Annotated in this window: 57 protein-coding genes and 1 tRNA gene (2 of these 58 cut by a window edge); 28 read left to right on the top strand and 30 right to left on the bottom strand. The window is 60.7% G+C overall.

Annotation, left to right across the window (positions count from 1 at the left end; translation table 11 throughout):
* The 3 genes in view from Q4S41_RS12205 to Q4S41_RS12195 are tightly spaced (at most 44 nt apart) and all read right to left on the bottom strand, a layout consistent with a single transcriptional unit that may run on beyond the window.
* On the bottom strand, positions 1-93 hold the beginning of the coding sequence (locus tag Q4S41_RS12205) for a hypothetical protein (RefSeq protein ID WP_305031401.1). Its footprint begins 720 nt before the window's first position; only the first 93 of its 813 coding nucleotides appear in the window; its start codon is at positions 91-93; the stop codon falls past the left edge of the window.
* Positions 94-137: 44 nt separating this feature from the next.
* Positions 138-989 (bottom strand): hypothetical protein, encoded by an 852-nt coding sequence (locus Q4S41_RS12200; RefSeq protein WP_305031400.1) that lies wholly within the window; start codon positions 987-989, stop codon positions 138-140.
* Between the two features lie 28 nt (positions 990-1017).
* Complete coding sequence (locus tag Q4S41_RS12195; protein ID WP_305031399.1) at positions 1018-2292, bottom strand: ABC transporter permease; 1275 nt, start codon at positions 2290-2292, stop codon at positions 1018-1020.
* A 161-nt stretch (positions 2293-2453) separates the two neighbouring features.
* On the opposite strand from Q4S41_RS12195, the gene Q4S41_RS12190 reads away from it, so the two are divergent.
* The 3 genes from Q4S41_RS12190 to Q4S41_RS12180 all read left to right on the top strand — a co-directional run bounded on the left by Q4S41_RS12190 (position 2454) and on the right by Q4S41_RS12180 (position 6794).
* Complete coding sequence (locus Q4S41_RS12190; RefSeq protein ID WP_369811291.1) at positions 2454-3731, top strand: asparagine synthetase B; 1278 nt, start codon at positions 2454-2456, stop codon at positions 3729-3731.
* A 183-nt stretch (positions 3732-3914) separates the two neighbouring features.
* A complete protein-coding gene (locus tag Q4S41_RS12185) occupies positions 3915-4712 on the top strand; it encodes a phosphatase PAP2 family protein (protein ID WP_305031398.1) in 798 nt (265 codons plus the stop codon).
* A gap of 231 nt (positions 4713-4943) precedes the next feature.
* Positions 4944-6794 carry a glycoside hydrolase family 2 TIM barrel-domain containing protein gene (locus Q4S41_RS12180; RefSeq protein WP_305031397.1) on the top strand — a complete coding sequence of 617 codons (1851 nt, stop codon included), beginning with the start codon at positions 4944-4946 and terminating at the stop codon, positions 6792-6794.
* 69 nt (positions 6795-6863) lie between these two features.
* Here the strand turns inward: Q4S41_RS12180 and Q4S41_RS12175 are convergent, their stop codons facing one another.
* Complete coding sequence (locus Q4S41_RS12175) at positions 6864-7157, bottom strand: hypothetical protein (protein WP_305031396.1); 294 nt, start codon at positions 7155-7157, stop codon at positions 6864-6866.
* Positions 7158-7367: 210 nt separating this feature from the next.
* Here Q4S41_RS12175 and Q4S41_RS12170 point away from each other — a divergent pair, with 210 nt between their 5' ends.
* The 3 genes from Q4S41_RS12170 to fahA all read left to right on the top strand — a co-directional run bounded on the left by Q4S41_RS12170 (position 7368) and on the right by fahA (position 10216).
* Entirely contained in the window at positions 7368-8471 is a 1104-nt protein-coding gene (locus tag Q4S41_RS12170; RefSeq protein ID WP_305031395.1) for an Mrp/NBP35 family ATP-binding protein, read from the top strand.
* A 48-nt stretch (positions 8472-8519) separates the two neighbouring features.
* A complete protein-coding gene (locus Q4S41_RS12165; protein WP_305014419.1) occupies positions 8520-8735 on the top strand; it encodes a NifU family protein in 216 nt (71 codons plus the stop codon).
* A gap of 194 nt (positions 8736-8929) precedes the next feature.
* Positions 8930-10216, top strand: coding sequence for a fumarylacetoacetase (fahA, locus tag Q4S41_RS12160; RefSeq protein WP_305031394.1), 1287 nt, complete (start codon positions 8930-8932; stop codon positions 10214-10216).
* A 10-nt stretch (positions 10217-10226) separates the two neighbouring features.
* Here fahA and Q4S41_RS12155 read toward each other — a convergent pair whose 3' ends face one another.
* From Q4S41_RS12155 to lpxK, 4 genes are all read right to left on the bottom strand, one after another.
* Complete coding sequence (locus Q4S41_RS12155) at positions 10227-10610, bottom strand: hypothetical protein (RefSeq protein WP_305031393.1); 384 nt, start codon at positions 10608-10610, stop codon at positions 10227-10229.
* Positions 10611-10671: 61 nt separating this feature from the next.
* Positions 10672-11268 carry a tRNA-(ms[2]io[6]A)-hydroxylase gene (gene miaE, locus Q4S41_RS12150; RefSeq protein ID WP_243512896.1) on the bottom strand — a complete coding sequence of 199 codons (597 nt, stop codon included), beginning with the start codon at positions 11266-11268 and terminating at the stop codon, positions 10672-10674.
* 11 nt (positions 11269-11279) lie between these two features.
* Positions 11280-13352, bottom strand: coding sequence for a putative porin (locus tag Q4S41_RS12145; protein ID WP_305031392.1), 2073 nt, complete (start codon positions 13350-13352; stop codon positions 11280-11282).
* The gene (lpxK, locus tag Q4S41_RS12140) at positions 13349-14452 is read right to left on the bottom strand and encodes a tetraacyldisaccharide 4'-kinase (protein WP_305031391.1); all 1104 of its coding nucleotides are present in this window, start codon (positions 14450-14452) and stop codon (positions 13349-13351) included. Before lpxK ends, Q4S41_RS12145 begins: the two co-directional genes overlap by 4 nt.
* 54 nt (positions 14453-14506) lie before the next feature.
* Here lpxK and Q4S41_RS12135 point away from each other — a divergent pair, with 54 nt between their 5' ends.
* From Q4S41_RS12135 to groL, 12 genes are all read left to right on the top strand, one after another.
* Entirely contained in the window at positions 14507-15193 is a 687-nt protein-coding gene (locus tag Q4S41_RS12135) for a uracil-DNA glycosylase family protein (protein WP_305031390.1), read from the top strand.
* Positions 15194-15323: 130 nt separating this feature from the next.
* A complete protein-coding gene (locus Q4S41_RS12130; protein ID WP_305031389.1) occupies positions 15324-16445 on the top strand; it encodes a Nif3-like dinuclear metal center hexameric protein in 1122 nt (373 codons plus the stop codon).
* Positions 16435-17196 (top strand): zinc ribbon domain-containing protein, encoded by a 762-nt coding sequence (locus Q4S41_RS12125; RefSeq protein ID WP_305031388.1) that lies wholly within the window; start codon positions 16435-16437, stop codon positions 17194-17196. Before Q4S41_RS12130 ends, Q4S41_RS12125 begins: the two co-directional genes overlap by 11 nt.
* 183 nt (positions 17197-17379) lie before the next feature.
* The gene (locus tag Q4S41_RS12120; protein ID WP_305031387.1) at positions 17380-18867 is read left to right on the top strand and encodes a DUF3808 domain-containing protein; all 1488 of its coding nucleotides are present in this window, start codon (positions 17380-17382) and stop codon (positions 18865-18867) included.
* 47 nt (positions 18868-18914) lie between these two features.
* Positions 18915-20195 (top strand): anthranilate synthase component I family protein, encoded by a 1281-nt coding sequence (locus Q4S41_RS12115; protein ID WP_305031386.1) that lies wholly within the window; start codon positions 18915-18917, stop codon positions 20193-20195.
* 176 nt (positions 20196-20371) lie between these two features.
* The gene (gene miaB, locus Q4S41_RS12110) at positions 20372-21808 is read left to right on the top strand and encodes a tRNA (N6-isopentenyl adenosine(37)-C2)-methylthiotransferase MiaB (RefSeq protein WP_305031385.1); all 1437 of its coding nucleotides are present in this window, start codon (positions 20372-20374) and stop codon (positions 21806-21808) included.
* A 114-nt stretch (positions 21809-21922) separates the two neighbouring features.
* A complete protein-coding gene (locus Q4S41_RS12105) occupies positions 21923-23215 on the top strand; it encodes a sigma-54 interaction domain-containing protein (RefSeq protein WP_305031384.1) in 1293 nt (430 codons plus the stop codon).
* Entirely contained in the window at positions 23196-23792 is a 597-nt protein-coding gene (locus Q4S41_RS12100; RefSeq protein WP_305031383.1) for an LptE family protein, read from the top strand. Before Q4S41_RS12105 ends, Q4S41_RS12100 begins: the two co-directional genes overlap by 20 nt.
* Before the next feature lie 201 nt (positions 23793-23993).
* Positions 23994-25625: a hypothetical protein gene (locus Q4S41_RS12095; protein ID WP_305031382.1), complete on the top strand. Its 1632-nt coding sequence runs from the start codon at positions 23994-23996 to the stop codon at positions 25623-25625.
* Positions 25626-25649: 24 nt separating this feature from the next.
* Positions 25650-26042, top strand: coding sequence for a preprotein translocase subunit SecG (secG, locus tag Q4S41_RS12090; RefSeq protein ID WP_305031381.1), 393 nt, complete (start codon positions 25650-25652; stop codon positions 26040-26042).
* A 261-nt stretch (positions 26043-26303) separates the two neighbouring features.
* Complete coding sequence (groES, locus tag Q4S41_RS12085) at positions 26304-26594, top strand: co-chaperone GroES (protein WP_198068620.1); 291 nt, start codon at positions 26304-26306, stop codon at positions 26592-26594.
* 53 nt (positions 26595-26647) lie between these two features.
* The gene (gene groL / locus Q4S41_RS12080; RefSeq protein ID WP_305031380.1) at positions 26648-28294 is read left to right on the top strand and encodes a chaperonin GroEL; all 1647 of its coding nucleotides are present in this window, start codon (positions 26648-26650) and stop codon (positions 28292-28294) included.
* A gap of 266 nt (positions 28295-28560) precedes the next feature.
* Here the strand turns inward: groL and Q4S41_RS12075 are convergent, their stop codons facing one another.
* Positions 28561-30147, bottom strand: a complete 1587-nt coding sequence (locus tag Q4S41_RS12075) for a peptide MFS transporter (RefSeq protein WP_305031379.1) — start codon at positions 30145-30147, stop codon at positions 28561-28563.
* Between the two features lie 177 nt (positions 30148-30324).
* Complete coding sequence (locus Q4S41_RS12070) at positions 30325-31221, bottom strand: AraC family transcriptional regulator (RefSeq protein ID WP_305031378.1); 897 nt, start codon at positions 31219-31221, stop codon at positions 30325-30327.
* Positions 31222-31452: 231 nt separating this feature from the next.
* Here Q4S41_RS12070 and pckA point away from each other — a divergent pair, with 231 nt between their 5' ends.
* Positions 31453-33078: a phosphoenolpyruvate carboxykinase (ATP) gene (gene pckA, locus Q4S41_RS12065; protein WP_305031377.1), complete on the top strand. Its 1626-nt coding sequence runs from the start codon at positions 31453-31455 to the stop codon at positions 33076-33078.
* Positions 33079-33149: 71 nt separating this feature from the next.
* Here the strand turns inward: pckA and Q4S41_RS12060 are convergent, their stop codons facing one another.
* Positions 33150-33503 carry a hypothetical protein gene (locus tag Q4S41_RS12060; protein ID WP_305031376.1) on the bottom strand — a complete coding sequence of 118 codons (354 nt, stop codon included), beginning with the start codon at positions 33501-33503 and terminating at the stop codon, positions 33150-33152.
* A 66-nt stretch (positions 33504-33569) separates the two neighbouring features.
* Here Q4S41_RS12060 and Q4S41_RS12055 point away from each other — a divergent pair, with 66 nt between their 5' ends.
* Positions 33570-34274: a 16S rRNA (uracil(1498)-N(3))-methyltransferase gene (locus tag Q4S41_RS12055; RefSeq protein ID WP_305031375.1), complete on the top strand. Its 705-nt coding sequence runs from the start codon at positions 33570-33572 to the stop codon at positions 34272-34274.
* A gap of 27 nt (positions 34275-34301) precedes the next feature.
* On the opposite strand, the gene Q4S41_RS12050 is transcribed toward Q4S41_RS12055, so the two are convergent.
* From Q4S41_RS12050 to Q4S41_RS12030, 5 genes are all read right to left on the bottom strand, one after another.
* The gene (locus tag Q4S41_RS12050) at positions 34302-35021 is read right to left on the bottom strand and encodes a hypothetical protein (protein ID WP_305031374.1); all 720 of its coding nucleotides are present in this window, start codon (positions 35019-35021) and stop codon (positions 34302-34304) included.
* A 48-nt stretch (positions 35022-35069) separates the two neighbouring features.
* Positions 35070-35939 (bottom strand): cation diffusion facilitator family transporter, encoded by an 870-nt coding sequence (locus Q4S41_RS12045; RefSeq protein ID WP_305031373.1) that lies wholly within the window; start codon positions 35937-35939, stop codon positions 35070-35072.
* A 77-nt stretch (positions 35940-36016) separates the two neighbouring features.
* Positions 36017-36457, bottom strand: a complete 441-nt coding sequence (locus Q4S41_RS12040; RefSeq protein WP_305031372.1) for a hypothetical protein — start codon at positions 36455-36457, stop codon at positions 36017-36019.
* A gap of 69 nt (positions 36458-36526) precedes the next feature.
* On the bottom strand, positions 36527-37201 hold the full coding sequence (locus Q4S41_RS12035; RefSeq protein WP_305031371.1) for a hypothetical protein: 675 nt from the start codon (positions 37199-37201) through the stop codon (positions 36527-36529).
* A 74-nt stretch (positions 37202-37275) separates the two neighbouring features.
* Positions 37276-37866 (bottom strand): Crp/Fnr family transcriptional regulator, encoded by a 591-nt coding sequence (locus tag Q4S41_RS12030; protein WP_305031370.1) that lies wholly within the window; start codon positions 37864-37866, stop codon positions 37276-37278.
* Between the two features lie 201 nt (positions 37867-38067).
* Here Q4S41_RS12030 and Q4S41_RS12025 point away from each other — a divergent pair, with 201 nt between their 5' ends.
* Entirely contained in the window at positions 38068-38730 is a 663-nt protein-coding gene (locus tag Q4S41_RS12025) for a DUF4159 domain-containing protein (RefSeq protein ID WP_305031369.1), read from the top strand.
* Here Q4S41_RS12025 and Q4S41_RS12020 read toward each other — a convergent pair.
* From Q4S41_RS12020 to Q4S41_RS12000, 5 genes are all read right to left on the bottom strand, one after another.
* Positions 38727-39047, bottom strand: coding sequence for a hypothetical protein (locus Q4S41_RS12020; protein WP_305031368.1), 321 nt, complete (start codon positions 39045-39047; stop codon positions 38727-38729). The two genes, Q4S41_RS12025 and Q4S41_RS12020, sit on opposite strands and share 4 nt — an antisense overlap.
* Before the next feature lie 41 nt (positions 39048-39088).
* Positions 39089-39661, bottom strand: a complete 573-nt coding sequence (locus tag Q4S41_RS12015) for a 1-acyl-sn-glycerol-3-phosphate acyltransferase (RefSeq protein WP_305031367.1) — start codon at positions 39659-39661, stop codon at positions 39089-39091.
* 123 nt (positions 39662-39784) lie between these two features.
* Positions 39785-40582, bottom strand: a complete 798-nt coding sequence (locus tag Q4S41_RS12010; protein ID WP_305031366.1) for a patatin-like phospholipase family protein — start codon at positions 40580-40582, stop codon at positions 39785-39787.
* A gap of 67 nt (positions 40583-40649) precedes the next feature.
* Positions 40650-41498 carry an MBL fold metallo-hydrolase gene (locus Q4S41_RS12005; RefSeq protein ID WP_305031365.1) on the bottom strand — a complete coding sequence of 283 codons (849 nt, stop codon included), beginning with the start codon at positions 41496-41498 and terminating at the stop codon, positions 40650-40652.
* A 94-nt stretch (positions 41499-41592) separates the two neighbouring features.
* Positions 41593-42540: an acetyl-CoA carboxylase carboxyltransferase subunit alpha gene (locus tag Q4S41_RS12000; protein ID WP_305031364.1), complete on the bottom strand. Its 948-nt coding sequence runs from the start codon at positions 42538-42540 to the stop codon at positions 41593-41595.
* A gap of 301 nt (positions 42541-42841) precedes the next feature.
* Here Q4S41_RS12000 and Q4S41_RS11995 point away from each other — a divergent pair.
* Positions 42842-42915, top strand: a tRNA-Asp gene (locus Q4S41_RS11995).
* A gap of 82 nt (positions 42916-42997) precedes the next feature.
* On the opposite strand, the gene Q4S41_RS11990 is transcribed toward Q4S41_RS11995, so the two are convergent.
* Entirely contained in the window at positions 42998-43576 is a 579-nt protein-coding gene (locus Q4S41_RS11990) for a recombinase family protein (protein WP_305031363.1), read from the bottom strand.
* A 143-nt stretch (positions 43577-43719) separates the two neighbouring features.
* Between Q4S41_RS11990 and Q4S41_RS11985 the strand changes: the two genes are divergently transcribed.
* Positions 43720-44226, top strand: coding sequence for a TlpA family protein disulfide reductase (locus tag Q4S41_RS11985; RefSeq protein ID WP_305031362.1), 507 nt, complete (start codon positions 43720-43722; stop codon positions 44224-44226).
* A 656-nt stretch (positions 44227-44882) separates the two neighbouring features.
* On the opposite strand, the gene Q4S41_RS11980 is transcribed toward Q4S41_RS11985, so the two are convergent.
* From Q4S41_RS11980 to Q4S41_RS11945, 8 genes are all read right to left on the bottom strand, one after another.
* The gene (locus Q4S41_RS11980) at positions 44883-45494 is read right to left on the bottom strand and encodes a hypothetical protein (RefSeq protein ID WP_305031361.1); all 612 of its coding nucleotides are present in this window, start codon (positions 45492-45494) and stop codon (positions 44883-44885) included.
* Between the two features lie 498 nt (positions 45495-45992).
* Complete coding sequence (locus Q4S41_RS11975) at positions 45993-47306, bottom strand: hypothetical protein (RefSeq protein WP_305031360.1); 1314 nt, start codon at positions 47304-47306, stop codon at positions 45993-45995.
* Between the two features lie 72 nt (positions 47307-47378).
* Positions 47379-48692, bottom strand: a complete 1314-nt coding sequence (locus tag Q4S41_RS11970) for a hypothetical protein (RefSeq protein WP_305031359.1) — start codon at positions 48690-48692, stop codon at positions 47379-47381.
* 45 nt (positions 48693-48737) lie between these two features.
* Positions 48738-48902, bottom strand: coding sequence for a hypothetical protein (locus Q4S41_RS11965; RefSeq protein ID WP_305031358.1), 165 nt, complete (start codon positions 48900-48902; stop codon positions 48738-48740).
* A gap of 81 nt (positions 48903-48983) precedes the next feature.
* Entirely contained in the window at positions 48984-49457 is a 474-nt protein-coding gene (locus tag Q4S41_RS11960; protein ID WP_305031357.1) for a hypothetical protein, read from the bottom strand.
* Positions 49454-50050 carry a hypothetical protein gene (locus Q4S41_RS11955; RefSeq protein WP_305031356.1) on the bottom strand — a complete coding sequence of 199 codons (597 nt, stop codon included), beginning with the start codon at positions 50048-50050 and terminating at the stop codon, positions 49454-49456. The genes Q4S41_RS11960 and Q4S41_RS11955 overlap by 4 nt, the downstream gene beginning before the upstream one ends.
* A gap of 81 nt (positions 50051-50131) precedes the next feature.
* Entirely contained in the window at positions 50132-51145 is a 1014-nt protein-coding gene (locus Q4S41_RS11950) for a SprB repeat-containing protein (RefSeq protein WP_305031355.1), read from the bottom strand.
* A gap of 39 nt (positions 51146-51184) precedes the next feature.
* Positions 51185-51433: a hypothetical protein gene (locus tag Q4S41_RS11945; protein WP_305031354.1), complete on the bottom strand. Its 249-nt coding sequence runs from the start codon at positions 51431-51433 to the stop codon at positions 51185-51187.
* A gap of 80 nt (positions 51434-51513) precedes the next feature.
* Here Q4S41_RS11945 and Q4S41_RS11940 point away from each other — a divergent pair, with 80 nt between their 5' ends.
* The 5 genes from Q4S41_RS11940 to Q4S41_RS11920 form a co-directional block, all read left to right on the top strand.
* A complete protein-coding gene (locus Q4S41_RS11940) occupies positions 51514-51666 on the top strand; it encodes a DUF3606 domain-containing protein (RefSeq protein WP_305031353.1) in 153 nt (50 codons plus the stop codon).
* Positions 51667-51809: 143 nt separating this feature from the next.
* Complete coding sequence (locus Q4S41_RS11935) at positions 51810-53900, top strand: zinc-dependent metalloprotease (protein ID WP_305031352.1); 2091 nt, start codon at positions 51810-51812, stop codon at positions 53898-53900.
* A 206-nt stretch (positions 53901-54106) separates the two neighbouring features.
* The gene (locus Q4S41_RS11930; RefSeq protein WP_305031351.1) at positions 54107-54835 is read left to right on the top strand and encodes a porin family protein; all 729 of its coding nucleotides are present in this window, start codon (positions 54107-54109) and stop codon (positions 54833-54835) included.
* A 78-nt stretch (positions 54836-54913) separates the two neighbouring features.
* On the top strand, positions 54914-55381 hold the full coding sequence (locus tag Q4S41_RS11925; protein ID WP_305031350.1) for a hypothetical protein: 468 nt from the start codon (positions 54914-54916) through the stop codon (positions 55379-55381).
* A gap of 70 nt (positions 55382-55451) precedes the next feature.
* Positions 55452-55958, top strand: partial view of a phage integrase SAM-like domain-containing protein gene (locus Q4S41_RS11920; RefSeq protein ID WP_305031349.1) — the beginning only. It continues 660 nt past the right edge of the window; 507 of the gene's 1167 nt are visible here — the first part of the coding sequence; its start codon is at positions 55452-55454; its stop codon lies beyond the right edge, outside the window.

Below are 55958 nucleotides of genomic sequence, written 5' to 3'. Positions count from 1 at the left end.
CGAAATGGCAAAGCTGTTTTTGGTCAGCCCAAACTGCTGAATGAGTTCAGCAAAGCGCCGGTCAATGGTTTCGGAAGCGGGAATGGCGACCATGTTGCACAAATGAGGTTTGCGCAAATGTATAAAAACCGGCGTTGCTATTTGGTTTTGGGCTTTTTGGTGCCGGCCGCTTTTGCCAAGGGCACCAACAGGCCGCGCGGATGGATGCGCGCAAAGGGAAAAGTATAGACAGGGTCGGGCAGAAACGGAATGTCAATGCGGCTCATGCCCACGTTGTGGTACAACAGCAGGGCATGGTCATCCAGCGCAAAATCGGCGGTTTCAAGCCAGTATTTCATGTCCGAGGCACTTGCGGCCGAAGTGTCGGCGGCAGTGGGCTTCTGCTTAACCGTATTCCACTCCTCAAACCCATACAGCTGCGCCACGTGCGCGATAACGTCTGAGTCACCATAAACGGCCGCTACATCGGCTAATTCAGCCTTTAGGCGGCGGTCAATGGCCCACTCTAATCGCTGGGCAAGTTGCGCCGGTGGGTCGGCCACGAGGTCGCCCAACGTCAACCGTTTGCCTGTGCGCAGGTCAAAGGTCAGGTGTTCGGCATCCATTCTGGTCAGGCCATTATCATCCTTGGCAAACTCAAGCGAAAGCAAATAGCCTTGGTTCAGCAGTACCGTATAATCAGTGCCGGTGTAGCCAAGGCCGCCGGCCATCCAGCCTTTTGTTTCCTGGTCGTAACAACATTCCACCACCATCTGACGCACCTGCCTACGTGGGCTAGCGGTTGAATCCACGCTGCCAGTGTAGTCGACGCACTGCCGCAGCAGTTGCCGGTTGATGCGCCGGGCCACGGCTGCATTGGGGAGCCGCACCTGCGGCAACCTGAATTTTCCAACGCCGCCATCGGTCACGGTAAATACTTGAGCCAAGCTGCTTGCGGCCAGTTGCGCCCGGGCTTGCAGCGCGGCCAGCAGCAGGAACAGCTCAAGCAAGCGCGCTTTCATCAGCATCACTCCCGCCCTATTCGTAGCGCAACGAATCAATCGGGTCGAGCGCGGCGGCTTTGCTGGCTGGGTAGTAGCCCGACGACAGCCCCACGCCCACGCAAATAATCAGGCCCAACATCATCCAGCCCCACGGCACATAGAACGATTCGGACCCGATGAGCTTGGCCACACCGTTGCCGCCCAGCACGCCCAGCACGATGCCCAGCGTGCCGCCCAGCAGGCAAATCACGATGGCCTCAATCAGAAACTGCTGCCGGATTTGCACTGCCGTGGCGCCTAACGCCTTGCGAATCCCAATTTCGCGGGTGCGCTCCGTGACGGACACCAGCATGATGTTCATCAGGGCAATGCTGGCGCCCAGCAGCGTGATGAAGGCCATCACGCTGCCGCCGGCCTTCACCTTGCCCGAAATCGACTCCAGGTCGGCGGCCAGCGACTCGCTGCTTTCCACCGTGAAGCTGTCCTCCTGACCTAGGCGGTCGTGGCGCACGGCGCGCATCTTGCCCGTGGCCTGGCCCATCACGAAGGCCAGGGTGCCGGGCTTGTCGGTGGCGGTTTTGATGTCGTAGGTAAGGGCGCGCTGGCGGGGCATCTGGTTGCCGGTTTCGAGCGGCAGCAGAGCTAGGCGGTCGGCCCCGCCGCCGCCCATGCTACCGCCGCTTTTCTCCAGCAGGCCCACAATCAGGAAGCGGCGGCCCATGGCCGACACGTACTGGCCGATGGGGCTTTGCTTGGGAAACAGCTTCTGCTTGATTTCGTCGCCCACAATCAGCACGTTGGCGCCGCTGTTGAGCTCGGTTTGCGAAAATGTGCGGCCCTCGGTGAGGTTGTAGCCCTGAATTTTCAGGTAGTTTTCGTCGCCCGCGATTACCTGCATGTTGGGGTTGGTTTTGATGCCATTGGCCTTCATTTCAGTGGCGCCCGAGATGAAGGCCGACACGCCCACCTGCGCCTCGTCGCCCATGGCTTTTTTATAGAGCTTGGCCTGCAGGAAGTCGATGGGCGGGTACTGCTTGCCCTGCACGCCGCCGCGCCGGAAGCGGTTGGTGTAGCCCTTGGCGTGCAGCTCAAACGAGTTGGCCCCCAGGCTGGCGAAGGTTTCGGACAGCGAGTTTTTCATCGCGTCGATGCTGGTCAGAATGCCCACCAGCGCAAACAGCCCAATGCTCAGAATCAGGGCCGTGAGGACGGTGCGCAACAGGTTGGCGCGGATGGAGCGAAAGGCTTCGCGGACGTTTTCGAAAGGGCTCATGGCGTTTTTTTGCAGCAGGTTTTGGGCATCTGTCATCCTGAGCAGCGCGCAGGTTGACAGGCAGAGCTTGGGATGACGGACGGTGCAAATGCCGATAACCGGCCCCGCAACCGCCCAAAGTTCGGCGGCCGGCGCTTAACTTGAACCACCGCCGCCGCAACCTCGTTGCTGAGGGGCGTTTCTTTTGCTAAAATCCTATGCTGTTTAAGCGTTTTCTCCTCTTTGTGCTCTTGGCCGGGGCCGGCATGGCCGCGCCGCTGGCCGCCCGCGCTAACCACGTGTTCATTCCGATGGATAACACCCAGAAAGAGTGCCTTAAGGCCTACGGCGTGGCTTTCTGGCTGCTCCAGCGCGAGGTGCCCGTCGATTGGCTATTGAACTACCGGGGCGGCGCCTTCGCCTTCGAAACCAGTTCGGCGGCCGAGAACGAGCTGGCCGTGCGGGGCGTCACATTCCAGGTCATCAGCGAGGCCCAGTACACCGGCATTCTGCAGGAAATAGCCGACCCGAACGCCAACATGGACGTGATGAAGTTGGAGAAGGTGCCCAAAATCGCGGTGTATACGCCTAAAGGCAAGCAGCCCTGGGACGACGCCGTGACCATGGTGCTCACCTACGCCGAAATCCCCTACACCCAGATTTACGACGACGAGGTGCTGAAAGGCGAACTGCCGAAGTACGACTGGCTGCACCTGCACCACGAGGACTTTACCGGTGAATACGGCAAGTTTTACGCCACCTACCGCAACTACCCCTGGTACCAGCAGCAGGTGCGCGACGCTGAAGCTGCCGCCAAGCGCAACGGCTTCAATAAAGTGAGCGTGATGAAAGGTGCTGTGGCCACCAAGATGCAGGAATTTATTGCCGGCGGCGGCTTCCTGTTCGCCATGTGCTCGGCTACCGACAGCTACGACATTGCCCTGGCTGGTCTGGGCATCGACATGGTGGAAAGCATGTACGACGGCGACCCGGCCGACCCGGCGGCCCAATCGAAGCTCAATTTCAACCGCTGCCTGGCTTTCCAGAATTTCCAGCTGGAGCGCAACCCCATTCAGTACGAATACTCCAACATTGACATGCAGCCCAGCGAGCGGGGCCTCGGTGAGCAGAACGACTACTTCCAGCTCTTCACCTACTCGGCCAAGTACGACCCGGTACCCACCATGCTCACCCAGAACCACGAAAAAACCATCCACGGCTTCATGGGCCAGACCACGGCTTTCCGCAAAAGCCTCATCAAATCCGACGTGGTGATAATGGGCGACACCAAGCAAACCGGCGAGGCCCGCTACATCCACGGCAGCCTGGGCAAGGGCACCTGGACGTTTTACGGCGGCCACGACCCCGAGGACTACCAGCACCTCGTGGGCGAGGAACCCACCGACCTGGCCCTGCACCCCAACTCGCCCGGCTACCGGCTTATCCTGAACAACATTCTCTTCCCGGCCGCCAAAAAGAAGAAGCAAAAAACCTAAGCCGACTCGGCTGCAGGCGTAACCGAAAGCCTCACCCATGGCGGGTGAGGCTTTTTCATGGCCAGTGCTACCGGCTGGTCAGCAGCAGGCGTTGGCTTGGAAAAGGCTGCCGCTCACCGTTTTTTCTTTTATACAAGGCTTATATGAGGTTAATTTTAGAATCCACATTTACTTCCTGCCTACATGTTGATTCGCTTACGCTTATTCTTCCTGCTTTTGGCCGGTTGGCCGGCTGTTCAGGTTCGGGCGCAGGTTGCTGACACTGCTGCTGTCAGCACCGTGGCCCGGCCTGCTACCTTGGCCGGCACCAGGAAAGCGGTGTTGCTGCGCGTCGCCGTGCCGTCGGTGCTGATTGGCGTCGGGGTGCTGGCCCACAGCCCCAAAATCAACCAGACGATGTGCCAGGCCAAGCAGGATTTGCAGGCCGAAACGCAGGAGCTGTTTCGCGGCTTCAATTCCCATGGCATCGACGACTACACCCGCCACGTGCCGCTGGCCATGGCCTACGGCATGATGGCCACCGGCCATAAAGGCGAGCGCACCGCCGTGGGCTTCACCCTGATTTACCTCGTGGCGCACGAGCTGGACGAAGGCGTGGTGAGCCACCTCAAGCGCTACACGGCCGAGCCCCGCCCCTACAACCCGCAGGATTTGAGCTCTTTCCCGTCGTCGCACACCTCGCAGGCCTTCCTCACGGCTACGCTGCTGCACGAGCAGTACGGCCGCCAATACCCTTGGCTGAGCGTGAGCGGCTACGCGGTGGCCACCGCCACCGGCGCCATGCGCGTGATGGGCAACAAGCACTGGGTAACCGACGTGCTGGCCGGCGCCGCCATCGGTTTCCTCTCCGCCGAAACCGTGTGGCACGCCTACCCCGCCCTCACCAAGCTGCTGCCGCAGAAAGTAGCCCACAAGCTGCTGCTAGTGCCCAGCTACAGCCCGGCCGGCGGAGCGGGCTTTGCCATGGGGTTGCAGCTGTAGGGCTGTCAATAAAAATCGGCTGTCATCCTGAGCGCAGCGAAGGACCTTCTCACCGCTCAACGACATGCGTTCGACTGTGAGAAGGTCCTTCGCTGCGCTCAGGATGACAGATGCTCATCAAGCCAGGCTGTTCTACACGACGCTCTTTTTGCATCATTCCGGCCCCGAAGCCCGTTAGCAGTGACAGACAGGCGCCGCGCCATCATGCGGCGCCGACGTAGCATTGCCCGCATGGAGGACCTGAATCAATCGAATTACTCGCTTTCGGCCAGCCAGTCCGAGGAAGAAGCCCCCGAAGACTTCACCAACCCCCTGCCCCGCGCCGTGCTGCGCATGAACACCCACGTGCTGCTCGACGGCGAGTGGAGCTTTGCTCACGACGTGGAGGACAAAGGCCTGGAAGAAGAGTGGGCCCTGGAGCACACCTACGCGCACAAGGCCCAGTGGCCGGGCTCGGTGGAAGCCCACTTGGCGGAAGTGCGCGGCCAGCACGAAGGCGCCACCTGGCACGACAAAATAGTGGTGTGGTACGAGCGTGAATTCACCTTGCCCGAAATAGCCGAGCCCCAGCCCCGCTCGCTCATTCAGCTCACCTTTGGGGCCTGCGGCTACGAGACGCGGGTGTGGCTAAATGGACAGCCGCTGAAAACCATTGAGGGCGAGGAGGTGCACTACGGCGAATACACCTCGTTCAGCTACGAGCTGGATGCGGAAAACCTGCACCTCGTGAACCGGCTCACGGTGCGCATCGTGGACACGATGGATGCCGAAACGCCGCGCGGCAAGCAGGAGTCGCACGTGTACAAGCGCGGCGGCATCTGGTACCAGACCTACACCGGCGCCGTGCGCAGCGTGTGGCTCGAAACCGTGGAGCGCAACCGCCTGCGCTCCCGCGTGGGCGTGGTGAGCGTGGTGGAAGACCAGCTGGTGCGCTTCAACCTGACCTTGCGCATTCACGATGCGGGCAATTATACCATCCGGCTGCAGGTGTTCGACCCGACTACTACTGACCGCACCACGCCCCTGGCCGAGTCGGATTTTCCGCTTCACCTGGAGCCCGGGCAGTGGCAGCAGCGTGTGGTGCTGGAGGTGCCCGGCGCCGAGCTGTGGAGCCCCGAGGCACCCAACCGCTACCGCTTGGTGGCCCAGCTCATCGACCACGAAGGCTACGCGGCGCCCATCGAAACGCTGTTTGGGCTGCGCAAGATTGAGTCGCGCGGCCGTTACGTGTATCTCAACAACCAGCCTACCTACCTCGACGGCATCCTTTACCAGCCCGGCACGGCCACGCTGGACGAAATGCAGCGCCACATGCACGCCATGAAAGCCCTGGGCTGCAACCTGGTGCGCGTGCACATCGCCGGCGTCGACCCGCGCATCTACAACCTGGCCGATGAGCTGGGCCTGCTGCTGTGGGTGGAAGTGCCCAGCCCGCACAGCTCCACCGCGCGCAGCCGCGAAAACCACCGCGCCGAGCTGCTGCGCCTCGTCACGCTCAGCGAAACGCACCCCAGCATTGTCATTTGGAGCCTTTACAACGAAGACTGGGGCGCCCAGGACATCGCCACCAACCCCGCAACCCGCCAGTACATTGTGGAGATGTACCACTTCATGCAGATTGCCTACCCGCAGTTTCTGGTGGTGGACAACGACGGCTGGCACCACGTGTCCTACACCGGCCGCCTGAAGTCGGACCTGCTCACGGCCCACCTCTACACCCCCGACCTGGAGCGGTGGAAAGAGCTGCTCGACCGGCTGGTGGGCGGCGAGATGGAGGGCACTGCCGCCTTTCCGCTGGTGGTGGGCGACCCGTTTTTCTACCGTCGCCAGGTGCCGCTCATTGTGAGCGAATGGGGCGGTTTTGGCTTCTCCGACTACGGCGGGCCGGCCGATGCTGAAGCCCGCACCAACAGCATCCGGGCCTTCAAACAGGAGCTACGGCAGCGCCCCATTGCGGGCGACGTGTATACCCAGGCCACCAACATCGAGGACGAGCGCAACGGCCTCATCGACCCGCACACCGGCGCCCTCAGCGTGCCCGCCGGCCTGCTGGCCTCGCGGCTGATGGAACGGCTGGACTAGAGCAGCTTCCGGGTCGTGGAGCGACGCAGGGTCGCTCCTGTGCCGTTCTGCCACTCACAAGCTGGGCATTCAACGCTCAACCGATGAGCGGCCCTTCAGCGTGGCCGTGGTCGACCAGTCGGTGGGGTGGGCGGTGCTGCTCATTTGCAGGTCGCCAAGGGCAGTGCTGAGCACGGTGCTGCTGGCCGAGGCCGGAAGCACCCGCAAACCAGCGGTTTCGAGATGCTGGTGCAGGGCCGGAACTTTGGCGGCGCGGGGCACCACCAGCTTCACCACCACCACGGCGCTGTCCTGGTCGGGGCCATCCGAAAAACTGTATATTTCTACGTTTTGGGCACGAAATGCATGGTCGAGGTTCGGCATGGCGAAGGGTGGGGTAAGCGGTAAACGTATTACATTAGGATATCGTGAGCTGGTAAATATGGAAGTAATTCATCAAATTTTCATCAAGAAATTTCAATCCTTGGCTGGTTTTTTTATCTCCGCTAAAACTGCATTTTCGGCAGGCTCGAACCGGCCCGCCGCTTCCGGGGTTATCTTTGCAACCCGCCCATTCGGCGCTTAGCCTGCCCCATGACCATTACCAAAGAAGCCGTTCTCAAAGCCCTGAGCTACGTGGAAGAGCCCGACCTGGGCCAAGACCTCGTCGCGCTCAACATGATTGAGAATATCGAGATAACCGGCCTCACCGTCGCCTTCACCGTGGTGCTCACCACGCCCGCCTGCCCGCTCAAGCAGCTCATCCACGACGCCTGCGAGCGCGCCATCCACACGATGGTAGACAAGGACGCCAACGTGGTGATTACCATGACCTCGCGGGTAACCACCGGCCGCCACAACCGCGGTGACCTGCTCCCCGGCGTGAAAAACATCATCGCCATTGCCTCGGGCAAAGGCGGCGTGGGCAAAAGCACCGTGACGGCCAACCTGGCCGTGGCCCTGGCCGCTACCGGCGCCAAGGTGGGCTTGGTCGATGCCGATATTTCCGGCCCCAGCATGCCCGTCATGTTCAACGTGGAGAACGAGGCCCCGCACGTTTTTCAGGGCCCGAATGGCAAGAATCTGATTCAGCCCATCGAGAAATACGGCGTGAAATTGATGAGCATCGGCTTCCTGGCGCCGGCCGAATCGGCCATTGTGTGGCGCGGGCCCATGGCCTCGTCGGCGCTTAAGCAGTTCATCACCGAAGTAGACTGGGGCGAGCTGGATTACCTGCTGCTCGACCTGCCGCCCGGCACGTCCGACATTCACCTGACGCTGGTGCAAACCGTGCCCGTCACCGGCGCCGTTATCGTGACCACGCCGCAGAAAGTGGCGCTGGCCGATGCCCAGAAGGGTTTGCAGATGTTCCGGCAGCCGCAAATCAACGTGCCCGTGCTGGGCGTGGTGGAGAATATGGCGTGGTTTACGCCGGCCGAATTGCCCGACAGCAAGTACTATATCTTTGGCGAAGGGGGCGGCCAGCGCCTCGCCGCGCAGCACGACGTGCCGCTGCTGGGCCAGCTGCCGCTGGTGCAAAGCATCCGCGAAAACGGCGACCAGGGCCAGCCGGCCGTACTCGACCCGAAGTCGGCCGTGGGCCAGCTCTTCGCCGATTTGGCCGAAGCCGTGGCCCGGCAAGTGAGTATCCGCAACAACGTGGCGCCCAAAACGGCCGTCGTGCAGATGAATTCCTAACTACCCGTGGAAACGACAACCGCCCTCCCCACTTTCGACCATCCGCTGATGCCCCGCATCGAAGCGGCCCTCGACACCCTGCGCCCCTACCTGGCCACCGACGGCGGCAACGTGCGCGTGGCCAACATCACGCCCGAAGGCGTGCTTCAGCTGCAATGGGAAGGCGCCTGCGGAGCCTGCCCCATGTCGCCGATGACGCGCGCCGGCCTGGAGGATACCGTTAAGAAAGCCGTGCCGGAAATCACGGCCGTGGAGGCGCGTTAGGCTTCTTTTGCCGTTATTTGACTAAGCAGAACAGGACGTCATGCTGAGCGTAGCCGAAGCATCTCGCGTGTGGTAGTGACTCAATCGAGTGGTTTACTATTGCGGTAGAGATGCTTCGGCTACACTCAGCATGACGTCCTGTTTTGCCCCCATTTCCCCTCTCTTCTCCTCAACTCCCCTGCCCTCCCTGTCGCATGGCCACTTCGCCCAACTCGCCCACCCTTCGCTCCTGGATTGACATTCGCCCCGACAACGACTTTCCCATCCAGAACCTACCGTTTGGGGTGTTCGAAACCGAGGAGCGGGGGCCGCGCCTGGCGGTGGCTATTGGGGGCTACGTGCTCGATTTGTACGCCGTGAGCCAATACGGCTTTTTTGAGGACCTGACCGAGCTTGGCGACGCGCAGCCGAAGGTATTCCGGCGCCGCTCGCTCAATGCCTTTTTGCGGCTGGGGCGGCCGGCGTGGCGGGCCGTGCGCCAGCGCGTGAGCGAGTTGCTGCGCCACGACGAGCCCCGCCTGCGCGACCACGAAGAGGCCGTGCGCGCCTGCCTGCTCCGCCAAACCGAGGTGCGGATGTTGCGCCCCGTGAAGCCCGCCAACTACACCGATTTCTACAGCAGCATCGAACACGCCACCAACGTGGGCACCATGTTCCGCGACCCGGCCAACGCGCTGCTGCCCAACTGGCGCCACATCCCCATCGGCTACCACGGCCGCACCAGTAGCATCGTGGTGTCGGGCACCGACATCCGCCGGCCCAACGGCCAGCGCAAGGCGCCCGACGAAGCCGCGCCTACCTTCGGCCCCAGCCGCCAGCTAGATTTTGAGCTGGAAATGGCCTTCGTGGTGGGCACCGGCACCGAGTTGGGCAGCACCGTGCCCATCGCCGACGCCGAAAACCACATTTTCGGCCTTTGCCTTTTCAACGACTGGAGCGCCCGCGACCTGCAAAGCTGGGAATACGTGCCGCTGGGGCCGTTCCTGGGCAAGAACTTCGGCAGCAGCGTGGCGCCCTGGGTGGTCACGCTCGATGCCCTGGAGCCCTTCCGCATCGCCGGACCGGTGCAGGAGCCCGCGCCTCTGCCCTACCTCAGCCAGAGCGGCGCCCACAACTTCGATGTGCACCTCGAAGTGGCCCTCACGCCCGTCGGCGGCCCCGAAACCACCATCAGCCGCACCAATTTTGGCCTCATGTACTGGAGCATGGCCCAGCAGCTGGCCCACCACGCCTCCAACGGCTGCAACCTCGAAGCCGGCGACCTCTACGCCTCCGGCACCATCTCGGGCCCCACACCCGATTCGCTGGGCTCGATGCTGGAGTTGGCCTGGCGCGGCACCCGCCCCGTGCCCTTGGCCGACGGCTCAGAACGCAAGTTCCTGCTCGATGGCGACACGGTGACCATGCGCGGCTTTGCGGAAAAAGACGGCGTTCGGATTGGCTTTGGGGAGGTGCGCGGCACGGTGCTGCCGGCACTGTAGCCGGCAAAGACTATTTAAGCCGCGTTAGGTCAACAGTAAGTTGTCTGTACCCCAGGCTTGCGGCTTCAACCCTTTTGAGGTCAGCGCTTCTTTTAGCAGAAACACCTCCTGCTATATTAGTTAGCAAGGTATCAATCTTAGCAGGCGTTTGATAGACCAGCATTATGGTAGCCATTACTGGCTGTTGTGTCCCGACGTCTTTCACCTCAAATGATACGGAATCAGGCGAAATAACATTCATCCTCAACTGCATCTCATCCATCACAATGCAGCCATCCGGGTGGCCATCACCATAGTCAGGACGCCTTGTGATAATTCGGCTATTGTGCGCTTTTCCGTTGTAGGCAAACTCAGGAAGTTGATGATTATCAGCTATTACGCAACCTTCGAGCATGAGTAGGAAAAGGCTGAAAATATGGATACCCTTGTAGCACATGGAGGTGACAGCTTTTTGCTTAGTGCATGCGGTCGTCGCGCACCGGCAAATTGGTCACGATTTCGCCCTCGATAACGAGCAGTTCCTGCAGCCGCTCGTCCACTTGTTTGGGGTCACAATATTCCTTAGCCAAGTCGACGTAGCTCACGAAATGCGCGGCTTCCGACACCATCAGCTCGTAATAGAATTTGCTGAGCTCTTGGTCGGCAATGTTTTGCCAGAGCAGCTTGAACCGCTCGCAGCTGCGGGCTTCGATGAGAGCCGACACCAGGAGCTGGTCCATGAGCTGGCGCTCGCGGGCGCCGCCTTTGCGCACGTGGGCCAGTAGCTGCACCACGTATTCATCTTTGCGGGGGCGGCCCAGGGCGTAGCCGCGCTTGCGCAACTCCAGCAGCACCCGCTCGAAGTGGCTCCACTCCTCGGCCACGAGGTCGGTGAGTTCATCCACCAGCCGGGTTTTCTCGGGGTAGTGAATAATCATGCTGATGCCGGTGCTGGCGGCTTTTTGCTCGCACCAGGCGTGGTCAACCAGAATGTCCTCAATGTTTTTCTCGGCAATGTTCACCCAACGCGGGTCGGTGTTCAGCTTGAGCTTCAGGATGGTTTTCTCTTTCATTTGCTGGCTTTCTAATTGAAGAAATTCCACCGCACCCCGAACTGAAAACGCCGCGGGTAGCCCGTGTAGTAGGGCGTGGTGAAATAACCGTTCGAAATGATGCCTTGGTTGATGTAGGCCATTTTCAGAAACACCGACACTGCCTTGATATCGGCCGAGAAAAACACGTCGGCCACGGCGTGATTGGTGATGGTGAAATGGTCCTGCTGATAGAACTGCTGGGTGCTGGGGCTGTAATCGAACGCTTTGTAGGCCGACTGGTAATACACCTGCATCCCCACCTGGCTGAACAGCGCCTTGCGGAAGATGTAGCTCTCGTAGAACACCCGCGAGTTGGTCACCAGCTTCGGAATGCGAATGCCCGTCACGTCGCCGCCCTGCGTGTAGGTGGCTTGGTTGTCGAAGCCCACGCGCCCGAAATGCACCTGGTGGCGCGCGTGAACAATTTGCAGGTTCTTGGCCACGGTGGCCTGCTCCGGCATGCCCGCCGTGTTGTAATACACCAGATTGGTAAGGTTGACGAGGCTGGCGCTGGCCTCAAAGTGCTGCTGTGTGAAGCGGCCAAAATCGGGCAGCCGGAAGCGCAGGCGGCCGGTGAGCTGGGTGCTGCTGGTGTTGCTGAACTCGGTGGCTGTGCCCGGCAAGTGATGCCATTCGTAGTTGTTGCCCACCAGTTCCTGCTGCGTGAGCGTGGGCGAGTACGACGAGCGCAGGGCCTCTACCGACAGCGGCCCCGTGCGCACGGAGGCGCGCAGCCAGTACTCGTCAAACAGCTTGTATTCGCCGGCGGCTTCCACGGCGTAAATCTTGTGGTAGTTGAAGGCCACCGTGCCGCCCACAAACGCCTGGGTAAACGTGCGGGTAGGCGCACCCACCACCAGCGAGTCGCCGGTGGAGGCGCGCACGGGCCGGAACTGGTTCACGTAAAGCGTTTTGGTGGCCAGGCTGGCGTTGCGCAGGCGGCCATAGAGGCGGTATTCCACTACATCGGTGCGGCCCAGCACGCCGAAGGTATTTTCTACCTGCCGGAACTCGGCGCGGTCGAGAATGGCGGTGGTATTGCGCAGCACGCGCGGGTAAAAGAGCACCCGCGGATAGTATAGCTCGGCCGTGTTGAGGCGCTGCAGGGCTTGGTCGGAGTAGCTGTTGTACTGGCGCTTGGCGTCGAAGGTGTGGTAGGCGGTGAGGCCCCGGCCTAGCAGGCGGTAGGTTTGGGTGAAGTACAGCTCGTCGCGGTCCTCGGTGTTGATGGCCTTGGTGAGGTACACCCGTTCGGCGGCGTAGTTGAACAGCAGGTTGGGGGCCGACTCGCCGAGCGTGACGCTGTCGCTGCCCTGCTCGTTCAGCGCGCGCTGGGTGACCGGCCAGATGCCGCCCTGCTCCACGGCCCGGTGCCGGGCATTGCCAATGTTGAACAGCAAATGGTACCGTTCGTTCTCGGATTGCAGGCGGCCGTAGAGCATCAGGTTGGAGTGTTCCACCAGGCCCTTGCCCAAGCCGCCGCCGCTGGTGGCCAGCACCTTATTGGAGGCAATGCGCTCGTAGTTGAAGCCCACGCTGAAGTTTTTCTTCAGGCTGCGGCTGTAGTTGAACTCGAACACCTGCTCACCGGCGCCGGACTGGATGTAGCGGAAAAACGAGAACGGCGAGCGGGAGTCGTAGTACGGCACCTGACTGGCATCGTGGGCGTATTTATTGAACACGTCGCGCCCAAAACGGGCGCCCAGCTGCAGGTTGGGCTGGTAGAGCAAAGGCCGCGACGCCGTGCCCACGGCTCCCAAATCCTGCTGAAACGTGGTGTCGTGCATCCAGAACCGGTCCTGCGGAAAGTTCGTGAGCGTGGTATCGAGCGGCGTACCGCCGGTGGAGTCACGCAGCACCTCAGCCTCGTAGATGACGCGGGTAGTTTTCGGGCCATATACTGCCTTGGTGGAGTCGTCGAGCACCTGCGCATGAGCGTCGGGTGCGGCCAGCTTCAGCAGCAGCAACAGGGCCAGCAGCCGCGGCCACAGCCATAGTAATCCTCGTTGTGGGGCCTTCAAACAGGTAACGGATGCGCCGGAAGCCGGCAGGGTTAAAATCAAATCAAAGAGGAGCCAGGACGCGCATCGGGCAGTAGCAGCCGCAACTCTGCAGCGCTAGTGCCCAGGAACGCCACCCGCACCGGAATGGTATAGATGTCCAACTGCATGGCTGGTCGGCCGGCCCACAAACCAGGGTGGTCAAGGCGCGTAGCGTCCTTTTCCGTTGTAAAAATAGGCCAGCCCGGCTGCCAATGCGCCTGCAGCGCGTCGATATCCTCGCGCCGGAAGGCATGATGGTCGGGAAGCTGCTCGTGATGCCGAATGATATAGCCCTGACTTTCAAGATACTGATACAACGGCTGCGGCTGCGCAATGCCCGTCAGCAGCAGGGCCGCCCCCATCGTCGGCGTACGCGGCGAACCCGGCACTATGTCGTTTCCTACCCATTCCACCGTTGTTGCCAAAGACCGGGGTTCGGCGTACTCGTACGCCGAAAACAGTACCGGCACACCCGGCCGACTGTAGCGACCAATACGTTCCCGGATGGCCGCTTGCGCGGCTTCGCCTAAGTCGGGGTGGCATTTGGTGACGATAACGACATCGGCCCGGCCGGCGGCGCCGCGGCTTTCGCGCAGGCGCCCGGCCGGCAGCACGAAATCTTCATAAAACGGCCGCGCGTGCTCCGTCAGCAACACGTTGAGCGTGGCGCGCACGGCGCGGTGCTGGTAGGCATCATCGAGGACGACTACCGTGATTTCGGGATGGTTTTCCAATAGCAGCCGCACGCCCAGAGCGCGCTTTTCCGCCACCGCCACGGGCACGGCCAACCCAGCGAAGTGCCCGAAATACTGCCACGGCTCGTCGCCCACCGTACCGGCCGAATCGGCAGGGCCGGCCAGGCGCGGGCCGGTGGTTTGGCGGCCGTAGCCACGGCTCAGGATGGCTGGGCGGTGGCCTTGGCGCCGCAATTCTTCCACCAGCCAGATGACGTGCGGCGTTTTGCCGGTGCCGCCCACCCGCAGGTTGCCCACGCAAAGCAGTGGCACGGCAAAGACCTCCGATTTCTTCCAGCCCACGTCATACAACCAGTTGCGCACGGCCATCACGCCGGCGTAGAGCCAGGAAAACGGCAGCAGCAAAAATACCAGCAAACGGGCCATAAGCCCCCAAAAGTACGGCGGGTTTGGCCGGCACCCGGCGCGTACTTTTGGCCTATGTCTACCCCGGCCGACCGTCTGCTGCATTTCCTGACCACCTTCCACCTGCCCCAGTCCCTGCCCGCCGGCGTGGAAGCCCTCAGCCCCTTCCGCGAGCCGCCGGTGCGGGAACTGCTCACGCGCTTCGCTGAAAAATTTTATGCCGACAGCCAGCCCCGGGTGGCCCTGTTGGGCATCAACCCTGGCCGCCTGGGCATGGGCCGCACCGGCGTGGCCTTCACCGACCCGGCCGCGCTGGCCGAGCACTGCGGCATCGCCAACGACCTGCCGCGCGGCCGCCCCGAAACCTCCACCCAGTTCGTTTATAAAGTCGTCAACGCGATGGGCGGCCCGGCCGAGTTCTACCAACATTTTTACGTCGGCTCGCTCTATCCGCTGGTGCTGCTCAAAAACGGGCTCAACTACAATTACTACGACTCGCCGGCCCTCGTCAAAGCCCTGTGGCCGGATATTCAGCTTTCGCTGCGCCAGCAGGTAGCAGAACTGGGCCTGCGCCGCGACGTAGCCGTGAGCTTGGGCAAGCGCAATGGCGAGTACTTCAAGCGCCTGAACGCCGAGTTGGGCTTATTCGCTGAAATCATCGTTCTCGACCACCCGCGCTACCTTATGCAGTACCGCAGCCGCGACGAAGCCGCCAACGTGGCCCACTACGTGGAGGCCCTGGGCGGCTTAATCAGGGAATAATGTCCGTCATGCAGAGCGTAGCGAAGCATCTCGCCTGCCGCCACTAATTCTTTTGATTGCGTTGCGCAAGCGAGATGCTTTGTTGCGCTCTGCATGAATTTCTTGCTTCGTCCTTATTTCCCTAAAAAACATGCCCACCGTTCAAGACCTCGCCCGCCTGCTCGAAGCCGCCGCCCCCCTCGCCTACCAGGAAAGCTACGACAACGCCGGCCTGCAATGCGGCAGCCCGCAGACCGAAATCACCGGCGTGCTCATCACTTTGGATTGCACACCCGCCGTGTTAGCTGAGGCCGTGCGGCGCGGCTGCAACGTGGTGGTGGCCCACCACCCGGTCATTTTCCGCCCGCTCAAACGCCTCACCGGCGCCAACGAAGTAGAGCAAACCATCATTGCTGCCCTTAAAAACGACGTGGCCATCTACGCCGCCCACACCAACCTCGACAATGTGCGCGGCGGCGTGAACGATAAATTAGCCGAGAAATTAGGTCTGCTGAAAACCCGCGTGCTGGCTCCGCAAAGCGGCCTGCTGGCCCGCCTCATTACCTACGTGCCCAACCGGCCCGAAGACCAGCAGGCCGATGTGGCCGGCCGCGTACTGGCCGCCCTTTACGCCGCCGGTGCCGGCCAAGTGGGCCAGTATTCGGCCTGCAGCTTCCAGGCCGAAGGTACGGGCACCTTCACGCCCGGCGCCGGCACGCAGCCGGCCATCGGCGCCGAAAACCAGCCCGAAACTGTGCCCGAGAAGCGACTCGAAGTGCTGCTGCCGTTGCACCGGCAGGCGGCTGTGCTGCGGGCTTTGCGCGCCGCACATCCTTACGAAGAAGTTGCTTATGAACTCATTAAACTGGAAAACGTGCACCAGGAAGTGGGTGCCGGCCTGGTGGGCGAGCTGCCGGAAGCCCTAGACCCGGCCACGTTTCGGCACCTGCTAAAGCAGCAGCTGCTGGTGCCCGTGGTGCGCCATACGGCGTTTGAGAACCCCATCAAAACAGTGGCTATATGCGGCGGCGCGGGGGCGTTTCTCATTGGCGCGGCGCGGGCCAGCGGGGCCGATGCCTACGTGACCGGCGATGTGAAATACCATGAGTTTTTTGGAGCCGAAGGCCAGCTCATGCTCTGCGACGTGGGCCATTTTGAGAGCGAACAGTTCACCAGCGAGGTATTCCGGGATTTGCTAACGGCCGGATTTGGACGTACTTTTGCGGTCTTAATCGCTGAAACCCCTACGAACCCCGTTCAATATGACTGCTAAAAGTGCCGCCGTGGCTCCCGCCGACGTTCCCGTAGCCGCCAAGCTCGAAGCCCTGCTCACCCTGCAGCACCTCGACTCGCAGCTCGATGAAATCCGGCGCGTGCGCGGCGATTTGCCCGAGGAAGTGCGGGATTTGGAAGACGAAATCGCGGGCTACGAAGTGCGCGTGAAGAAATTCGACGAAGACATTCAGGGCCTCAACGACTTCATCAAGAGCCGCAAGCAGGCCAGCAAAGACGCCGAGTCGCTCATCAAAAAGTACGACGAGCAGCAGCAGAACGTGCGCAACAACCGCGAGTTCGAGGCCATTGCCAAGGAAATCGAGCTGCAGCGCCTGGAAATCCAGATTGCCGACAAGAAAATCAAGGAAGCCCAGTACCAGATTGACGTGAAGAATGCCGAAATCAGCGGCACCAAGTCGAAGCTGGACGAGCGTCGCAAGGACCTCGACAACAAGAAATCGGAACTCGACACCATCGTGGGCGAGAACGAGGAGGAGGAGCGCACCATCATGGCCCAGCGCGAGGAAGCCACCAAGCCGGTGGAAGACCGCCTGCTGACGGCCTACACCCGCATCCGCGGCAACGTGCGCAACGGCCTGGCCGTGGTGCTGGTGCGCCGCGACGCCTGCGGCGGCTGCTTCAACACGGTGCCGCCCCAGCGCCAGGCCGACATCATCTCGCACAAGAAAATCATCGTGTGCGAGCACTGTGGTCGCATTCTGGCCGACGTGGAGGCCCGCATCGCCTAAGCTCAACTAGCCAGCAACTCAGAAATCTGATTTACTGACTGAAAGCGTAAAGAAAGGAACGGCCCGGTGTCGTTCCTTTTTTTATTTATCAAGCCCAACATGGCATTTCTGGCCAACGTTTTTCACTGCTTAGCAAAGGTGCACCGTTCGGCGGCCGGGCGCGCAGGGCGGGTGGCTGGATGCGTGCTTTTGCTAAGCGGTGCCACCGATGCCGTACCAGCGGCTGGCCGCCCGGCACAGCCCACCGAAGCCACCGTTGCCCCGGGCGAGCTCACGCCCAGCAGTCGCCGGGCCTATGCCGAGGTGCTGAAGCTGCGCCTAGGGCCGGCGCGCGAACTGCTCCGGCCCGAGTTGGCCAGCACGCCCACGGCGCCCGCGCCTTTGCTGGTGGCCAACTGCATCGACTTTGCCGACCTGCTGCTCAGCCAGGACGCCGCTCGCTACGACGCCCTTGAAAGCGCCCAGGAAGCCCGCCTGACGGCCCTGGACAAGGCGCCGGCCAGCGCCCTGCGCGACTACGCCCGGGCCGAAATCACCCTGCACCTGGGCCTTTGCCAGCTGCTGTTTAAGCACCTGGTGATGGGCGGCTACCACTTGCGGAGCGGCTACCGCCAGATGCAGGATGTGGTGAAGCATTACCCGGCGTTTTTGCCAGCGCGCAAAACCCTGGGTATCTGTCAGTTTGCCATAGGCTCTTTGCCCGAGGGCTACCACTGGCTGCTGAGCTTACTTGGCCTGACGGCCAGCTCCAGTGAGGGCCTGAAAAACCTGGCGCTGGCGGCCGCGCAGCCCCACGACTTCCAGACCGAAAGCCAGATTTACCTGAGTTTGATTCGGGAGAGCTACTACAAAAAGCCCGAAGAAGCCCTGCACCTGGCGGAGCGCCTGCATGCCCAGCAGCCTGACAACCTGCTGATTTCCTACCTGCTCATCAGCATCAACAAGCGCCAGCACCACGGCGAGGCGGCCCTGGCCGCCTACCGCGCCCGCCCCACCGGCCCGGCATACACCCCCGTGCCCTACCTGCGCCACATGGCCGCCGACCTACTGCTCTACAAAGGCGACTATGATGACTCGGAGCGCGAAAACCTGGCGTTTCTGCGCGAGTACAAGGGCCTGCACTACCGCAAGGATGCGGCCTTTAAGCTCTACCTGGCGGCGTGGCTGGGCGGGGCGCCAGCGGCAGCTGTGGCCCGCTACCGCGCCCAAATCAACCAGCCCGGCCCCACCGATGTGGAGGAAGACAACTATGCCCAGCACTATTACCACGAAGCCGTGGCGCTGAACCCCATCCTCACCCGCGCCCGCCTGCAAACCGACGGCGGCTACAACCAACAGGCCCTAAGCACCTTGCGCAGCTTCCACAGCACGCCTGCAACCCTCTGGCGCGACCGCATTGAGGAACCCTACCGCCGGGCCCGCGCCTTCCAAGGCCTCGGCCGGCTTGATTCAGCCTGGTATTACTTCGAGCGCACCCAAACCGTGGCTGGCCCGAAAGCACCCTACTACTTTGCCCCCCAGGCCGCGCTGCAGCAGGGATACCTGGCCCAGGAAGCCGGGAAAAAGGCGCAGGCGCGGTTCTACTTTGAAAAGGCCCTGCACTACCCCTGGCACGAATACAAAAACAGCACCGATGCCAAGGCCACGCTTGCGTTGCGCGAATTGAAATGAGCTGGCCGAACGGCCTTTAGAAGGATTGATTATTTGAACATTGCGCGGTGATTTCGAGCCCTCTGGTTATTCCCCTTGCCGACCTGCCCGCCGACTTTCGGGTCCGGGCCCTGCACTGGGGCGCGCAGTTCCCGCTTTGTACCTACTTTGAGCACAACGACCTGACCTACCCGCAAGGCCCGTTTCGGCGCCTGCTAGCGGTGGCACCGGCGGAGGCAACAACCGTCGATTCGCTGGCGGAATTGGGGTGCACAACGGCGGCGCCGGCGCTACGCTGCGGTTTCATCAGCTACGATGTCAAGAATGATATTGAAGCCTTGTCTAGTCAGAACTTCAACGGCATGGACTGGCCGGAGCTGTCCTTCTTCGTTCCTCAAATTTGGTTGATTTGGCAGAGCGAAACGATTGAAATCCATGGGTTAACCGCAAACGTATTAAACCAGATTCTGGCCTACCCCATCCCGGTTTCTTCGGCACCACAGGTGCCGGTGCTGCGGCCCCGGATGGGCAGGGCCGACTACCTGCGCGCTGTCGAGGCCATTCGGACGGACATCCTCAACGGCGAGGTTTACGAGTTGAACCTGTGCCAGGAGTTCTACGCTGAAAACGTTGCCCTGCCGCCCGTCGATACGTTCTGGCGGCTGATGGCGGCCTCGCCCGCGCCCTTCGCGGGTTTTGTGCGCTGGCACGACCAGTTCCTGCTCTGTGCCTCGCCGGAGCGGTTTTTGGCGCGCCAGGGCTCCCGCATCCGCTCGCAGCCCATCAAGGGCACCATCCGCCGCGGCAGCACCCCGGCCGAGGACGCTCAGCAACGGGAGCAGCTGTTGAACGACGAAAAGGAGCGCGCCGAAAACCTGATGATTGTAGATTTGGTGCGCAACGACCTCGCCCGCGTGGCCCAAACCGGCACGGTGCGCGTACCAGAACTCTTTGGCCTCTACCCTTTTCGCCATCTCTGGCAAATGATTTCGACCGTCGAAGCCGAACTGGCTGCCGGCACAGGGCTGCCGGAAATACTTCGCGCTACTTTCCCGATGGGTTCGATGACGGGCGCGCCAAAAATCCGGGCCATGCAGCTCATCGAACACTACGAATGCACCCGGCGTGGCCTCTACAGCGGCAGCATCGGCTATGTATGGCCCAATGGCGACTTCGATTTTAATGTCGTCATCCGCTCGCTCCAATACCGGCAGGATACCGGCTACCTCAGCTTCGAAGTCGGCTCGGCCATTACCTACGACTCTGACCCGGAGCGGGAGTATGAGGAATGCCTGCTGAAAGCCAAGGCGTTGCTGGAAGTGCTGAATTCAGTTATCGGGGAGCTCTAAGCAGCTGCCATCCTGAGCGTGGCGAAGGACCTTGCTACGTTGTCCGTTGATTCTAATGTGATAAGGTCCTTCGTTGCACTCAGGATGACAAACCCAGCCAGCCATTATCCCCTGCCATTCTGTCATTTTACATCCGGTTGCCGTATCTTTGTCCTCCGCCGAAAAGCGTTTAGAATATGGCCCAGCCCCTGTTAACCTTAGATTTTTTAGATAAAGCCGCTCCTACCGCCGAGGCCACGCCCAGCGGCGAGGTGCGCGTAACGGCTGCCACCCGCACCGGCCGCCAGCGCAAGCTCTACATTGAGAGCTACGGCTGCCAGATGAACTTCTCGGACTCCGAAATCGTGTCGAGCATTCTGTTTGATGAAGGTTTCGATACCACCGACGACCTCGCCAACGCCGACCTCGTGTTGCTCAACACCTGCTCCATTCGCGAGAAGGCCGAGCAAACGGTGCGCATGCGCCTCAAGCAGATTAATTCGCACAAGAAGCGCAAGCCTGGGATGCTCGTGGGTGTGCTCGGCTGCATGGCTGAGCGCCTGAAAAGCAAGTTTTTGGAGGAAGAGAAAATTGTGGACCTCGTGGTGGGCCCCGATGCCTACCGCGACCTGCCCGGCCTCATTAGCCAGGTAGATAGTGGCCAGAAAGGCGTGAACGTGCTGTTGAGCCGCGAAGAAACTTACGCCGACATCACGCCCGTGCGCCTGAACTCGAACGGCGTGTCGGCCTTCATCAGCATCATGCGCGGCTGCGACAACATGTGCTCGTTCTGCGTGGTGCCTTTCACCCGCGGGCGCGAACGCAGCCGCGACGCCCACAGCATCATTCAGGAAGCCAGCGCCTTAGTAGCGGCCGGCTACAAGGAAGTGACTCTGCTGGGCCAGAACGTTGACTCCTACAAGTGGGCTTCGGCCGACGGCCTGGAGCACGTCAACTTCGCCCAGCTGCTGGAGCGCGTAGCCCTCATCAGCCCCGAGCTGCGGGTGCGCTTCTCCACCTCACACCCCAAGGACATCACCGACGAGGTGCTGCACACCATGGCGCGCCACGACAACATCTGCAAGTACATCCACCTGCCGGCCCAGAGCGGCAACTCCCGCGTGCTGGCCCTCATGAACCGCACCTACGACCGGCCCTGGTACGAGGAGCGGGTGCGCGCCATCCGCCGCATTCTGGGCGAGGACTGCGCCATCTCGACTGACATGATTTCGGGTTTCTGCTCCGAAACCGAGGAGGAGCACCAGGATTCCCTGAGCCTGCTCGACTTGGTGAAATACGACATGGCCTACAACTTCTTCTACTCGGAGCGCCCCGGCACGCTGGCCGCCCGCAAGCTCGAAGACGATATTCCGCTGGAAACCAAGAAGCGCCGCTTACAGGAAATCATTGATTTGCAGCAAGTGCATGCCCGCGCCCGCTACGCCCGCATGGTGGGCAGGGTGCACCAGGTGCTGGTGGAAGGGCCATCCAAACGCTCGGCCGAGCACCTGAGTGGCCGCAACGACCAGAACCAGGTCGTCATATTCCCCAAAGGCAGCGCCCGGAAAGGTGATTACGTGAACGTGTTGGCTACCAGCACGACCGGCGCGGCACTGCTGGGCGAGATGGTGTAGCAACGCGCCAAGGCGCACTCAGCGGCCTCACCGGTTGCAACGTTTAAGGGACAACATCCCAGCAAGCACGCGCCATGGCGCGCTCTTCCCGTTTTATTCCATTCCGACTTCCCTTTGACACCTTCCGAAATCCAATCCATCAAGCTCCGGTTCGGCATCATCGGCAACGCGCCGGCGCTGAATTACGCCATTCAGGTGGCCGCCCAGGTGGCACCCACCGACATGACGGTGCTCATCACCGGCGAAAGCGGGTCGGGCAAGGAGTCGTTTTCCAAGATTATTCACGCCCTCTCGCCGCGCAAGCACGGGCAGTTCATTGCCATCAACTGCGGCGCCATCCCCGAAGGCACCATTGATTCGGAGCTATTTGGGCACGAGAAAGGCTCCTTCACCGGCGCTAATGAGGCGCGCAAGGGCTACTTCGAGGTCACCAACGGCGGCACCATTTTCCTTGATGAAATCGGCGAGATGCCGCTGGGCACGCAAGCCCGCCTGCTGCGCGTGCTGGAGAATGGCGAGTTTATTCGGGTGGGCAGCAGCAAGGTGCAGAAAACCGACGTGCGTGTGGTGGCCGCCACCAACGTGAACCTGCTTGACCGCGTGCAGTCCGGCACCTTCCGCGAAGACCTGTACTACCGGCTGAATACGGTGCCCATCACGGTACCGCCACTGCGCGAGCGCGGCGAGGATATCTACCTGTTGTTCCGCAAGTTTGCTTCTGACTCGGCCGAGCGCTACCGGACGCGGCCCATCACGCTGCTGCCCGATGCGGTGCAGGCGCTGACGCGCTTCCGCTTCCCCGGCAACATCCGCCAGCTCAAAAACATCGCCGAGCAGATTTCGGTGCTGGAAACCGAGCGCGAGCTCGACGCCCGCCGCCTGGCCCCCTACCTGCCCCAGGACCAGACCAGCCGCCTACCCATGCTGCTGGGCCCCGGTGCCCCCGACGGCGCCACGGCCGGCTACTCGGAGCGCGATTTGCTCTACAAAATCCTGTTCGACATGCGCCGCGACATGACGGACCTCAAGAAAATGGTGCTCGAACTGGCCACCGGCCAGCGCCCCCAGGAAGCTCAGGAGCTGCTGCGCCAAAACAGCCACCTCTTCAGCAATACCGGCCCGGCCAGCGCGTTTGAGGGCAGCCCGGGCGCGGAGTATTTCCTGCCGCCCGCGCCCAGCACATACAACAGCGAGCCCGCCGCCGGCTACGACGACGAAGCCCCGGTAGAGGACATCCCGCACGAAACGGAGGAAGAAACGCTTTCCCTCGACGTGAAGGAACGCGAGATGATTCTCAAGGCCCTGAAGAAGCACAACAACAAACGCAAGTACGCCGCTCACGATTTGGGCATTTCGGAGCGCACGCTCTACCGCAAACTCAAGCAATATGACCTGGAGCAAGTTTGATTTTACGCCGCCAGCTGTCAGCCACACGCTGCAAGCCTTTGGCCAGGGCGCCGCCTGGCGCTACCTGCTGGCCTGCAGCTGGTGGCTGGTGGCTGGTGGCTTGCTGAGCGGCTGCGGCATTTATTCATTCAATGGCACCAACATTGACCCGGCGGTGCGCACCATCTCCATCTCCACAATTCAGAACAATTCGCCGACCGGCCCGGCCTTCCTCACGCAGCGCTTCACCGAGGATTTGAAAGACTATTTCCAGCGCAATACCAACCTGAAGCTGGTGCCGCGCGATGGCGACCTGCAATTCGACGGCAACATCGTGGCCTACGATTTTGCCCCGGCGTCCATTCAGCAGGTGAATGGCGTGAGCCAGGCCGGCTCCAACCGGCTCACCATTCAAGTCAAAATTCGCTTCACGAACACCAAGGACGACAAGCAAAGCTTCGAACAGATATTCCAGAACTTCGACGACTACGCCGCCGACCGCAACATCGCCACCATCAACAACGACCCCAACGCCGTACGGACCACCACCAACAAAATCATCACCGATATTTTCAATAAATCGGTGGCCAACTGGTAGGTACCGAACGCGGAGATTTTGGTAAATCACAAACCTTGAAGGCCTTGCCGCCAACCGCTGGCACGGGTCTGGGCTGAGCCTAATAAAACAGGTGGGGATTTGCGTAAATTGACGTAATGTTGCGCCCCCATTCTTCCGTCGCTCCGATGGGATAAAGGCAATTATTAGTTCGCTACTGCTTTTTAAAGTCTCTTTACCCTCGTGACCCGCGCCACGCTTCTACAGGTTCTTGCCCGCCCAACCGCCCTTGGCCCGGCGGAGGTGCGCGAGTTGGAGCAGCTGGCCCAGGCGTTTCCGTATTGCCAGACGGCCCACTTATTGCTGGCCAAAGCCGCCCACGACCACGGCACCATGCTGGCCGGCCAGCGCCTGCGCCGCGCCGCCACCTACGCCGCCGACCGCACCCTGCTGCGCCGCCTGATTGAGGAAGTGGCGCCCGTTGCAGAACCGGAGTCCGTTAGCGAAGTCGAAGTTGTACCCGCTGCGTTGGTTTCTGAGCAACTGGCAGCGGAATCCTCCATCGTGCTACCAGTAGTGGAGGCTCTGGCTCCCGTGCCGGCCGTTGTGCCCGCCCCGGTTGTTGAGGCCGCAGCAGTTTCGGCTCCCCTCCCGGTTGTTCAGGCCTCACCGGCAGCCCCGGTCGTTTCTGAAGCAGCCGCGGTGCCTAAGGTAGTGCCCGAAGCGGAAGTTTCGGCTTCGGTAATGGAGGCCGCTGCCCCGGTGGTGGTTCAGGCGCCTGCCGCACCAGCGGAAGCCACGCAGGCCCCTGCCCCGCCCTTGGCCGAAATTCCAACAAAGGAGATTGCGCCTGTTGCAACACCGATTGTTGACGCAGAAGCTCAGGCAGCGCCCACAGAAACTATACCTATGGCGGAGTCAGCGGGACCGATTGAGGCAGTCCCCGTCCTCGCTGCGGAAGCACAACCTGCGCCCGAAGCTGAGCGGGTTGAGATTTCTAACGCAGAGGAAACCTTAACTCCTGCTCCAAGCCCTGACGCGAGTATTTTGCCGGTACTCGTTGACCAGGAAGGCGTGCATATCCCTGCCGCTTCGCCTATGCCCGAGCCGATGCCGGAGGCAGTGCCCGAAGAGGAGCCCGACTTGCCCGCGCAGGCGCCGGCCATCCGGCCGCCGGTGGAAGCGGGCGAAGCGCGCTTTGAATTTGGTCTGGCCGAGCCGCCGCCCGCCCCACCGGCCTACGAGTTGCCGGGGCTGGTTGATGAGTGGGCCGCGGCCGCCGTCACCCTGAGCCTGGGGGGCCCTGCTCCTATTGCCGACCTCCTGCCAGCGGGCGCCAACGCTACGCCCGCGCCGCCGGTGCTCACCCCCGCTGCCTTTACCGGCGACACGACCATCGGGTATGGCTTTGGCGAAAGCAGCCGCCTGGGCTTTTCCATGCAGCTGTTGCACCTGCTCACCGATGAGGCCGAAAAAAACTTCGCCGAAACCGCCGCGCAGCCGCCTGCCGCCCCCCTGCCGCCTCCCGGTGCCTTCTTCGAACCCGACCCGCTCCTGCTCAACCATTGGGCCACGCACTGCCCGCCAGTGCCGGTGTTGCCGTCGTCGCTCGAGCTTATCAACAACTTCCTCAAGCGCCAGCCGCGCCTCACCCGGCCGGGGATGCTGCCGCCCGCGCCCGGCGGCCAGACCGACCTCAGCGTGCGCAGTACCCGTGCCGAACCCGATTTGGTGTCCGAAAACCTCGCCCGCATCTTCGTGCGCCAAGGCAAAACCGCCCGAGCCATTGAGATTTATGAGAAACTAATGGTGAAACAGCCGGAAAAAATGGCGTACTTTGCGGCCCAAATCCAATCTTTGCAACCTTTGGCGTAGTTCGCCTTTCTTCTTTTTGATTCCATGTATATCGCCATCATCGTTCTGATTCTTGTTGTGTGCTTTCTGCTGGCGCTTGTGGTGCTGGCCCAAAACCCCAAGGGCGGCGGAATTTCCAGCCAGTTTAGCGCCGGTGGCGCGGCCAGCATGATGGGCGTGAAACGCACCGGCGATTTGCTGGAGAAGCTCACCTGGGGCTTCGCCATCGGGTTGGTGGTGCTGTCGCTCGGCACCCACATGCTCACCGGCACCACCGGCGGCCCCGTGCGCAGCGTGAACCAGCAGCGCGCCCTCGAAACCAAGCTGCCCGCTCCGGCTCCGGCCCCGAGCTCGTCTGCGCCGGCCCCGGCTGGCACCGGCACGGCTCCGGCAGCACAGCCTGTTGCTCCGGCTACCACGCCTGAGCAGAAGCAATAACCGCCGCGCTTCCCAGCACTGTCCATTTGGAGAAAGCCGATGTTTCCCTTGCGGAAGCATCGGCTTTTTTTGTAGGCTACGGTTGCCAATAATCTAAGGCGGAAACTGAACAGGTAGCAGCCACTTCGGCGTTTCCGCCACTTCTGCCACTTGGCAGCGCCATACTCTACCCATTTTGTCAGGTTAGGCGGGCTGGCACGGGAAGTGCGACAGGGCCGGGCACCTAGTTTTTAACCTTAACCCAACCCAAATACACCCAAAATGGCACTTAGCATGAAACCGCTGGCCGACCGCGTCATTGTTCGCGCCGCCGCCGCCGAGGAGAAAACCAAATCCGGCATCATCATCCCCGATACGGCCAAGGAGAAGCCCCAGCGTGGCGAAGTTGTGGCCGTGGGCGAAGGCAAAACCGCTGATAGCGGCACCATCATCAAGCCGCAGGTGGCCGTGGGCGACCAGGTGCTCTATGGCAAGTACGCCGGCACCGAAATCACCGTCGACGGTGAGGACCTACTCATCATGCGCGAGTCGGACATTTTCGCTGTGCTCTAAGCCGGTTGAAAATTCCTAATTCTTTAATTTCTAATTCTTAATTCCCTCCCGCAGTGGCTAAGAACATCCAATTCGACACCGAAGGCCGCGCCCGCTTGCAGGCCGGTGTGAACAAACTGGCGAACGCCGTGAAAGTGACCCTCGGCCCGAAAGGCCGCAACGTCATCATCGACAAAAAATTTGGCGCGCCCTCCATCACCAAGGACGGCGTGACCGTGGCCAAGGAAATTGAGCTGCGCGACCCCATCGAGAACATGGGCGCCCAGCTCGTGAAGGAAGTGGCTTCGAAAACGGCCGACCAGGCTGGCGACGGCACCACGACGGCTACCGTATTGGCCCAGGCCATCTACACCGCCGGCTCGAAAAACGTGGCCGCCGGCGCCAACCCGATGGACTTGAAGCGTGGCATTGACAAGGCGGTTATCGCCGTGGTGGCCAACCTGAAGTCGCAGTCGAAGAAGATTGAAAACTCGGCCGAAATCGCCCAGGTGGGTGCCATTTCGGCCAACAACGACATGGAAATCGGCAAAATGATTGCCGACGCCATGGACAAAGTGGGCAAGGAAGGCGTCATCACGGTGGAAGAAGCCCGCGGCACCGAAACAGAGGTTAAAACGGTGGAAGGCATGCAGTTTGACCGTGGCTACCTCTCCCCTTACTTCGTGACCAACCCGGAGAAAATGGAGGTGGAGTTCGATTCGCCTTATGTCCTCATCTACGACAAAAAAGTGAGCACCATGAAGGAGCTCCTGCCCGTATTGGAGCAGGTGCTGCAGACTGGTAAGCCCCTCGTCATCATCTCGGAAGATGTGGACGGTGAAGCCCTCGCTACCTTGGTAGTAAACAAGCTGCGCGGTTCGCTGAAAATTGCGGCTGTGAAAGCTCCCGGCTTCGGCGACCGCCGCAAGGCCATGCTGGAAGACATTGCTACCCTCACGGGCGGTACCGTTATCAGCGAAGAGCAGGGCTACAAGCTCGAAAATGCTACCCTCGAGTACCTCGGTACGGCTGAGAAAATCATCATCGACAAGGACAACACCACCATCGTGAATGGCAAGGGCTCGAAGGACGCTATCAGCGGCCGCATCAGCCAGATTAAGGCCCAGATGGAAACCACTACGTCGGACTACGATAAGGAGAAACTGCAGGAGCGCCTCGCCAAGCTGAGCGGCGGCGTGGCTATTCTCTACATCGGCGCTTCGACTGAGGTGGAAATGAAAGAAAAGAAAGACCGGGTTGACGATGCCCTGCACGCCACCCGCGCCGCCGTTGAGGAAGGCGTGGTGCCCGGCGGCGGCGTGGCCCTGGTGCGCGCCCTGGAGGCTCTGGAGGCTGTGGACACACACAATGCCGACGAGCGCACCGGTGTGAACATCATCCGCACCGCGCTGGAGGCCCCCCTCCGCACCATTGTGGCCAATGCTGGCGGCGAAGGCTCGGTGGTGGTGCAGAAAGTGCGCGAAGGCAAAGGCGACTACGGCTACAACGCACGCGAAGACCGTTACGAAAACCTGGTGGCCGCCGGTATCATCGACCCCACCAAGGTGACCCGTCTGGCCCTCGAAAATGCGGCCTCCATCGCCGGCTTGCTGCTGACGACTGAGGCCGTGATTTCGGACGAGCCCGAGCCCAAAGAGGCCGGCCATAGCCACGGCGATGGCGGCATGGGCGGCATGGGTGGCATGGGCGGCATGATGTAAGGTCAAGCCGCTGGCAGCCCAATTCGCTGTTAGTTCATAAGAAAGCCCCGCTGGCAGTGCCGGCGGGGCTTTCTTTTTTCGTTGATGCTTCCGAAATGCTTATAGTTGCGAGACGGTTGGCGAGCGGTGTGAAGCATGGTTTATGCTTGCGAAACGGTTGTCGGAACTTAAGAAATTTGGCGCGCCGCTTGAAAGCATCGATAAGGCCACAAAAAAGCCCCCGACGCCGTGGCGTCGGGGGCTTTTTCTACAGCGCTGTCAGGGATTTATGCCGTCACAACGGGAGTAACACCGGCAGTGGGCTCGTCGGCCATCATTTTCGTTAGCTTGCGGTAGATGAGCAGCAGCAGGAACGCCGTGGCGCCGCAGAGCACCACAAACACCATGAAAAACTCATAGAGGCCAGTAATCTCGAAGCCCAGGAAGTGCGGGGCGGCTTTGCCCGGCTCGGGGTAGAGCGCGCCCAGCGTGCCGGAGAACTTGTTGCCCGTGGCAATGGCCAGAAACCATACGGCCATCATTAGCGAAGCCAGGCGGGCCGGGGCCAGCTTGTTCACCAGCGCCAGGCCGATGGGCGACAGGCACAGCTCACCAAACGTATGCAGCAGGTACATCGCCGTGAGCCAGAACATGCTCACCTTGGTGGTGGCCGTCGCCCCGTTCACGCCGAAGGCGATGACGAGGTAGCCCACGGCCAGCAGGGCCAGGCCGTAGGCCATTTTCAGCGGCGACGACGGCTCCAGACCACGCTTGCTGAGCCAGGTCCAGAGCACGGCAAACACCGGGGCGAAGATGATGATGCCAAACGGGTTGATGGTTTGGAAGAAGGACGCCGGTACTAGGAAATTGCCCAGTTGCCGGTCGGTTTGCTTGTCGGCGAAAGTGGTGAGGGAGTTGCCGGCCTGCTCGAAGGCGGCCCAGAAGAAAATCACGAAGAAGCCCAGAATGAGCACCACGTTGATTTTACGGCGCTCGGCGGGCGTGAGGGATTTATCGGAAAGCACGGCGATAGGCACCACCACCATGGCCGAGTAAATCAGCGAATCGATGATTTTCTGGTCAAGCACCAAAAAGTACAGCAGCGCAAACACTCCGGCGAAGAGGGCCACCAGCAGCAGGTTGTTGCGGGTGTTGCCGGCCGATTCGCTGGCCGTTTGTACGGCGCGGCGCTCGGGGCGGGCGCCCAGGGGCGTGCCGTCGGCGTTCACGATGAAGCGGCCTTTCAGGAGTTCAAACGTGATGGTGCCCAGCAGCATGCCAATGCCTGCCAGCAGGAAGCCCCACTTGAAATCGGCCGGCCGGCCGGTGTCGCCAAAGTAGCCGCACACGATGGGCGCGAAGGTGGCGCCCAGGTTGATGCCCATGTAGAAGATGGTGTAGGCCACGTCAATGCGGCGGTCGCGCGGCGGGTAGAGGTTGCCCACCATGCTGGAAATGTTTGGCTTGAAGAATCCATTGCCGAAGATGAGCAGCGCCAGCCCGATGTAGAAAGCCATGTGGGCGAAGCTCGCGTTCTGATAGGAGCTGGCCGAAGCAAACAGCACAAACTGCCCCAGCGCCATCATCAGCCCGCCCACCATAATGGACCGGCGGTTGCCCCAGTACCGGTCGGCAATGTAGCCGCCCAGCAACGGCGTCAGGTACACCAGGCCGAGGTAGGAACCGTACAGATTGGAGGAGTCGGCCTCGCTGAACAGCAGGGCCTTCACCATGTACAGCTTCATGATGGCGCGCATGCCGTAGAACGAAAAACGCTCCCACATTTCGGTGGTAAACAGCACGTACAAGCCCTTGGGGTGGCTTGTCGATTCCGCGGCGAGCGGTGGCTCGGTCTGAGCAGAGATGGTTTGCATAAAAAAAACGAGGGTGAGAAATGAGTTGATGACGGGGAAAATCGGCTCGGCTGCGCGTGTCGTGCATTGCGGGCACGGTAAATCTAGGAAAGTTTCGGCACGTAGCGCGGACTTTTAGTCCGCGGCCCGCACCGATAAGCAAGGAACGCAGTGTGGGTCGCGGACTAAAAGTCCGCGCTACACCTTCCCCGCGGTATCGCTCCGGTAGGCCTTGGCCCGGTAGGCGGCCGGCGCCAGCCCGGTTTGCTTCCGGAAAAACCGCGTGAAATAGCCCGGGTCCACAAACTGCAGCTCGTAGGCGATTTCGGCCACCGAAAGAGAAGTATATAAAAGGTAGTTGTGGGCCTTGCGAATGGTGTGGGCCTGAACAATCTGCTGAGCCGTTTTGCCCTTCACGGCCTGGCAGATGCGGTTGAGGTGCACTGGCGTAATCTTGAGTTCCTGGGCAAAATCAGAAATCTTCTTCTCGAAGGGCGCCGTTTTTTCAATGGCTTTCTGGAATTCGCGGAAGTAGTGCAGTGCGCGGTTGGGGCTGTCTTCTTTGCGGCGATTGTGGTGCAGCAGCCGGAAAATTTTCACAAACAGCAGCTTGAAATAACCGTTGATGGCCAGCTGCTTGCCGGGCAGCTCCGAATAAATCTCTTCGTGCAAGCGCTGTTCCAGCTCCAACAAATCGGCGAAACTGACCTCGGCGTTGAAATCAGAGAGAATGTGTACCGTGTTCAGTTCCACCAGCACGCCGGGCGTGGCCTGCAGAATGGTGTCGAGCAGCGCCTCGGAAAGCGTGAGGGTGCGCCCCTTCACCTGCGGGCTGAAGGTAAAGCCGTGCACCGTATTGGCCGGAATGATGACCAGGCAGGGCGTGCGCAGTTCCACCAGCTCGGCGGCCTCGAAGGCCGCGCGGCCGCTTTCGAGGAAAAACAGCTGGAACAGGTTTTCGTGCAGGTGCGGCTTGAGGCCCCAGTCGGTGAGGCGCTGGCGGGGCACGATGAGCTGGCTTTGCAGATAATCGTGCGAAATCTGGGCCCGGCTGTCGCCGTAGATTCCGTTGTAGCGGGCAATATCGGTGCGCATGGACAAAAGGGCGAAAGACCGGGACAAACCAAACCTAAAGATAGTCAGACGTTGTATTCCTCCCACCTGTTTTGCTTATTAAGCCGTATATTCCACACAGCAGGCACAAATCAACCATGCCTGGTTTGATTTGTCCTGCTAAAAAAACAAATTGTTTCACTGGTAACGTTTGCAGCGTTTCTACCTTTGTGGCAGAAGTCACGAGAATTCCCACCCAACACTTTCAGGGCCATGCAACAAGACTCCCAGTTTGCCGCCAGCCTCCACAATCGTTTGCAGCCCCTGGGCTTCAACGAAACGGCTACCGTTCACCTCAATTTAACGCCTGCCGCGCTCGTGGAGCACGCTTTACGCAACGGCGAAGGCCACCTCACCGATACCGGCGCGCTGATGGCCGATACCGGCAAATTCACTGGCCGCTCGCCTAAAGACCGGTTTGTGGTGAAGGACGCCAACACCGAAAACAGCGTGTGGTGGGGCGACATCAACATCCCCTTCGCGCCCGAGAAATTCGACCAGCTGCACCAGAAAATGGTGGCCTACCTGGCCGATAAGGAGTTGTACGTGCGCGAAGCCTACGCCGGGGCCAACCCCGACTACCAGCTCAAGCTGCGCGTGGTGAACGAGCAAGCCTGGCACAACCTGTTCTGCTACAACATGTTCCTGCGCCCCGAAGAAGGCGCCGACACCAGCTGGACGCCCGACTTCAGCATCATCTGCGCCCCCGGCTTCGAGGCCGACCCGGCCGTGGACGGCACCCGTCAGCCCAACTTCGCCATCATCAACTTCACCAAGAAGATGATTCTGATTGGCGGCACGGGCTACGCCGGCGAGATGAAGAAAGGCATCTTCGGTGTGCTGAACTACCTGCTGCCCCACGAGCACAACACGCTGAGCATGCACTGCTCGGCCAACGTGGGCAAGGAGGGCGACACGGCCATCTTCTTTGGCCTGTCGGGCACCGGCAAAACGACGCTTTCGGCCGACCCCAACCGCGGCCTCATCGGCGACGACGAGCACGGCTGGACGCCCGACGCCGGCATCTTCAACTTCGAGGGCGGCTGCTACGCCAAGGTCATCGACCTGAGCAAGGAGAAGGAGCCCGAGATTTACGACGCCATCCGTTTCGGCTCGATTGTGGAAAATACGCGCTTTATTCCGGGTACCCACACGGTGGATTACGCCAATAAGTCGGTGACGGAAAACACCCGCACCGCCTACCCCATCAACTTCATCCCGAACGCCATTGAGCCCGGCGTGGCCGATGCGCCGAAGAATATTTTCTTCCTCACGGCCGATGCCTTTGGGGTGATTCCGCCCATCAGTAAGCTTGACAAGTCGCACGCCATGTACCTGTTTATGTCGGGCTATACGGCCAAGGTGGCCGGCACCGAAATGGGCGTGACCGAGCCGCAGACGACCTTCTCGGCCTGCTTCGGTGCGGTATTCCTGCCGCTGCACCCCACTAAATACGCCGAGATGCTGGGCCAGAAAATGGACGAGAACCCCGACATCAACGTGTGGCTCATCAACACCGGCTGGACGGGCGGCAGCTACGGCACCGGCCACCGCATGAAGCTGCCCTACACCCGCGCCATGATTACAGCCGCGCTCGAAGGCAAGCTCGACGACGTGAAATACCGCAAACACCCCATTTTCGGCATGGAAGTGCCCGGCGCCGTGCCCGGCGTGCCCGCCGAAATCCTGGACCCGCGCAACACCTGGGCAGACAAGGAAGCCTACGACAAAACCGCCTCGGACCTGGCCGAGAAGTTTGTCGAAAACTTTAAGAAGTACGCCGAGTTTGCCAACGAGGAAATCCTGGCCGGCGCGCCCCGCGTGGCGGTTGAAGCGTAAGTTTCACAGCAGTTCACTCACCAAAAAGCCCCGTCGGTTGCAGCCGACGGGGCTTTTGCGTGATTTGACATTTAACTACGCTGGCCCGCTAACCCTTTGATAAGCAGAAAAATGCCTACAATAGCTAAGCCAGTAAATACTACATAGCTTCCATTTCCGAGTGCCCAATAAGTGAGTAATCCGTAAGCTAGGGTACCGGCCAGAAAAACGATACCAACTGTTCGGTAGATACTCGCTGACTTCTGGGTTTTCTTACTTTGGTGCTGCTTGATGAATGTAAAATCTTCTAAATAGGCATCGGCAAATTCTGCTGCCGATTCGCCAGCACCTTCCCGCTTCAGCATCGCAATAACCTCTTCTTTATGTTGACCACGCGCATACATATAGATGGCTTCGCGTTTAGCGTATTGTTCGCGGTAGTTCATTTGGATAAGCTGAGGCGAGATAAATGATGTAGACAAAGTAATCGACTGTACCCGAACTTCGCGCCCATGCTCACCTGCTTCGCGCCCGACCTCACGCCTACCCAAACCGTCTACCAGCTTTCCGAAGAGGAAAGCAAACACGCCGTGCGTGTTCTGCGCCTCGTAGCCGGCGATGCGGTGGCGTTGATAGATGGGCGCGGCGGCCTCTACACCGCTGCAATTGCCGAGGCCAACCCCAAGCGTTGCCAGTTGCGCATCATCCACCACGAAACCGTGTCGCCCCGCCCCTACTTCACTCATGTGGCTGTGGCGCCTACCAAAAACCTTGACCGCATGGAGTGGTTCGTGGAGAAAGCCGTGGAAGTGGGCGTCGAGCGCATCAGCTTCCTGCGCTGCGCCCGCTCCGAGCGCCGCGAGCTGAAGCTGGAGCGGCTGGAAAAAATTGCCATTAGCGCGCTGAAGCAGAGCGGCCAGGCGTGGCTGCCGCAGCTGGACGAGTTGCAGGATTTCGGTGCTTTTGTGGCCGGCGTGGCGCCCGAAACCACTTTCATCGCTCACCTGGAGGAAGGCGAGCGGATGGCGATGGCGCAGGTGGCCGGCGCGGGGCCGGGCTGCTGCGTGCTCATCGGGCCGGAGGGCGACTTTACACCGCAGGAAATTGCGCTGGCGTTGGCCAAAGGCATTCGGCCCGTGACGCTGGGCGCGTCGCGGCTGCGCACCGAGACGGCGGCGCTGGCGGTGGTATTCACCGCGCAGCTGGCGCGCGGGTAATTCGGTTGAAACGTACTCTGCTGGTTGTCAGAGGCCATGGCCCGTTTCCCAATAGCTAATATAGGAATGCTCGACCATCTCCTGATAGTAAAACCCATCCAGCACCAGGCGGGCCAGTAGGGTTTTGACTTTAACTATGTCTTCCGGCACGGCAAACGAAGTGTATAGCAGCAGCTTGTCGCGCTGGTCGTAGAGGCGGAAGCCCAAGCTTTGTAGGAAACGGAGCTGCTTTTTCTGGATTCGGTATTCGGCCCGGTGACGGCGAATTTCCGGCACCGTAATCAGCAGCGTCCGTCGCACCAGCCGCAGGTTGCAGGCCAGGCGCTGCTGCGGGTTAATCACCAGCGAGAAACCCGCAATCTGCCCGTGCAGCAACATCGTGAGCGTCTCTTCAATGTGGTTAGACTTCGCGCCTGCCGAATTGGGCCGGGCCTGCGCTTGCAGGGCGGCCAGCCGCGCCCGGGCTTCGACCAGCTGCTTCTGGCGGTATTGCTGCAGGTATTCAGCCTCCTCGACGGACCTGTTTTCCAGCCGCTTGAGCATATCCGCGGCGCGCTGCTTCTCGTCGTGTAACGGGTCGGCCAGGTTATTCAGGATATGCAGCTGCTCGTACACCTCGGCCAACGCCTTGGTGAATCGGTGGGCCATGCCGTAGTCCCACTCCTCCAACCGTTCGGCGCGCTCGGCAAGCAGCAAAGCTTCTTCGGCCTCGTAGTGGGCAATCAGTTTTTGCAGCCGGGAGCTCATGCTGGAGAATTGGCAGGACCAAGCCAAATATAAAGTCGCGCCTGTGCCCTACTCCTGCGGTTCGATATGAATCAGCACGTTGCCGAGTTGCGGCAGTCCCTCCCGCAGCGTATCCTGCAGCCGGTGCGCAATTTCATGGCCCTCGCGCACACTGATGTCGCCGCTCACCGTGGCGTGCAGGTCGACGTGGTATTGCATGCCGGCTTTGCGCACGAAACATTTTTCGGTACCCAGCACGCCCGACACCGTCACGGCCACCCGGCGGATGTCGGCCACGAGGTCGTCGTGCACATGCTCGTCGAGGATTTCGCCGAGGGCGGGCCGGAAAATGTGGTAGCTGTTGTAAAAAATGAGGCCGGCGGCAAACAGTGCGGCCCAGTCGTCGGCCGCTTCGTAGCCCTTGCCCATCAGCAGGGCAAAGGAAATGCCCACAAAAGCCGCCACCGACGTAATGGCGTCGCTACGGTGGTGCCAGGCATCGGCTTTGAGCGAAGAACTGTTGGTTTCCTCGGCCCGCTTCATCACGGTGCGAAACGACAGCTCTTTCCAGACGATGATGCCGCCCAGCACCAGCAGCGTCCAGGCTTTGGGCAGGGCGTGGGGCGTGCCGATGTTCTGAATGCTTTCGTAGCCGATGATGGTGGCCGATGTTATCAGAAAGCCCACCACCAGAAAGGTCACCAGCGGCTCGATGCGGCCGTGGCCGTAGGGGTGGTTTTCGTCGGCCGGCCGGTTGGCGTACTTGATGCCCAGCAGCACCAGAAACGACGAAAAGATGTCGGCCGTCGACTCGATGGCGTCGGCCACCAGGGCGTAGGAGTTGCCAAAATAGCCGGCCACGCCTTTGAGCAAGGCCAGGGCCGTATTGCCAATAATACTGAAATAAGTGGCCTTGATGGCCGTTTCTTCGTTGGTCATAAGTATTAAGAAAGCAAGCACAACGTAGCGCAAGCTTTGCAGGTCGCGCTACAATATCCCAACTTCAGCATTGCGCCTTATTTCAAGTAATAAGCCCGCACCAGTTTCATGGCTTCTGCGGGGTCCTCGGCGCATTCGCGGCAGAAGGTACCCACGCCATTCACCGGTCCTTCGTATTCCCAGGCAAAGGTTTTGGGGGTGCCGTCAGCCGAGTCGCTCACTTTCAGGCGGGAGCCGGCCGGGGTGATGGTGAAGCTGCGATTGGGCGAAATTCTCACCGCAAAGCTCGCGCCGTTGGCGCTGCCCACCCGCGGCAGGTAGGTGCCTTTGGTTTCGGTGGGGCCTTTGCCGTGGGCGTAGTAAATCTCGGCCCGTTTGCCCTCTTTCACCCAAAAACTGAGCTTCTCATAGGCATCAGTACCGGGCTTACCAAAAGCGTAGGTAGCTACTTTGGACTGTGCAAGGGCAGCGGGGCTGGCCAGCAGCGCCGCCGCCAACAGGCAGAAGAGGGTTTTCATGGTGGAGGTTTTCAAAGCAGATGAGGAGCTTGGCTTACTAAATAAGCTCCTCAAATGTTGCCCCGATGCTCAGCCCCGACGCAGGAGCTGCCGGATGGCTGCCAGGTGCGCCAGCAGCACCAGCGGCACCACCACCGCCGGCAGCAGGCTGAACGGGAAATGCAGAATAGCTACGTTAGGCTGCTCGAAAGAAAAGCGCTGAAAGGGCCCGGGCACCGAAAGCAGGGCGTTTGCCACGATGTTGAGCAGCAGCCCCAGGCAAATAAAATTCCAGGCCAACAGCCACGGCCGGCCCGGTACCTGCTTCTTAAACACCAGATAATAAACCACCGGCACACTCAGACCAGATAAAATGTCAAAGTTTCGGCCTTCGAAGGTCATTAATTCTGGCACGGCTTGGTGCACAAAAAGCCCGAACAGCACCAGCTCTACCGGAATCCGAACGACGTGCAGGAGGGTCAGCGTTTGCAGGTTGAGGCCGTCGAGGTAGCGCCGGCCGCGCGCGGTGGCGAAAAGCAGCCCAATCAGCAGCACCGGGGGCCCTACCATCGCCAGCGCATGGGGCGGCACGGTGTTGGTAACGGTGTAAAATCCGCGCAACGCCACCATACTCTGCAGCGCCACCCAGCCCAACAGCAGGCCCAGCGTGAGCCGCGAATAGTGGGCCGCGCGCCAGAACAACGCAATGGCAATGAGCACAATGAGGCCAAAAGCAAAACCAAGGGAGGCAGGGACAGTTTCCATAAAGCAGGGGTTGAATGATGACCCTGCAAAGGAACCGGCGCGGCTGCGGTGGCTACTTGCCAAATGGCAGGAAATCAGTCGGGGGCCACTGTTTTTGCCCCGGCCCGAATCCGGCTCAGCGAGGTGTCCGTGACGCCCAGGTAGGAGGCGACGTGTTTCAACGGGGCATGCAGCAGCACTTCGGGCGTGGTTTTTAGTAGCTGCTCGTAGCGTTCGGTGGCCGAGGTGGTAATCATGGCCAGCATCCGGCTTTTGAGCGTGGCAAAGCCCTGCACCAGCACCGAGCGGCCAAATTCCCGGAATTCCGGGCGCGCATGAAACAGGGCGTTGAGCTGCTCGAACGTGATAAACCAGCCGGTGCAATCGGTCAGGGCCTGGATGTTTTCCTGCGAAGGCACGCGGGTGAAAAAGGACGAGACTTCGAACACCACCTGCCCGCTCGAATAAAACGCCGTGGTGACGTCGTGGCCGTCGGGGTTGCAGGCGTAGGCGCGCAGCAGGCCGTGGTCGAGGAAAAAATACTCGTCGCTCACCCGGCCTTCGCGGAGCAGGAAATCGTGCCGGGCCAGGGATTTGGAACTGAATTGACCGGCGATTTCGGCCGCCTGCGCCGCCCCGATGATGCCACGGCTTTGCAGGAATTGGGTTAGTTTTTCGGACGACATCGAACGGCAATTAGGGGCAGCGAGATGCTAAAAATAGCGAGATGCTAAAAATACTGCCCCGGGCCGCACCCGTTGCGGGCGGGCGCTGTCACACTGCCGCTGCGGTTTCTCAGGTTCCGGCGCGGCCAGTTCCCTGAACTTTCCCGCGCGGCCCTTACTTTACAGCACGGGCCGAGGCGATGCGTTCGGCCACCGCTGCTTATGCTCAAAAACCTGCTGCTCTCCGCTGCCCTCCTGTTCTCGCTCACGGCCGCCGGCCCCACCTACAGTTTCAAGGTAGCCAAGCTGCACTACGGCGGTGGCGGCGACTGGTACGCCAACAAAACCTCGCTGCCCAACCTCATCAGCTTCTGCAACCAGACGCTGAAAACCAACATCGCGCCCGAAGAAGCCACCGCCGAGCTCGACGCCCCCGAACTCCTCACCTACCCCTTCGTGCACATGACCGGGCACGGCAACGTGAGCTTCACCGCCGCCGAGGCCCGGAACTTGCGCCGCTACCTCACCGGGGGCGGCTTCCTGCACATCGACGACAACTACGGCCTCGATAAATTCATCCGGCCCGAGATGAAGAAGGTATTTCCCGAGCTGGAATTCGTGGAGCTGCCCTTCTCACACCCCATCTACCACCAGAAGTATCAGTTTCCCAAAGGCTTGCCCAAAGTGCACGAGCACGACGGCAAGCGCCCCCAGGGCTTCGGGCTGGTGTACAAAGGCCGCCTGGTATGCTTCTACACCTACGAGTGCGACCTTGGCAACGGCTGGGAAGACGTCGGCACTTACCCCGAAGACTCTCCCGCCGTACACGAAGCTGCCCTGCGCATGGGCGCCAACCTCGTGGCCTACGCCCTCACCCAGGACTAAGCGCGGGCTTTCGGGCTTACCGGCCGGTGCGGCTTGCGCAGAAACGACCCGCCCAGAAACGTGCGCCACCAGTTCGGCCGGGGCACTTCGGGCACCACGGTCGCGTGCGGCTCATCGGGCGAAGCCGCGTTTTGGGCCTGCATCAGCAGCACCTTTTTATAAAAATCATCGTCGGAGAGCACTGCTCCGTCGCTGGCCGGCCGCGGGGGCCGTTCTAGGCGTTCGCGCGCCGTGGTAGCCTGGGCCTTTTTCAGCAGTCCGAAGACTAGGGTGCCCAGCCCCAGCAAAATCAATAGCAGCGTTTCCAGCTTTCCCATTCCATTAAGATACAGCGCCGAATGTAGTTTGTGGCGCGCCTTTAGCGCACGCCTTTCTCGGGGAAGCGGCCGGTGATGGTGCGGTAAAAGGCCTTGATTTTAGCTTCATCGGCTTCGTAATTGCCGGTGGGCCATACGGCTTCGCCGATGCCGGCTTCCTTCTTGGCGTAGTCGAGGTAGCCGAGGCGAATGGGCACCTGCGCACCTAGGGCGGCGAAATAGTAGCCTTTGCGCCAGCGGGGCTGGTAGGCGCGGGTACCTTCCGGGGTGATGAGGATGACCAGCTCGTCGTGCTCGTTAAATAGCTTCACCATGCCATCCACGAGGCTATTGTTGCGGCTGCGGTCCACGGCTAGGCCACCGATGGCCTTCACCAGCCAGCCCAGCGCGAAGTTTTCGGTCCACTCCTTCTTCACGGTGAAGCGCACGGGCACGCCCATCAGGTAGAACGCGGCCCGGGCAATGATGATGTCCCAGTTGCTGGTGTGCGGCGCCGCAATCATCATGCTCTTCTTGATTTCGGGATTGTGTATCTCGCCCAGATGCCAGCCCGCTACTTTGAAAACGAGCGTGGCCATGGCGTGCCAGAAGGGGGATTTTTCGCGGGGAGTCATGCAGGAAAACTGGAAATAAGGCGCCGTCGCGCGGAGAAATAAATTCGGCCGCGGCTGGCGGCATTTCAATTGCAAAGATGGGCCGCTCGGCACAATGCGGCGCCATGCGTGGCCTCCCGGCCGCTACAGCAGTGCCTGGATGGCATCGGACTGCGCCAGCGTGTAGCGGTAGCCGATTTCGAACAGTTCCGCACCGCTCTTGTAGCTCAGGGGGCGGTAATGGCGTAGGTCGGGTGGCTCTAGCAGCAGGTCGCACTGGGCTTTGCGGCTGGTGGTGTTGGCGTTGATGGCCAGGTGCAACGTGCGCTCGATGAGCCGCCGGAAGTTGGGAATGCGCGCTTCGGGGTTGATGGGGTTGCAGTTGACGCCCACCACGCGCAGCCCATCGTGGCCCAGCAGCGGCTCCACGGGTAGGTTATTGAGCAGGCCGCCGTCCACCAGCTGCCGCCCCTGGTATTCCACCGGCCGGTACACAATCGGCACCGCCGACGATGCCAGCAGCGGCGCCAGCAGCGGCCCCGAGCTGAAATACACCGATTCGCCGGCCATCAAATCCGTCGCCACCAGCGTGACGGGCAGTCGTAAATCCTCAAAACTAACGGTGCTGCCCAGGTGCCGGGCCAGCAGCTGCGCCACGGCGTCGAGGTGCAGCAGGCCGTGCCGGCTGAAGGCCGGCCGCGTCAGCCGCACCACATTGGTTTCCTGCAACAGCCGCAGTATCTCACGCGGCGGAAACCCGGCCGCGTAAAACACGCAGGCAATGGCCCCCGAACTCACGCCCGCCAGCCGCGCCACCGGCAGTCGCAGCTCCTCCAGCGCCGCCAGTACGCCCAGATGCGCAATGCCCCGCGCCCCTCCTCCCGATAAAGCCAGGCCCAGTTGGTGGATTGATGGATTGGGAGGGTGGAAAGCTGGCTGCATCGATATTCAGGCAAAGGTGTTTCCTGGCCATATACGGGATTCGCCGCCAAACCACCGTTCCACCAAATCACAAATCCGCCAATCGCAGCGTTTCGGCCAGGCGCACGCCCTTGTCGGTGTGCTGCACGGTGCAGGCTTCGTTGAGGGGGTCGTGCTCGAGCAGCAGCACCCAATTTTCATCGGCGGCGCGCCGCAGCACGGCTTCCTTCTCGGTCATGGTCACGAGCGGGCGCATGTCGTAGCTCATCACATACGGCAGCGGAATGTGGGCGGCGCTGGGCAGCAAATCGGCCATGAAAGCCAGCGTACGGCCTTTGTATTCCAGCAGCGGCACCATCATCTTCTCGGTGTGCCCGTCGGCCATGATGATTTCGCGCAGCTGCGGCAGCGCATCGGGCACGCCCCCGTGCAGGTCGATGAATTTCAAATGCCCGCTTTCCTGAATGGGCAGGATATTCTCCTTCAGAAAGCTGGCCTTTTCGCGCGGGTTGGGCGCCACGGCCCAGTCCCAATGCGCTTCATTGCTCCAATACGTTGCGTTGGGAAAGGCCAGTTGCAGCACGCCATCGGGCCGGCGCTGCACCGAGCCCCCGCAGTGGTCGAAGTGGAGGTGCGTCAGAAAAACATCGGTGATGTCGGCACTGGTGAAGCCCAGCTTGCGCAACGATTTCTCCAGCGTGTCGTCGCCGTGCAGGTAAAAATGGCCCCGGAATTTCTCGTCCTGCTTCTCGCCAATGCCGTTGTCGATGAGCAGCAGCCGGCCGCCGTCTTCCACCAGCAGGCAGCGCATGGCCCAGGTACACATGTTGTTGGCATCGGCCGGGTTGAGCTTTTGCCACATGCTTTTGGGCACCACGCCAAACATGGCGCCGCCGTCGAGCTTAAATAAGCCGGTATCGAGGGGATGAATGGTCATTTATCAGTAAGCAGCTGTCAGTGAGCAATGAACAGTTGTCAGGAGTCTACTGAACAACACTGTTCATTGCTCACTGACAACTGTTCACTGAGTTTTACTCCACCACCACGCCCATTGCCGAGAACTTGTCAATGCGCTGCGAAATCCGGTCTTCGGCCGGAATGGCGGCCAGCTCCTTCAGCGTCTTGAGCAGCGTCGATTTCAGGGTTTCAATCATCGCCTCGGGCGCCGTATGGGCGCCGCCCAGCGGCTCTTTCACGATGCCGTCCACAAGGCCCGCGTTTTTCATATCAATGGCCGTGAGCTTCAACGCCTCAGCCGCCTGCTCTTTGTAGTCCCAGGAACGCCACAGGATGCTGCTGCAAGACTCCGGCGAAATCACTGAATACCAAGTGTTTTCCAGCATCAATACCCGGTCGCCGATGGCAATGCCTAACGCCCCACCGCTCGCGCCCTCGCCGATGATGACGCACACCACCGGCACTTTCAGCATAAACATCTCTTTCAGGTTGCGGGCGATGGCCTCGCCCTGCCCCCGCTCCTCGGCCTCCAGGCCCGGAAACGCGCCGGGCGTATCAATCAGCGTCACCACGGGCACATTGAATTTCTCGGCCAGCTTCATCAGGCGCAGGGCCTTGCGGTAGCCCTCGGGGTTGGGCATGCCAAAGTTGCGGTACTGGCGCTGCTTGGTGTTGTGGCCCTTTTGCTGGCCGATAAACATGACCGTTTGGCCCCCAATCTCGCCGAAACCGCCCACCATCGCCTTGTCGTCGCCCACGGTGCGGTCGCCGTGCAGTTCCACAAACTTGTCGGCCATGCCCTCAATGTAGTCTAAGGTATAAGGCCGGTCGGGGTGGCGCGAGAGTTGCACGCGCTGCCAGCGGGTAAGGTTGGCGTAGGTTTCCTTTTTAAGGTCCTTGATGCGTTTTTCCAGTGCCGCTACGGCGGCACCTACTTCCACGTCGCTGTCGGCAGCGAGTTTCTGCATTTCAAGAAGCTTGCCTTCGAGGGCAGCAATGGGTTGTTCAAAGTCGAGAAGCATGGAGCGTCGAGGGCTTGGCAAATGAGTGGGAAGGCGAAAATAGCGGACGAAAGTGGTCTAAACGGGATTTGCGCCCATTGCCACTGCCCCCAAATACCGTTTGCACGGCGGTTGACAAAGGTAAAACATCCGTCGTTGCGGCACGGCGCAAAAATTAATGTTCCTGAGAAACAACCCTCAAGCTTAAGGAGGACAGTTTTTTTCAAGAAATATTGGCCCCAGGTTTGCAGGGCGCGGTTTTCCTACCCTACCTTTGTATCACCAAAACGGAAAAGCACACGGCTTCTCCACCAAGGCAAACGGTTTGGTAGTTCAGTTGGTTAGAATGCCGCCCTGTCACGGCGGAGGTCGCGGGTTCGAGTCCCGTCCAGACCGCTACCGTTTGCTAAAAAGGCCATTTCCTCCTCGGAAATGGCCTTTTTTATTTTACTGCGGCATTTTCTGTGGTAGAGTGACCCTAATTTGAGACGTATTTGGCCACCGTGCTGGGGGATATGGCCAGGGTCCGGGCGATGTAGCCGTTGGACTTCCCCTCCCCTTTCAGGGCCCGTGCCTGCGCTACCACCGCTGCCGCTTTTGTTGGTGCACCAAGTTTGGCGCCGGCGGCCTTCTTCTTGGCCAGCGCCGCCTTGGTGTTTTCCGAAATCTTAATCAGGTCCTGGGCCGCGATGGTGGCCAGCATCGAGACAATCACGTCGCCGAACGGGCCGAGGCTGTCGAGGTAGGGCTCAGTAAAGGATTTATAGTTGACCCCGTGGTCGCGCAGCTCCTTCAGGTACTTGAGCGTGGGCAGGGCGCCTTCGCGGCTGAAGCGGTCCAGGCGCCAGAACACGACCAGGTCGAATTTCTTCTGGTAAGTTTCGAGTAGCAGCTGTTTAAATTGACTGCGGTCAGACTTGCCGCCCGACACCTCCTCGGTGAACACCTTATAGATAGTACCATGCTGCTCGGCAAACGCCCGCAGTTGGTGCAGTTGGTTCTCCGGGTCCTGGCCTTTATCGCGGGTCGAAACCCGAGCATAGATAGCTACTCGCATGGTCGAAATTACCAACTAATGCCTAGTAGCTTTATATCACCGTTTTCCTGAACTTTGGAAGGGTTACCACAATAAGTAGCCATGTCAAATCCTTTACACGGACATTTATTCAATTACCTTCCGCTCCCTCATACTCCTCTGCTATGTTCCTCCACCTGCTTATATCCTTCTGCTTGTACTGGGGTCAGTTTGCGACTCCACCACGAGAGCAGGCACCAGCTTTCCGGCTCCAGGACGTAGCGGGCAAGGCCGTGGCTTTACAGGACTTTCGGGGCAAAGTCGTGTACCTGGATTTTTGGTTTAGCGGGTGCGGCCCCTGCTTAGCTCAGGCGCCGGCTGCGCAGCGCTTAAATCAACGCTTTAAGGGCAAAGACGTGGTATTTCTCTACATTTCCACCGATGCAGTGGTGGAGACGTGGCGCGCCAGCATCGTGTCGCACAAGCTGGACGGTCCCAACACCGTGCACTTGCTCGACCCCGAGGGGCGGGCCTTTCGGGCCTATCGGGCGCAAGGGTATCCTACTTATTTCTTAATTGGCCGCAATGGCGAGCTGCTGCAACGCGCCGCGCCACGGCCTTCTGCGGGACGGACCATAATCCGGGCCATCGAGCAGGCACTAGAGGAGAAGACAGCACCGAATTTAAAATAAAACGCGAGCAAATAGAACGCTCGATTTCCTAAACTCTTCCAACACCCTAGCATAAGGTGACCCAAAGGCTGCTGCATCACTGGCAGAGTTTAAGAAACTCGTCTACGAATCAACGTTTACGAAACGCACGTAGGCGATGAGTTTCGTGAACTCCGAGCCCTCCAAAAAACGGTGTCAAAAAACGGCCCGGAAAACCTGCGTTTCCGGGCCGTTTGGGCACTTGGCAAAACCCTCCAGAATACGACCGTATTTTGGAGGGCTGGAAATTCACGAAGTTCATCGCCTACGTGCGTTTCGTAAACGTTGATTCGTAGACGAGTTTCTTAAACTCCGCCAGTGATGCAGCAGCCTGTTTACAACCTTTTACTTGGGTATTAGAAAAATTTAGGAAATCGAGTATTAACAGCAAAAAATCAAATATATAATTACCAGCCCGAGCCAAAGCATATTAATGTTAACAGCCTAATTTTTAACTTCAAGCCCCACTTGCAGTAATACCAATGTTGGCTGCTAGCGTTATTCATAATTGAAAGAATCTACCTTTTCCCTTTATTTACCCTCTTCTTACTTTGGAAAAAGACATAATTTGAATCTAAAGTTTTGCTGTATTGAGCAATTCTACTTTTAAAGAATGATACAAAAACTCGTTCACGTAACTAGATTTCAAAATTTAATTCCAATGCTTTAAAAACACTTCGAATGCTGTCACATTCACACTGCGTCGATACCTCAAATATGAAAACTGTTTTATACAAAAAAAGCTCACTAATACGAGTAAGCTCCCAATTAAAGCCATTCGATAATTCCCCCTTTACTCTTACCAAAATCATTGCAGCACTTTGCATCAATTCAAAGGCTGTTTTCTGCCATACTTCATTAGTGCAATAGAGACGATAGGCACCAAAATTCAAGTCTTCCCAAGTGGGCTTGCCAATTGCTACAAAAGGGCCTATTACTTCTGCCATTTCGCAAAGAGACTGTTCAAAATTAAATTCAATGGATGATGTTTTTATTGGCTCCAAATTTTTGCCAAATGTTGTGCCTTTCACCGAAGTTTCAAGCATATTTAAGCGTTTCTCATGTGTTATCACTTTTGCTCCGTCTATGGCAAATGGACGCAAATAGAGCACAGGAGCAACATTTGCTTGCAAAGCTTGTTTATATTTTTGGTCTCTTTCATCTTGTTCATGTCGATTTTTATTGACAATTTCTCTGTATGGTCGTGCTTTAATTTCATTTATTATTGAGATAACAAAAGGAATAATCACATAATATAAGAAGTAAAATGCGGCCAATGAGAATAAACTCCTAGCAAGATTACTTGTTAGAGGATTATATTCTAGTAAAATCGCATTAAAACATATCTGAAGCATAGTCATGTTAATTCTATTTATAGAAATTCAAACAATTTTTCTAAATGCTTGAGTGATTCTCTGCACTTGCAGCCAATATTCCGATTGCCGCTATTGCATGACACCATAAGTGGCGGCAATCCAACCATAGCTTTATACTCAGTGGCGTAATGTGCACCCTAATTGGGTTAATGCACTATTCAGCGTTTCATACCGACTTTCGTCAAGGGGAGAAGCCAGGCGGGGGCGTTGGACCACGTGTGTAATAATTCTATACTCAATTTAATAAATTTTCAACAAAATGTACCTGTTCAGCTTAGATTTCTTTTTTGAACGCTTTCCGACACCTACCAAAAGGCTCCGAAAACGCAGATTTTCGGAGCCTTTTTTCAGGGAGTAATTTGAACACCCGTTTTACTTCCGGATGCCGTTCTCCAGCTGGACCTGCTTGCGCTCGGACTGACCCGCCTCCGGCGCGGCCAAGTCGAGGTACACCGCCAGCCGGGCCTGCCAGCTTTTCACGTCGGCCAGTTGGGCGGTCTGCTGCTTCGACTGGTCGAGCAACTGCAGCACCGCCGCGTAGAGCAACTCGCCGTCCGACTGCGGCGCGGCCGCTGCCGCCGGCAGCGTCGCCCCGCCGGTGCCGGTGCCCTCGGCGTAGCCGCGCAAGCGCTTGGCTTCGAGCCACTGCTCGACGGCCGCCACCTGCGGGTCTTGGCGCATCCACTTCGGCACCACGTACTCGTCCTCGTGCACGAGGCCGGCCACGGCGAAGCCCGAGTTGTCCATCAGCTTGCCGTTGGAGCCGATGGCTATGCCCGACATTTCCATCAGCGTGCCCATGGGCGAAACGGCCATGCCCCCGCCCTGGGCCTCGCCGCTGCCCATCATCATGCCGCTGCCGGTGCGCCCGCCCTTGGCGAAGCTGAACTCCTGCAGGCGCGTGAGGCCGTACACCGTGCGGGCCACGGCCAAGGCCGTCTGCACGCCGCCGATGACGGCGCAGGCCACGCCGCCGGTCACGCCGTTGAGCGGGTTCTCGGCCGAGTAGCGCCAGATGGAGGCCACTTCCTGCACGCCGTCCATAATGATTTTAGCCCCGGACAGGGCGGTATAGAGGTTATGGTGCTTCTTCCGGGCCGCTTCGCCCTGAAACAGAATGTCGATGGTCGTCTGCAGCACGTCGCCAGCGGTTTTCACGCTGAGCAGTTGCGTTTCGCGCTTGGCTTTTTCCCGCTTGTCGGTATCGGCAATGACCTGCTTGTTGTGGTCCTTCTCCAGCGCCAGCAGCTCCTTATTGGTGGCCAGGTAGAGTTTGCTGGTTTTGCCGGCATAGGCTTCCTCCAGCGCCAACTTGGCCTGCAGGGAAGCGTGCTTAGCGTCGTAAATGTATTGGTCGTACTGCTTTTGGGTTTCCAGTCCCTTTTCGAAGTTTTCAAGAAACTTGGCTTCCCGCTCCTGCTCCGCGGCATCTTCGTCGGCAATCTGCCGCTCGAAATCTTCCTTTTTTTGCTTATCGGCGGCGTCCTGGTACTTGGCCGATAATTCCTGCAGCTTGCGCTCCCGCTCCTCGTTGATGGCCACGCGCTGGTCTGTCATCTCCTGCTCCGTGCCGACGACCAGGGCGGCCTTGCGTTGGGCATCGAGGTTGATGCGGGCTATTTCGCGCTCCCGCTGGTCGGCAATGGTCAGGATGTGGGCATCCTCCAGTGCCTCCGCCTGTTTCACCAGTTCTTTCAGCGCATCGATGCGGGCCTTGGCAGCTTTGTCGCGCAGGGCCTGGGCCTTGCGCTCGGCCGCCTAGCGGGCTGCATTGGCTTTTTCCGACTCGCCGGCGGGCTCCTCGCCCCCACCGGTGGGCACGCCGCCAGCGCCCGCTGTCGACTCGGTCGTTTCCACCCGCACCGAGCGGGTGATGTGGTTGTTTTTATTGGCCTCGTAGCTATCCATGAAGGCTTTGGCGGCCTTCTGCCCACTCTCCAGCGCCAGGTCGGCCGTGCCGGCCAGCGAGGACTTGAAGCCGGCGGCAATCTTGTTTTTGTCGAGGGTGAAAATGCCAATCAGGATATCGCCCACCCCGCCCAGAATCTTCAGCGCGTAGTCCTTGACGGTGGTGAACACGCTCACAATCATCGCCCCGAGGCCGCCGAGTACGCCGCGCAGCATTTCCGACTTGTTGTACCAGGTAATGAAGCCGTCGATGATGCCGTGCATGACGGCCGCGCACACGCGCAGCGGCGCCACCAGCAGCGTGATGGCCCCCTTCAGGAAATTGGCCACCGACACGGCCGAGTCGCCCTTCTCCTCGAACAGGCCCAGCCCGTCGACCAGGTCGCTCACGTCGTGCCAGAGGTTGACCACCTCGCCGCCCAGCTCAACGAAAATGTCGACGATGGGCTCCGCGTTATCGAGCACGCGGCCGAGCCATTGGCTGAGCTTGCTCAGGCCCTCGCTCACGAAGTCGCCCACGGTTTCCTTCATCTCGCCCCAGCGCATCGAGAGCGTGGCCATGCCGCCGGCGGCTTTGCGCGCCGCCTCGGCCGAGCCCCCGAACTCCTTGTTCATCTCGGCCAGAATCAGCTTCTGAGCGCCGGCCGTGTTGCCGGCTTTGACCATGGCCGCAATCTGCTCCTTTTGCTGGTCGGTGAAGGTGACGCCCACCCGCGTGAGGGCCGTGATGCCCTTCACCGGGTCGTTCAGAGACTTGCCCAGCTGCACGGTGGCGCCCTTCATGTCGGCCGGGCCATCGCCGCCCATCTTGGTGGCTAGGTCCTGAATGGCGGGAATCGCGTCTTCGAACCCCCCTTTTTTGATGTTCGTGAACGTGAGCAGCATGGCACTGGCCCGGTTGGTTTCGTCGTCGTCGAAGAGCGTCACCTTGGCCCGCTCCTGCCCAATGCGCTGAATCTCGTCGGCCGTCAGCCCGGCCGCGTGGCCGGTGCTTTGCAGGGTCGCCGTCAGGTCAGCGGCACTTTTGGCGCTGGCCAGGGCATCCTCTTTGGAATCCTTCAGGAAGCCCCACACCTGCTGCACCACGCCAATAATGCCCCCGCCGGTGAATAGGGCGAAGGCATTGGCGAAGGCCTGCTTCATCACGCCGGCCGACTGGCTCACGCCGGTCACCTCCGCTTTGACTTCAGCAATTTTGCCCTTCAGGGCCTAGTAGTCGGCCACGAGCTTGGCCCGGCCGGGGTCGTCGGCCGAGAGCCTGCGCAGCTGGTTCCACAACACGGCCGCGGCCGCGTCCATCTCCTTCACGGAGGCATTGGCTTTTTGGCCGTTGACGATAATCTCAACGACTCTTTCTTCTTTTGGCTGTGCCATCCCTACGGTTCTCCTTCACGTTAATCCCCTCCAAAGCTCCGGGGACTACCATACCGAAAAAAGGACACCAAGCAGGTTACCTTATAAGTTAATCTGTACCTCGGTCACCACCTGCGTATTGGAGGCAATGGCGGCCACCAGGGTGCGGCCCGTCAGCTCACTCATTAGCTCGCCCAGCCGGTGCTGTTCGCGGGCCAGCTGCTTGGTGCGCCACTTCTTCTGCTTGCGCACGTGGCGGTGCAGCTTGCCCGATTCGTTGCGCAGGCGCCGGAACTCGGCCGTTTCCTTGCGCACGCCGGCGCCCATGCCCCGGCCCACGCCCAGCTCGACAAACACGCCCTGCACCGCGTAGGCCAGGCGCAGGCGCATCATGTCGCCGCCGGCCTGCTCGGCCAGCCAGCCCCGCAGGCTGCGGCGCAGTTCCTGGCTGCTGCCAATCTTCTGCTTGGTCAGGTTCTGGCCCCACTTCTCGACGGTGAACTTCAGCCAGTCGAGCGCCAGTTGGCGCTGGTTAGCGGGAAAGGCCTGGCTGGCAAATTCGACTTCCTGGCTCATAGCAGTTCCTGGTAGGAAAAGGTGGCTGTGCGCAGACGCGAGCCGACGCTCACCTTCAGGCTCACCTTCTGCCAGAGCTGCAGGTGAAAATCAACCAGCTCCTGGCCGGCCGGGTCGAGGGTGAGCAGGTCGGCGATGCGGAAGGGTACCTCGTACTCGGCCGGCACGGCCCGGGCCCGGAAGTCGAGCCAGGGCTTATGCCACTGCTGGTACAGGCCCTGCGGCCCGGCCCACTGCAGGGAATAATCGCCTACACTGGCTCCGTTGTAATCAACGGTGCCCGGGCTGAGCAGCCGGTAACTATTGCCCTCGGAGAGAAGATACCGCGGCCGGGCCACGTAGTCGGTGGCCAGCACGTAGGTGCGCCGCTCGGTCTGGGCCACGCCGGCGGCGTTGCACACCCACACCTCCCAGCTGGCCACCGGGTTGAGCAGGTTGCTCAGGCCCAGCTGGGTGAAGCCCGCCGGCAGGCAGTACACCTCGAAGCGATACACGTTGTTCACCGTCGCGGCCAGCAGCTGCCCGCTGGTGCCGTCGGCGTAGTGCACGCGCACCTGCAGCTGGAAGCTGGCCAGGGCAAACGAGTCGGGCATGAAGTACAAGTACTCCGGCTGGTCGGCCCGCACGGCCTTGAAATCGGGTTCCTAGGTGAGAAACGGCTTGGCCCCGGCCTGTTAGGAACTGAACCAGGTGCCGGCGGTCGCTTCGTAGAAGTCCAGCCCGCCAAACACGACGTAGTGCTGGGCCTGGTTGCTGAGCGGGGCGGCCACGGCCGGCGTGCCGAACTTCTCGGCGTAGCGGAAGTAAAACCGCCGGAATAGGCAGTCGGCCCGGCTGGGCACGGCCTGGTTCAGGTCGGGCAGGTGGTCGGTGAGGTAGGCGTCGAGCAGCTCTTGGGCGTCGAAAACGGTGCGGCCACTGCGGTCGGCCGGCTGCTCCTGGGTGGGGCCCACCTGCACGAAAGTGCCGCTCCGATACACTTCCTCCACCCACACCTCGCACACGAAGCTCAGGTTGGGCTTGATGGTGGGGTCCAGGCGGTAGGCCGGGCCGGCGTCGAGCGAGAGCGTGACCGGCTTTTTACTCCAGTAAAAGCGGTAGGGGTCGATGGTGACCGTAACCTCGCGCGTGGTGCCGCGGCTGTCGGTGACAATGCAGGTGTAGGTGCCCACGCCCAGGGCCCCGCGCGTGCCGGTGGTCGGGCCGTCGTTCCATAAATACGTGTAGGGCCCCACGCCCCCGCTGGGCGTGAGCGTGACGTTGTTGTCGGTCAGGGCCACGAGCACGTCGAGGCGGGCGTCGGAGGCCACCACGGCCACGGCCACCGTGCTCGCGCCGCTGGCGTCGGTCACGGTGCAGGAGTAGGTGCCGGCGGCCAGGCCCGTGCGGCCGGCCGTGAGCGGGGCGCCGGCGTCAGCCCACAAGTAGGTGTAGGTGCCCACCGTGCCGTTGCTGGCCACCAGCGCGATGGCGCCGGTGCGCGTGCCGAAGCCGCCGGTGTTGGTCACGGCCACGGCCACGAACACCGGGCGGATGGTGTTGCTGAGCGCGGTGAGCCAGCTAAAGCCGGTGCTGCCGTTGACATACACCGGCGAGCACACCGGCAACTGAAAGTCGAAGGCCGGGTCGTAGGCCGTGGCGGCGATGTTGACGCCGGCCACCACGGTGGACGCCAGGCCGGAGCCCATCACGTTACGCAGCGTGTAGGCCGAGTCCAGGCCCAGTGCCTACAGCTCGGCCAGCACGGCGGCCCCGAACGAGGCCACGGTGAAGGGCTGCAGGTCGGCCGCGTTGGCATTGGCCGTGGTCAGGATGGTAAAGCGGCGGGGCGTGTTCAGGGGCACGGCCGAGCCCGAGCCCAGCGCGCCGGTGAAGCGCCGGTACTGGCCGCCAAGCCACACGTCCACCCACGAGCCGTCGCTCAGGTTGGCCTGGGTGACGTAGATGGTTTGATTCGCTAACCGTTCGCCGGCCATCAGGAAGAGAATTTAGCGGGGTTGTAGGTCAGGTCCACGGTGGCGCTCTCGGCCCAGGTGAAGTTCATGCGCACGCCCACGTGGCCGCCGACCCCGGCCTCATTAACCTCCAGTCCACCATCGAGGTGAACTACTGGTGTCAGGCCCTGAACTGCACCGAAACCCACCTGCGCAACGCCATGCTAGCCGTGGGCCCGCTCGCGGCCGACGTGCGCGCCTACCTCAGCCGCTGAGGCAACCAGAGATGCTTGCGCAACGGCAAAATGCTGTTACCTTGCCCGCCCTTTCCACCTGCTTTTGTTGATTGCCAGTAAGCCCACGTGCAAGGGTGCGGCACGTCCTTCGCAGCCACCGGTTCCTTTTCCACATTTATCGCATGCAAACAAACTTACCCCTATTTCTAGGTGGAGCATTACTCCTGCTCGGCCTTTCGCCCGCCGCCGCCCAAACAGCGCCGCCCATGGCGCCCTGCGGCACCCGCTTCACCGACCTGCCTGCCGAGCAGCGCACCTTCCTCGACCAGGTCGAGCGCCAAACGCAGGAGTACGTGCGTGCCCAGCTCGCGCGCGAGGCGGCCAGCGCCAAGCAGCGCGGGGGCGCCGCGGCCCGGCCCGCCGCGGGCTATACCTACGACATTCCGGTGGTGGTGCACGTGGTTTACAGCACCGCTTCCCAGGCTTCCATCGCGGCGCAGAACACCGCCGTCAGCGACCAGGCCATCGCCCAGCAGCTGGCCGTACTGAACGAAGATTTCCTGCGCTACAACGCCGATGCCTCTAATACCCCCAGCGTGCACCAGGCGGCGGCGGCCAACACGCTCATTCACTTCACCCTAGCCGGGGCCGACCCCCAGGGGCACTGCAGCACGGGCATCGAGCGGGTGCCAACCTCCAGCGCCCCGTTCGTGTACGGCAGCTATTTGCCCACGGGCATGAAATACGCCCCCAGCGGCGCCAATGCCTGGGACCCCACCCGGTACCTCAACATTTGGGTCTGCGAGCTCGATGCCGGCCCCAACGCCACCCTGCAGGGTTTTGCGACCCTGCCGGGCCACCGCAACCGCTTGTCCGACGACGGCGTCGTGATTGACTACCGCTATTTCGGCCCCACCGTCAACCCCACCAGCCAGGGCCGGGCCGCGACCCACGAAGTGGGCCACTATTTTAACCTGCACCACATTTTTGGCGACCGCGAAATCATCGTTCGTCCCGGCAACAACTGTGCCGACGACCGCGTCAGCGACACCCCCCCGGTAGAAGGCACCATCTACCCCGACGGCGATACTAACCAAACCCCTTTCCCCAACGGCATTCGCCAAATCGCGCAGCTGCCCTGCGCCGCGCGCACGTCAAACTGCAACGGCCAGTTCACCTACGACATGTACACCAACTACATGGACTACACGCCCGGCAACTGCCAGAACTTCTTCACGGCCGGGCAAGCGTACCGCATGCAAGCCCTGTTGCAGCCGGGCGGCGCACGCGCTGGCCTGGTGAACAGCAACCGCACGCAGTTTTATCCCACGCCCACCAGCACGGTTCGGGACCCGAATACGGGCTTGGCCACCGCCTCCTTTTGCGGGCTGAACAAAGTCGAAATCCTCGCCACGCCGCTCGTGCCCTGTGCCTCGGCCACCAGTGCCGTTGTGAGCTACACGTTCACGCTCGAACCCGTTGATGCCAACGCCGAATTCGCGGACAACCACGACCCCCAAAGCGTCATTACGACCGATTTGACCAACCCCATGGCCACCGTCAACCTCTTCGACGGCGACTATGAAAAGCACGTACTGGTCACGGCCAACTACGCTAACGGCGACACCTCGCCGCCTAGCATCCAAATCCTCAAGCAGCACACCGGCCCCCCGGCCAATTCACCCGATGCCCCTTACGCGTTCCAGGAAGACGACAATTCGTGCTACTTCGGCATTTACATTCCCGTCACCAACGGCACCGACGACGTCGTTCTCCAAGCGGGCGGGTACCGCGCCACGTTGCCGGTGATGCCAACCGACCCCGGCCGGCCCACCCCGCCGCCCGTGCAGTTTCTGGCCACGATTCGGGCCCACGCCACAGACACCACCGTGCAGGTAACGGTTACGCCCCGCAACGTATGTGGCGCTGGCAAAACAACGACTTATTACGTGAGCATCCCGGCCGCTCCCCCCGGCTGCCGCCCCGAATACACCAACCGGAGCGCGCCGGTCGCTTCCACGCCCGCTTCCACGCCCGCCGTCACGCTGTATCCCAACCCCGCTACGCAGGAAGTGACTCTCAAATCAGCGTTGGCCGCCGGTTTCTCCGCCGGACAAATCCACACACCGATGGGGCTTGTGGTGAAAACCTTCCGCGTAACGAGCGAAAGCCCCACCATCCGGCTTGACGACCTGAAGCCAGGGCTTTACATCGTCGAATTGAGTGGAAAAGCCCGTGCGAAGCGTTATCAAATCAGCATCAGCACACGCTAAGCCAGGTGCCTGATTTATTGCAAAACGGGTAGGCTGCGGCCTGCCCGTTTTAATATCATCTCCCATGAAAATCACCCGCCAGCTCCGCTTCGACGCCCTGGCCGCTGACGGCACCGCTCCCATATAGCCCACAGCCTGCCCGCCTACAATTCCTACGGCCGTTTTGCGTTCAGAAGGCCTAACGTCACACCTTCCTTTTTTACCCGATGCGAAGCCTTCCTTTTCTCCTGCTGGCCGGCCTTCCCGTGCTGCTCGCCTCCCGGGCCCAGGCCCAAACCTCGTTCAGCATCGGCCCGCGCGTGGGGCTGAACGTGGCCACCTATCACTTTCCGGTTAAGCCAATTATTGGGACCATCGGCTACCGCCCGGGCTTCGAGGCCGGGCTGGCGGCCAACCTGGGAAGAGGCCATTTCGCGCTGCAAGCGGCCGCGCTCTATTCCCAAAAAGGGTTCACGCAGCGCTACACCGCCGATTACCGCACGAGCAATAACGTCTCGATGGGCACAGTTGACGCCGAGTTCCGCAACCGACTTCATTACCTGACCATCCCCCTCTCCTTCGCTTACACCCAGGGAAGCGACGGGCAAGGGGCCCAGGTCTTTGCCGGCCCCTACCTCGGCGTGCTGCTGGGCGGCCGCTACGAAACCACCGAGACGCCCCGGGATGGCAGTGAGCCGCTCACCTACGGAGGGGCCATTACCCCCATCAGCGGCACCGCCGCTGATTTCGCCTACCACGCCCAGCGCTTCGACGTCGGCCTGCAGGCGGGCCTGGGCTACCGCTACCGGAGCCTGCTGCTCCAGGCGAACTACAGCCTGAGCCTGCGCTCGCTGGCCGTCGGCTATTCGTACAACGGGGTGACAAGCAGCAATCCGGTGCATTACAACCGGGCTTTCCAGGGCTCGCTCACCTACCTGTTTGGCAAACAGGGGTAACTTGGGCAAGAAGTACCCGTCTGCTAAAAGCCCCGTCTGCTGCTGACTGGCGGGGGCCATCACCCTTATCTACTCGCTATGAAACCACGTCTGCTTACCATCCTTTCCTTCGCCACCGGGCTGTTGCTCAGCACCCTGGGCTGCTCCAAAAAAGACGACCCCCAGTCCATCGCCAACACCGGCAGCTATGTGAGTGACGGGCGAAAGGTAAGCTGCACGGCAACCGGGGGCTTTTACAGCAGCCTGGGGAACGATAACCTGACCTTCGACCTGGCGACTACGCCCCAGCCGCCGGCCGGCAAGGAGGTGCTCCGCCTGATTTACACCAAATCCGTCGCGCAGCCCACCTCGGACTACGCCCTCTCCCAGCTACAGTTGCTCAACAACGGCGCTATCAGTACCCTCTACAACGCGGATGCCTACACCCTGACTTCGCACAGCGACGGCACCTTCTCCGGTACCTTCTCCAGCGGCACCAAGTACCCCAACCCGGGCACCGCGGCGCCCATCCTCACCGGCGGCGTCTTCAGCCGCGTTCACCCCTGACCACCGCGCCCAGGTCGCGGCCACGCGGTGAATTACAGTTTTGCCAGCAGCCTTGCTACCTTGCCCGCCTATGGAAATCACCCGCCAGCTGCGGCTCGATGCCCTGACTAAAAAAGGCCTGGCCCCCATCCAGCTCACCTTCTGCTGGGACGGGCTGCGCCTGCGCCGGGGCTCGGGCGAAAAGTGCGACCCCAGGCACTGGAACGCCAAGCGCGAGGAAGTCAAGCCCGCGCCCGGCAACTTTGCCGCCGAGACCAACCTCGTGCTCGAGCGCTACACCCAGGCCGCGCAGGCCGCCTACCACGCCGCCGAGAACACCCGCCAGAAGCTGGACAAGGCCCAGATGAGCGCCGAAATCAGCCGCCGCTACGCCCTGCTCGCCGCCGGCCAGAAGGCCGCGGCCGAAGCGCCCGACGTACCGCCCCTGCCTCAGCTCGAAGCCCCCGCGCCCACCCTGCTCGACTACTACGACCAGTGGCTGGGCGAGCAGACCCGCAAAACCAGCCACAAAACCGGCCAGGGCCTGAGCAAGACCTACCTCGACAGCCTGGCCAACACGCGCGACGTGCTGGCCGAC

It is taken from the genome of Hymenobacter convexus, from assembly GCF_030580955.1.
GTDB lineage: Bacteria > Bacteroidota > Bacteroidia > Cytophagales > Hymenobacteraceae > Hymenobacter.
This window is presented reverse-complemented; position numbering and strand designations above follow the sequence as displayed.

Coding starts and splice junctions, on each gene's coding strand:
- Q4S41_RS12195 (WP_305031399.1), bottom strand. CDS start 2,292: ATGACAGATGCCCAAAACCTGCTGCAAAAAAACGCCATGAGCCCTTTC.
- Q4S41_RS12190 (WP_369811291.1), top strand. CDS start 2,454: ATGCTGTTTAAGCGTTTTCTCCTCTTTGTGCTCTTGGCCGGGGCCGGC.
- Q4S41_RS12185 (WP_305031398.1), top strand. CDS start 3,915: ATGTTGATTCGCTTACGCTTATTCTTCCTGCTTTTGGCCGGTTGGCCG.
- Q4S41_RS12180 (WP_305031397.1), top strand. CDS start 4,944: ATGGAGGACCTGAATCAATCGAATTACTCGCTTTCGGCCAGCCAGTCC.
- Q4S41_RS12175 (WP_305031396.1), bottom strand. CDS start 7,157: ATGCCGAACCTCGACCATGCATTTCGTGCCCAAAACGTAGAAATATAC.
- Q4S41_RS12170 (WP_305031395.1), top strand. CDS start 7,368: ATGACCATTACCAAAGAAGCCGTTCTCAAAGCCCTGAGCTACGTGGAA.
- Q4S41_RS12165 (WP_305014419.1), top strand. CDS start 8,520: ATGCCCCGCATCGAAGCGGCCCTCGACACCCTGCGCCCCTACCTGGCC.
- fahA (WP_305031394.1), top strand. CDS start 8,930: ATGGCCACTTCGCCCAACTCGCCCACCCTTCGCTCCTGGATTGACATT.
- Q4S41_RS12155 (WP_305031393.1), bottom strand. CDS start 10,610: ATGCTCGAAGGTTGCGTAATAGCTGATAATCATCAACTTCCTGAGTTT.
- miaE (WP_243512896.1), bottom strand. CDS start 11,268: ATGAAAGAGAAAACCATCCTGAAGCTCAAGCTGAACACCGACCCGCGT.
- lpxK (WP_305031391.1), bottom strand. CDS start 14,452: ATGGCCCGTTTGCTGGTATTTTTGCTGCTGCCGTTTTCCTGGCTCTAC.
- Q4S41_RS12135 (WP_305031390.1), top strand. CDS start 14,507: ATGTCTACCCCGGCCGACCGTCTGCTGCATTTCCTGACCACCTTCCAC.
- Q4S41_RS12130 (WP_305031389.1), top strand. CDS start 15,324: ATGCCCACCGTTCAAGACCTCGCCCGCCTGCTCGAAGCCGCCGCCCCC.
- Q4S41_RS12125 (WP_305031388.1), top strand. CDS start 16,435: ATGACTGCTAAAAGTGCCGCCGTGGCTCCCGCCGACGTTCCCGTAGCC.
- miaB (WP_305031385.1), top strand. CDS start 20,372: ATGGCCCAGCCCCTGTTAACCTTAGATTTTTTAGATAAAGCCGCTCCT.
- Q4S41_RS12100 (WP_305031383.1), top strand. CDS start 23,196: ATGACCTGGAGCAAGTTTGATTTTACGCCGCCAGCTGTCAGCCACACG.
- secG (WP_305031381.1), top strand. CDS start 25,650: ATGTATATCGCCATCATCGTTCTGATTCTTGTTGTGTGCTTTCTGCTG.
- groES (WP_198068620.1), top strand. CDS start 26,304: ATGGCACTTAGCATGAAACCGCTGGCCGACCGCGTCATTGTTCGCGCC.
- Q4S41_RS12075 (WP_305031379.1), bottom strand. CDS start 30,147: ATGCAAACCATCTCTGCTCAGACCGAGCCACCGCTCGCCGCGGAATCG.
- Q4S41_RS12070 (WP_305031378.1), bottom strand. CDS start 31,221: ATGCGCACCGATATTGCCCGCTACAACGGAATCTACGGCGACAGCCGG.
- pckA (WP_305031377.1), top strand. CDS start 31,453: ATGCAACAAGACTCCCAGTTTGCCGCCAGCCTCCACAATCGTTTGCAG.
- Q4S41_RS12060 (WP_305031376.1), bottom strand. CDS start 33,503: ATGAACTACCGCGAACAATACGCTAAACGCGAAGCCATCTATATGTAT.
- Q4S41_RS12055 (WP_305031375.1), top strand. CDS start 33,570: ATGCTCACCTGCTTCGCGCCCGACCTCACGCCTACCCAAACCGTCTAC.
- Q4S41_RS12050 (WP_305031374.1), bottom strand. CDS start 35,021: ATGAGCTCCCGGCTGCAAAAACTGATTGCCCACTACGAGGCCGAAGAA.
- Q4S41_RS12045 (WP_305031373.1), bottom strand. CDS start 35,939: ATGACCAACGAAGAAACGGCCATCAAGGCCACTTATTTCAGTATTATT.
- Q4S41_RS12040 (WP_305031372.1), bottom strand. CDS start 36,457: ATGAAAACCCTCTTCTGCCTGTTGGCGGCGGCGCTGCTGGCCAGCCCC.
- Q4S41_RS12035 (WP_305031371.1), bottom strand. CDS start 37,201: ATGGAAACTGTCCCTGCCTCCCTTGGTTTTGCTTTTGGCCTCATTGTG.
- Q4S41_RS12030 (WP_305031370.1), bottom strand. CDS start 37,866: ATGTCGTCCGAAAAACTAACCCAATTCCTGCAAAGCCGTGGCATCATC.
- Q4S41_RS12025 (WP_305031369.1), top strand. CDS start 38,068: ATGCTCAAAAACCTGCTGCTCTCCGCTGCCCTCCTGTTCTCGCTCACG.
- Q4S41_RS12020 (WP_305031368.1), bottom strand. CDS start 39,047: ATGGGAAAGCTGGAAACGCTGCTATTGATTTTGCTGGGGCTGGGCACC.
- Q4S41_RS12015 (WP_305031367.1), bottom strand. CDS start 39,661: ATGACTCCCCGCGAAAAATCCCCCTTCTGGCACGCCATGGCCACGCTC.
- Q4S41_RS12010 (WP_305031366.1), bottom strand. CDS start 40,582: ATGCAGCCAGCTTTCCACCCTCCCAATCCATCAATCCACCAACTGGGC.
- Q4S41_RS12005 (WP_305031365.1), bottom strand. CDS start 41,498: ATGACCATTCATCCCCTCGATACCGGCTTATTTAAGCTCGACGGCGGC.
- Q4S41_RS12000 (WP_305031364.1), bottom strand. CDS start 42,540: ATGCTTCTCGACTTTGAACAACCCATTGCTGCCCTCGAAGGCAAGCTT.
- Q4S41_RS11990 (WP_305031363.1), bottom strand. CDS start 43,576: ATGCGAGTAGCTATCTATGCTCGGGTTTCGACCCGCGATAAAGGCCAG.
- Q4S41_RS11985 (WP_305031362.1), top strand. CDS start 43,720: ATGTTCCTCCACCTGCTTATATCCTTCTGCTTGTACTGGGGTCAGTTT.
- Q4S41_RS11965 (WP_305031358.1), bottom strand. CDS start 48,902: ATGGCACAGCCAAAAGAAGAAAGAGTCGTTGAGATTATCGTCAACGGC.
- Q4S41_RS11960 (WP_305031357.1), bottom strand. CDS start 49,457: ATGAGCCAGGAAGTCGAATTTGCCAGCCAGGCCTTTCCCGCTAACCAG.
- Q4S41_RS11955 (WP_305031356.1), bottom strand. CDS start 50,050: ATGCCCGACTCGTTTGCCCTGGCCAGCTTCCAGCTGCAGGTGCGCGTG.
- Q4S41_RS11950 (WP_305031355.1), bottom strand. CDS start 51,145: ATGGGCTCCGGCCTGGCGTCCACCGTGGTGGCCGGCGTCAACATCGCC.
- Q4S41_RS11945 (WP_305031354.1), bottom strand. CDS start 51,433: ATGGCCGGCGAACGGTTAGCGAATCAAACCATCTACGTCACCCAGGCC.
- Q4S41_RS11935 (WP_305031352.1), top strand. CDS start 51,810: ATGCAAACAAACTTACCCCTATTTCTAGGTGGAGCATTACTCCTGCTC.
- Q4S41_RS11930 (WP_305031351.1), top strand. CDS start 54,107: ATGCGAAGCCTTCCTTTTCTCCTGCTGGCCGGCCTTCCCGTGCTGCTC.
- Q4S41_RS11925 (WP_305031350.1), top strand. CDS start 54,914: ATGAAACCACGTCTGCTTACCATCCTTTCCTTCGCCACCGGGCTGTTG.